48 protein-coding genes (2 of these 48 cut by a window edge) are annotated in these 57671 nt (G+C 65.6%); 18 read left to right on the top strand and 30 right to left on the bottom strand.

The features are described 5' to 3' along the window. From pip to panB, 3 genes are all read right to left on the bottom strand, one after another. Window positions 1-649, bottom strand: partial view of a prolyl aminopeptidase gene (gene pip / locus GFY24_RS32255; RefSeq protein ID WP_153808894.1) — the 5' portion only. Its footprint begins 308 nt before the window's first position; the window shows 649 of its 957 coding nt (coding positions 1-649); its start codon is at window positions 647-649; its stop codon lies beyond the left edge, outside the window. Then, complete coding sequence (locus GFY24_RS32260) at window positions 649-978, bottom strand: hypothetical protein (protein WP_153808895.1); 330 nt, start codon at window positions 976-978, stop codon at window positions 649-651. The genes pip and GFY24_RS32260 overlap by 1 nt, the downstream gene beginning before the upstream one ends. A 395-nt stretch (window positions 979-1373) precedes the next feature. Beyond that, window positions 1374-2225: a 3-methyl-2-oxobutanoate hydroxymethyltransferase gene (panB, locus tag GFY24_RS32265; protein WP_153808946.1), complete on the bottom strand. Its 852-nt coding sequence runs from the start codon at window positions 2223-2225 to the stop codon at window positions 1374-1376. Window positions 2226-2486: 261 nt separating this feature from the next. Between panB and GFY24_RS32270 the strand changes: the two genes are divergently transcribed. From GFY24_RS32270 to GFY24_RS32285, 4 genes are all read left to right on the top strand, one after another. Next, on the top strand, window positions 2487-3998 hold the full coding sequence (locus tag GFY24_RS32270) for an alpha/beta hydrolase (protein ID WP_153808947.1): 1512 nt from the start codon (window positions 2487-2489) through the stop codon (window positions 3996-3998). A 142-nt stretch (window positions 3999-4140) separates the two neighbouring features. Continuing rightward, a complete protein-coding gene (locus GFY24_RS32275; protein ID WP_153808896.1) occupies window positions 4141-5481 on the top strand; it encodes a glutamine synthetase family protein in 1341 nt (446 codons plus the stop codon). Window positions 5482-5726: 245 nt separating this feature from the next. Continuing rightward, window positions 5727-8723, top strand: a complete 2997-nt coding sequence (locus GFY24_RS32280) for a bifunctional [glutamine synthetase] adenylyltransferase/[glutamine synthetase]-adenylyl-L-tyrosine phosphorylase (protein WP_153808897.1) — start codon at window positions 5727-5729, stop codon at window positions 8721-8723. 107 nt (window positions 8724-8830) lie between these two features. Next, window positions 8831-9199, top strand: a complete 369-nt coding sequence (locus tag GFY24_RS32285) for a cupin domain-containing protein (protein ID WP_153808898.1) — start codon at window positions 8831-8833, stop codon at window positions 9197-9199. A 6-nt stretch (window positions 9200-9205) separates the two neighbouring features. Here the strand turns inward: GFY24_RS32285 and GFY24_RS32290 are convergent, their stop codons facing one another. From GFY24_RS32290 to GFY24_RS32300, 3 genes are all read right to left on the bottom strand, one after another. Beyond that, the gene (locus tag GFY24_RS32290) at window positions 9206-9856 is read right to left on the bottom strand and encodes an ESX secretion-associated protein EspG (protein WP_153808899.1); all 651 of its coding nucleotides are present in this window, start codon (window positions 9854-9856) and stop codon (window positions 9206-9208) included. Beyond that, a complete protein-coding gene (locus GFY24_RS32295; RefSeq protein WP_153808900.1) occupies window positions 9853-11223 on the bottom strand; it encodes a hypothetical protein in 1371 nt (456 codons plus the stop codon). The genes GFY24_RS32290 and GFY24_RS32295 overlap by 4 nt, the downstream gene beginning before the upstream one ends. Before the next feature lie 116 nt (window positions 11224-11339). Then, a complete protein-coding gene (locus GFY24_RS32300) occupies window positions 11340-12161 on the bottom strand; it encodes a class I SAM-dependent methyltransferase (RefSeq protein ID WP_309231603.1) in 822 nt (273 codons plus the stop codon). A 177-nt stretch (window positions 12162-12338) separates the two neighbouring features. On the opposite strand from GFY24_RS32300, the gene GFY24_RS32305 reads away from it, so the two are divergent. Beyond that, window positions 12339-13499, top strand: a complete 1161-nt coding sequence (locus GFY24_RS32305) for an endonuclease/exonuclease/phosphatase family protein (protein ID WP_309231604.1) — start codon at window positions 12339-12341, stop codon at window positions 13497-13499. Window positions 13500-13520: 21 nt separating this feature from the next. On the opposite strand, the gene GFY24_RS32310 is transcribed toward GFY24_RS32305, so the two are convergent. From GFY24_RS32310 to GFY24_RS32320, 3 genes are all read right to left on the bottom strand, one after another. Next, window positions 13521-14360: an alpha/beta hydrolase gene (locus GFY24_RS32310; RefSeq protein ID WP_153808901.1), complete on the bottom strand. Its 840-nt coding sequence runs from the start codon at window positions 14358-14360 to the stop codon at window positions 13521-13523. A 223-nt stretch (window positions 14361-14583) separates the two neighbouring features. Continuing rightward, entirely contained in the window at window positions 14584-15945 is a 1362-nt protein-coding gene (locus GFY24_RS32315; protein WP_153808902.1) for a M20/M25/M40 family metallo-hydrolase, read from the bottom strand. Next, entirely contained in the window at window positions 15942-17594 is a 1653-nt protein-coding gene (locus tag GFY24_RS32320) for a CocE/NonD family hydrolase (RefSeq protein WP_228566847.1), read from the bottom strand. The genes GFY24_RS32315 and GFY24_RS32320 overlap by 4 nt, the downstream gene beginning before the upstream one ends. Before the next feature lie 156 nt (window positions 17595-17750). Here GFY24_RS32320 and GFY24_RS32325 point away from each other — a divergent pair, with 156 nt between their 5' ends. Next, on the top strand, window positions 17751-19721 hold the full coding sequence (locus GFY24_RS32325) for a WD40 repeat domain-containing serine/threonine protein kinase (RefSeq protein ID WP_153808904.1): 1971 nt from the start codon (window positions 17751-17753) through the stop codon (window positions 19719-19721). 5 nt (window positions 19722-19726) lie between these two features. On the opposite strand, the gene GFY24_RS32330 is transcribed toward GFY24_RS32325, so the two are convergent. Continuing rightward, window positions 19727-20641: an oxygenase MpaB family protein gene (locus GFY24_RS32330; protein WP_153808905.1), complete on the bottom strand. Its 915-nt coding sequence runs from the start codon at window positions 20639-20641 to the stop codon at window positions 19727-19729. 319 nt (window positions 20642-20960) lie between these two features. On the opposite strand from GFY24_RS32330, the gene GFY24_RS32335 reads away from it, so the two are divergent. The 4 genes from GFY24_RS32335 (at window position 20961) to kstD (ending at window position 24117) form a co-directional block, all read left to right on the top strand. Next, window positions 20961-21107: a hypothetical protein gene (locus tag GFY24_RS32335; RefSeq protein WP_153808906.1), complete on the top strand. Its 147-nt coding sequence runs from the start codon at window positions 20961-20963 to the stop codon at window positions 21105-21107. A gap of 52 nt (window positions 21108-21159) precedes the next feature. Then, window positions 21160-21603: a hypothetical protein gene (locus GFY24_RS32340; RefSeq protein ID WP_153808907.1), complete on the top strand. Its 444-nt coding sequence runs from the start codon at window positions 21160-21162 to the stop codon at window positions 21601-21603. A 159-nt stretch (window positions 21604-21762) separates the two neighbouring features. Continuing rightward, window positions 21763-22362 (top strand): TetR/AcrR family transcriptional regulator, encoded by a 600-nt coding sequence (locus tag GFY24_RS32345; RefSeq protein ID WP_153808908.1) that lies wholly within the window; start codon window positions 21763-21765, stop codon window positions 22360-22362. 54 nt (window positions 22363-22416) lie between these two features. Continuing rightward, on the top strand, window positions 22417-24117 hold the full coding sequence (gene kstD, locus GFY24_RS32350) for a 3-oxosteroid 1-dehydrogenase (protein WP_153808909.1): 1701 nt from the start codon (window positions 22417-22419) through the stop codon (window positions 24115-24117). Here the strand turns inward: kstD and GFY24_RS32355 are convergent. The 9 genes from GFY24_RS32355 to glnA all read right to left on the bottom strand — a co-directional run bounded on the left by GFY24_RS32355 (window position 24107) and on the right by glnA (window position 38090). Further along, the gene (locus GFY24_RS32355; protein ID WP_153808910.1) at window positions 24107-25408 is read right to left on the bottom strand and encodes an NAD(P)/FAD-dependent oxidoreductase; all 1302 of its coding nucleotides are present in this window, start codon (window positions 25406-25408) and stop codon (window positions 24107-24109) included. The two genes, kstD and GFY24_RS32355, sit on opposite strands and share 11 nt — an antisense overlap. Before the next feature lie 20 nt (window positions 25409-25428). Next, entirely contained in the window at window positions 25429-26409 is a 981-nt protein-coding gene (locus GFY24_RS32360; RefSeq protein ID WP_228566848.1) for a ScbA/BarX family gamma-butyrolactone biosynthesis protein, read from the bottom strand. Next, window positions 26406-32102 (bottom strand): SDR family oxidoreductase, encoded by a 5697-nt coding sequence (locus GFY24_RS32365; RefSeq protein ID WP_153808912.1) that lies wholly within the window; start codon window positions 32100-32102, stop codon window positions 26406-26408. The genes GFY24_RS32360 and GFY24_RS32365 overlap by 4 nt, the downstream gene beginning before the upstream one ends. 30 nt (window positions 32103-32132) lie before the next feature. Continuing rightward, window positions 32133-33455, bottom strand: a complete 1323-nt coding sequence (locus tag GFY24_RS32370; protein WP_153808913.1) for an acyltransferase domain-containing protein — start codon at window positions 33453-33455, stop codon at window positions 32133-32135. A gap of 463 nt (window positions 33456-33918) precedes the next feature. Beyond that, window positions 33919-34773 carry a tyrosine-protein phosphatase gene (locus GFY24_RS32375; protein WP_309231605.1) on the bottom strand — a complete coding sequence of 285 codons (855 nt, stop codon included), beginning with the start codon at window positions 34771-34773 and terminating at the stop codon, window positions 33919-33921. Between the two features lie 230 nt (window positions 34774-35003). Beyond that, window positions 35004-35393, bottom strand: coding sequence for a DUF4440 domain-containing protein (locus tag GFY24_RS32380; RefSeq protein ID WP_153808915.1), 390 nt, complete (start codon window positions 35391-35393; stop codon window positions 35004-35006). A gap of 63 nt (window positions 35394-35456) precedes the next feature. Beyond that, window positions 35457-35954: a nitroreductase family deazaflavin-dependent oxidoreductase gene (locus tag GFY24_RS32385; RefSeq protein WP_153808916.1), complete on the bottom strand. Its 498-nt coding sequence runs from the start codon at window positions 35952-35954 to the stop codon at window positions 35457-35459. Between the two features lie 120 nt (window positions 35955-36074). Beyond that, on the bottom strand, window positions 36075-36542 hold the full coding sequence (locus tag GFY24_RS32390) for an SRPBCC family protein (RefSeq protein ID WP_153808917.1): 468 nt from the start codon (window positions 36540-36542) through the stop codon (window positions 36075-36077). Between the two features lie 111 nt (window positions 36543-36653). Further along, a complete protein-coding gene (gene glnA, locus GFY24_RS32395; RefSeq protein WP_309231606.1) occupies window positions 36654-38090 on the bottom strand; it encodes a type I glutamate--ammonia ligase in 1437 nt (478 codons plus the stop codon). 549 nt (window positions 38091-38639) lie between these two features. On the opposite strand from glnA, the gene GFY24_RS32400 reads away from it, so the two are divergent. The 5 genes from GFY24_RS32400 to GFY24_RS32420 all read left to right on the top strand — a co-directional run bounded on the left by GFY24_RS32400 (window position 38640) and on the right by GFY24_RS32420 (window position 42270). Further along, window positions 38640-39173, top strand: a complete 534-nt coding sequence (locus tag GFY24_RS32400) for an RDD family protein (protein ID WP_153808918.1) — start codon at window positions 38640-38642, stop codon at window positions 39171-39173. A 340-nt stretch (window positions 39174-39513) separates the two neighbouring features. Next, a complete protein-coding gene (locus GFY24_RS32405; RefSeq protein ID WP_153808919.1) occupies window positions 39514-40410 on the top strand; it encodes an alpha/beta hydrolase family protein in 897 nt (298 codons plus the stop codon). Between the two features lie 120 nt (window positions 40411-40530). Next, window positions 40531-41130 carry a sulfite oxidase-like oxidoreductase gene (locus tag GFY24_RS32410; RefSeq protein WP_153808920.1) on the top strand — a complete coding sequence of 200 codons (600 nt, stop codon included), beginning with the start codon at window positions 40531-40533 and terminating at the stop codon, window positions 41128-41130. A 1-nt stretch (window position 41131) separates the two neighbouring features. Continuing rightward, window positions 41132-41965, top strand: a complete 834-nt coding sequence (locus tag GFY24_RS32415) for a ferredoxin reductase (protein WP_153808921.1) — start codon at window positions 41132-41134, stop codon at window positions 41963-41965. Window positions 41966-41967: 2 nt separating this feature from the next. Beyond that, window positions 41968-42270 carry a DUF6510 family protein gene (locus tag GFY24_RS32420; protein WP_153808922.1) on the top strand — a complete coding sequence of 101 codons (303 nt, stop codon included), beginning with the start codon at window positions 41968-41970 and terminating at the stop codon, window positions 42268-42270. Window positions 42271-42414: 144 nt separating this feature from the next. On the opposite strand, the gene GFY24_RS32425 is transcribed toward GFY24_RS32420, so the two are convergent. The 10 genes from GFY24_RS32425 to GFY24_RS32470 all read right to left on the bottom strand — a co-directional run bounded on the left by GFY24_RS32425 (window position 42415) and on the right by GFY24_RS32470 (window position 54443). Beyond that, window positions 42415-43281 (bottom strand): alpha/beta fold hydrolase, encoded by an 867-nt coding sequence (locus tag GFY24_RS32425; protein ID WP_153808923.1) that lies wholly within the window; start codon window positions 43279-43281, stop codon window positions 42415-42417. A gap of 159 nt (window positions 43282-43440) precedes the next feature. Continuing rightward, entirely contained in the window at window positions 43441-44187 is a 747-nt protein-coding gene (locus tag GFY24_RS32430; RefSeq protein ID WP_153808924.1) for a DUF4191 domain-containing protein, read from the bottom strand. Window positions 44188-44278: 91 nt separating this feature from the next. Then, window positions 44279-46474 carry an elongation factor G-like protein EF-G2 gene (locus GFY24_RS32435; protein ID WP_153808925.1) on the bottom strand — a complete coding sequence of 732 codons (2196 nt, stop codon included), beginning with the start codon at window positions 46472-46474 and terminating at the stop codon, window positions 44279-44281. Window positions 46475-46651: 177 nt separating this feature from the next. Further along, the gene (gene lipA, locus GFY24_RS32440; protein ID WP_309231607.1) at window positions 46652-47731 is read right to left on the bottom strand and encodes a lipoyl synthase; all 1080 of its coding nucleotides are present in this window, start codon (window positions 47729-47731) and stop codon (window positions 46652-46654) included. Beyond that, window positions 47732-48505 (bottom strand): lipoyl(octanoyl) transferase LipB, encoded by a 774-nt coding sequence (gene lipB, locus GFY24_RS32445; protein WP_309231608.1) that lies wholly within the window; start codon window positions 48503-48505, stop codon window positions 47732-47734. Next, window positions 48502-49014 (bottom strand): GNAT family N-acetyltransferase, encoded by a 513-nt coding sequence (locus GFY24_RS32450; protein WP_153808951.1) that lies wholly within the window; start codon window positions 49012-49014, stop codon window positions 48502-48504. Before GFY24_RS32450 ends, lipB begins: the two co-directional genes overlap by 4 nt. Window positions 49015-49228: 214 nt before the next feature. Next, window positions 49229-50128, bottom strand: a complete 900-nt coding sequence (locus GFY24_RS32455) for a TIGR01777 family oxidoreductase (protein WP_153808927.1) — start codon at window positions 50126-50128, stop codon at window positions 49229-49231. Window positions 50129-50137: 9 nt separating this feature from the next. After that, window positions 50138-51868, bottom strand: a complete 1731-nt coding sequence (sucB, locus tag GFY24_RS32460) for a 2-oxoglutarate dehydrogenase, E2 component, dihydrolipoamide succinyltransferase (RefSeq protein ID WP_153808928.1) — start codon at window positions 51866-51868, stop codon at window positions 50138-50140. A gap of 349 nt (window positions 51869-52217) precedes the next feature. Further along, window positions 52218-52793, bottom strand: coding sequence for a hypothetical protein (locus tag GFY24_RS32465; protein WP_153808929.1), 576 nt, complete (start codon window positions 52791-52793; stop codon window positions 52218-52220). Between the two features lie 144 nt (window positions 52794-52937). Next, window positions 52938-54443: a leucyl aminopeptidase gene (locus tag GFY24_RS32470; protein ID WP_153808930.1), complete on the bottom strand. Its 1506-nt coding sequence runs from the start codon at window positions 54441-54443 to the stop codon at window positions 52938-52940. A gap of 239 nt (window positions 54444-54682) precedes the next feature. Between GFY24_RS32470 and GFY24_RS32475 the strand changes: the two genes are divergently transcribed. Together GFY24_RS32475 and tuf are read left to right on the top strand one after the other, a co-directional pair. Continuing rightward, a complete protein-coding gene (locus GFY24_RS32475) occupies window positions 54683-55237 on the top strand; it encodes an RNA 2'-phosphotransferase (RefSeq protein ID WP_153808931.1) in 555 nt (184 codons plus the stop codon). A 151-nt stretch (window positions 55238-55388) separates the two neighbouring features. Then, window positions 55389-56585, top strand: a complete 1197-nt coding sequence (gene tuf / locus GFY24_RS32480; RefSeq protein WP_309231609.1) for an elongation factor Tu — start codon at window positions 55389-55391, stop codon at window positions 56583-56585. Window positions 56586-56604: 19 nt separating this feature from the next. Here tuf and GFY24_RS32485 read toward each other — a convergent pair whose 3' ends face one another. Next, the gene (locus tag GFY24_RS32485; RefSeq protein ID WP_153808932.1) at window positions 56605-57228 is read right to left on the bottom strand and encodes a hypothetical protein; all 624 of its coding nucleotides are present in this window, start codon (window positions 57226-57228) and stop codon (window positions 56605-56607) included. A 246-nt stretch (window positions 57229-57474) separates the two neighbouring features. Between GFY24_RS32485 and GFY24_RS32490 the strand changes: the two genes are divergently transcribed. Further along, on the top strand, window positions 57475-57671 hold the beginning of the coding sequence (locus GFY24_RS32490; RefSeq protein ID WP_153808933.1) for an alpha/beta hydrolase. Its footprint extends 676 nt past the window's final position; only the first 197 of its 873 coding nucleotides appear in the window; its start codon is at window positions 57475-57477; its stop codon lies beyond the right edge, outside the window.

Genomic DNA, 57671 nt, shown 5'->3' on the forward strand with positions numbered 1-57671 from the left:
CCGGTTGCGGCAGCAGGGAACTCGTAGCGCCCTCCCAGGTGGACCACGCGACGGCCGCGTCGGTGGCGATCTTGCTGTCGGGGGAGTGCAGCAACCGGTGATAGACCTCGATCAGATCCTGCCCGCGTTCGCTCTCGGGCACCGGCGCCAGGAACTTCTCCCACTCATCGGGGTACACGAACCCCGCAGCGCCATTGTAGTACCAATCGATTTCCTTGCGCCGCAACAGGAATATCCCGCGCAACACCAGTTCGGTCACCCGCTCCGGATGGGTCTGCGCATACGCCAGCGCCAGCGTCGACCCCCAGGACCCGCCGAACACCTGCCACCGCGCAACGCCCAAATGCGTTCGCAGCGCCTCGATATCGGCCACCAGATGCCAGGTGGTATTGGTCGCCAGGCTCGCACCGTCCGCGATATGCGGCGTCGACCGCCCACATCCACGCTGATCCAGCAGCACGATCCGATACGCGGCCGGATCGAAGAACTGCCGATGGAAGGGCGCGGTCCCGCCGCCCGGCCCGCCGTGCAGGAACACCACCGGCTTACCGTCCGGATTGCCGCTGACCTCCCAATACATCAGCTGACCGTCGCCGACATCGAGCATCCCCTGCTCGTGCGGCTCGATCGGTGGGTACAGCGTCCGCATCAGCCTGCCAGCCCCGAAGCCAGATTCGGAATCTCCAAAGCCGAAATGGCCTGGTCGCGTACGTCCGGGCAGTTCTTGGTGGTGACCCGATCGATCACATCCTTATCGCCCAGCACCTGCAGGTTGATCCCGCCATTGCGCAGCGCCCACTCATGCACGCTCGCGTTCAACGAGATCCTCCCGAGCGTCGGCCCCTGCACGCGCCAATCCGACATCTGCGGACGCAGCATGTCGCACAACTGCTTACCCGCCTCATCGGAGATATTGAGCGGCGAGCCCGTGGTCGGACTGCTGCTGCCGGAGGGCGACGGCTTCCCGGTGGTCGTCAACGGCGAGGCGGACCCCTGCGGCTGCGACGACCCCGACGTGGTGCCACCCCCGCAAGCGGCGGTGAGTACAAGGACAGCGGCCGTACCTGTAAACAGCGACACCCGCCGAACTCGGCGACTACTGATCCAACGGCGATGCGACATGAATTCCCTTTGGTCGTTCCAGCTCGTTGTCACCCACTCTGCCACGGTTCCGCCTCCCCGGGATTTGGGCGCACGGCCTGGGAGCCGCTCACCGCTGGCAACGCGTAGTGACGTTTCGGACCGACCCGATTTCGGGGGTACCCCGGGAGTTACCCCGACCTTGCGAGATCAGTTGTCACGTTCGGTGAGAAGAGACCGGGCGGCGATCACATCTTGATCGCCGCCCGGGCCTGCGCCGAACTTACCGCTTCTCAGTAGCTGTGCTCCGGGCCGGGGAATACGCCGCGACGCACCTCATCCGCGTAAGTGGCTGCGGCGGTACGCAATTGGCCGCCCACATCGGCGAACTGCTTGACGAACTTGGCGGTCTTGCCGCTGGTGTAGCCGACCATGTCCTGCCAGACGAGCACCTGTGCGTCGCATTCGGACCCCGCGCCGATACCGACCGTCGGGATGGTCAGCTTGCGGGTGACCTGACCGGCGAGCTCGGCCGGAACCATCTCCATGACGACCGAGAACGCCCCGGCCTCCTGGACCGCGATGGCATCGGCGATGAGCTGCTCGGCGCCGTCACCGCGCCCCTGCACCCGGAAACCGCCGAGGGTGTTGACGCTCTGCGGCGTGAAGCCGATATGCGCCATGACCGGAATACCGGCCGCGGTGATCTTGGCGATGGTGTCGGCCATCCGCTCGCCGCCCTCCAGTTTCACCGCGTGCGCGCCGCCCTCCTTCATGAACCGGACGGCCGTGGCGAGCGCCTGCTCCGGGGAGGACTCGTAGCTGCCGAACGGCAGATCCGCCACGACCAGCGCGTGCGGTGCGCCGCGCACCACGCCGCGCACCAGCGGAATCAATTCGTCGACCGAGATGGCGACCGTGGTGTCGTACCCGTACACCACATTGGCGGCGGAATCGCCGACCAGAAGTACCGGGATACCGGCCTCTTCGAACAGCCGGGCGGTGGAGAAGTCGTACGCGGTGAGCATGGACCAGCGCTCACCCTCACTCTTCATCTGCTGCAGATGCTGTACGCGGGTCTTGCGCTTGGTGGTCTTGGCGGGTGCTGCACCGTAGGCAGGGGTCTCCGCATCGGATACGGACATCATCGTCCCTTTCGTCGATCCTCGAGGCCCATGAACGGGTCCCCGGGTTTAGCTGACGTCTCACAGTCTGCCATTACGGCCCGTCCCCGCCTCGATGGAATTCCTCACACCCGCGGATGGCCGCCGCTCCGAACTCTTTGCGACGCTCCCGCGTTGTTGCGGGTGCGTGCCGCGGGCGCGATCCAGTAGGGAGACGTCGCGGTGACGGAAGGGAATTCGAGGGTGCGTAAAGCGGGATGGCACGATCGGGGCATGGCGTTGATGCGAACCAACCGAGTCGTGCTGCTGGCGGCGGCGTTGGTGATGACCGCTGCCGGGTGTTCGACGGTGGTCGACGGGAATCCCACGGCCCCCGCGCCGGCGGGTATGGGGCAGTACTACAACCAGCAGTTGAAGTGGGGGAGCTGCGCGGATTTCGGTGACGAGGACATGCCTTCGGGGGCCGAGTGCACCCGGGTCACCGTGCCGGTCGATTACGCCAATCCCGATGGGGCGACCGCGAAGATCGCGGTCTCGCGTATCAAGGCCACGGGTTCCAAGATCGGTTCGCTCATGTTCAATCCGGGCGGACCGGGTGTGCCCGGAATGAACATGGTGAATATCGCCGACAACACCGAGCTGGCCGAGCGCTTCGACCGCGTCGGCTTCGATCCGCGCGGTATCGGCGCGTCACAGCCGTCGATCAAATGCATGACCGCCACCGAGAACGATGCCGAGCGTGCCGAAGCGCCCAAGGACAATTCGCCCGCGGGCATCGCCTCCGCCGAGACCGAGAACAAGCAGTACGCCGACAAATGCGTCGAGCGCACCGGTAAGGACTTCCTCGCGCACGTCGGCACGCACGAGGTCGTGCAGGACATGGACGTGATCCGGGCCGCGCTCGGCGATGCCGAGCTCAGCTATGTCGGGTACTCGTACGGCACCCGCCTGGGCTACGCCTACGCCGAGAAGTTCCCCGACAAGGTGCGCGCACTCGTGCTCGACGGCGCGCTGGATCCGTCGCAGGACCCGGTCAAGGAGTCGGTGCTGCAGGCCACCAGCTTCCAGAGCGTGTTCACCAAATACGCCCAGGACTGCGCGTCCAAGCCGGACTGCCCGCTCGGCAATGATCCGGCGCAGGCCGTCGCCCGCTTCCGCGCACTGGTGAATCCATTGTGGGACAAGCCCGTTCCCACCGACGACCCGCGCGGCCTGCACTACGGCGACGCCATCACCGGCGTGCAGCAGACGCTGTACTCCAACCGGTTCTGGCCCGCGCTCACCAAGGGCTTGCGCGAGCTCGCCGCCGGGCAGGGCGACACCCTGCTGGCCCTGGCCGATATGTACGACGGCCGCCGCGATGACGGCACCTACGACAACAGCGCCGACGCCTTCAATGCGATTCGCTGCGTGGACGATCCGCCGATCACCGATCGCGCCGTCGCCGCCAAACAGGATGCCGAATACCGCAAGGGCGCTCCCTTCCTGGACGACGCGCACGGCGGTGATGCCGCGCCGCTGGAGCTGTGCGCCATCTGGCCGGTGCCCAACACCAGCACCCCGCACCGGCTTTCGATTCCGGACCTGCCCAAGACCGTGGTGATTTCCACCACCAACGATCCGGCCACCCCCTACCAGGCCGGTGTCGATCTCGCTGACCAGCTCAAAGCCAGCCTGATCACGTTCAATGGAGACCGGCACACGGTGTCGCTGTCGGGCGTGGAGTGCGTCGACGATCCGGTGATCGCCTATCTCGTCGATCTGAAGGAGCCCGCCGCGGGGCTCACCTGCTGAGTCCGAATACGCGGGTTCGGGGGCGAGGCGCACGCTCCCGAACCCGCTTTTCGAAGGTTCGGGAGGCAATCTCGCGCGACACGACGCGAGTTGGGTCTCGCATGTAACACGGATTTAACTCCGACTGCCTACGCTCGCGGTCATGGACCGTCAGAAGGAATTCGTCCTCCGCACGCTCGAAGAGCGCGACATTCGTTTCGTGCGTCTCTGGTTCACCGATGTGCTGGGCTATCTCAAGTCCGTAGCCATCGCGCCCGCCGAGCTAGAGGGCGCTTTCGAAGAGGGCATCGGCTTCGACGGTTCGGCCATCGAGGGGTTTGCCCGGGTGTCCGAGGCCGACATGGTGGCCAGGCCGGACCCGTCCACCTTCCAGGTGCTGCCGTGGTCCACCTCCAAGGGGCATCAGCACTCCGCGCGCATGTTCTGCGATATCGCCATGCCGGACGGTTCACCGTCCTGGGCGGATCCGCGGCACGTGCTGCGCCGGCAGTTGAACAAGGCCGCGGACCTGGGCTTCAGCTGCTATGTGCACCCGGAGATCGAATTCTTCCTGCTCAAGCCCGGACCGCATGACGGTTCCACCCCGATCCCGGTGGATCAGGGCGGGTTCTTCGACCAGGCCGTGCACGACGAGGCCCCCAACTTCCGCCGGCATGCCATCGACTCGCTGGAGTCCATGGGTATTTCGGTCGAGTTCAGCCATCACGAGGGCGCGCCGGGGCAGCAGGAGATCGACCTGCGCTACGCCGACGCGCTGTCCATGGCCGACAACGTGATGACCTTCCGCTACCTGATCAAGGAAGTGGCCATCGACGAAGGCGTGCGGGCGTCGTTCATGCCCAAGCCGTTCGCCGATCACCCGGGTTCGGCCATGCACACGCATATGTCGCTGTTCGAGGGCGAGCAGAACGCCTTCCACGATCCCGATGACCCGATCAACCTGTCCGAGACCGCGCGGGCGTTCATCGCCGGCATTCTCGAGCACGCGCACGAGATCAGCGCGGTGACCAACCAGTGGGTGAACTCGTACAAGCGACTCATCCACGGTGGTGAAGCGCCGACCGCCGCGTCCTGGGGTCGCTCGAACCGCTCTGCGCTGGTTCGTGTTCCGATGTACACGCCGAACAAGTCGTCGTCGCGTCGTGTCGAGGTTCGCAGCCCCGACAGTGCCTGCAACCCGTACCTGGCCTTCGCGGTGATACTGGCCGCCGGTCTGCGCGGTATCGAAAAGGGCTACACCCTGCCGCCCGAGGCCGAGGACGACGTGTGGTCGCTGACCGCCGCCGAGCGTCGCGCCATGGGTTTCCGCGAACTCCCGGCCAGCCTGGACGAGGCGCTCAAGAACATGGAGAAGTCCGAACTGGTCGCCGAGACTTTGGGCGAGCACGTCTTCGACTTCTTCCTGCGCAACAAGCGCCGCGAATGGGCCGGTTACCGCAACCAGGTCACCCCTTACGAGCTGAAGGAATACCTGGGGCTGTAATTTCTGCCCTCCGCTTCGCTCCGTGCGGGGTTCGCGGCCCTGGAGTCCCGGTTCTTCCCTCCCTCCGCTCCTCCGCTTCGCTCCCCCGCTCCACTCAGTCCAGAACCGGGACGGCCGCGAACCTTCAGGTTGATGACTGGGGTGGGGCTCGGTGGGGCGGAGGTTGGGCGGCGAGCGCGTAACTATGTCCGGTATCGGAGGGTTCGCGCGTACGGCTACGGAATGTGACATGTAATTTGAATGACATGGTCCGGCCACCGACGACCCGCTCCGCTGTCCCCGGCGTCGGACGGCTCGGTTTACTCGAGCCGTCGGCCGCCAATGCGCTTCGAGAGTTGGCGTGGGACAACGTCGAGAGCGTTCCCCTGCTGTGGGCGCTGTCGCGCTCACCCGACGCCGACCTGGCATTGCTGACACTCATGCGGCTGCGGGAGCAGCTCGGAAGTGATTGGGGTGCGCTGGATTCGGCGCTGCGGAGCAGTGCCTCGCTGCGCGGGCGGCTACTCGCGCTGATCGGGTCGTCGAGCGCGTTCGGTGACCATCTGGTGGCCGATCCGGGTTGCTGGCGATTGCTGCTGCGGCCCGAATTGCCCTCGCGGGACCAGGTGCTCACCTCCATGCTCGACGCCGTCCACGCGACGCCGGAGACCGGGCCCAATGCCGGGCCCATGCTGTTCCGCGCCGGAATCGGCGGGCCGGAGGCAGTCGCGCTGCTGCGCAAGCGGTATCGCGATGAGCTCATGCTGCTGGCGGCCATCGACCTGGCCGCCACCGTCGAGAACGAACCGGTACTGCCGTACCAGCAGGTCGGCTGGCATCTCACCGATCTCGCCGACGCGGCCTTGACCGCGGCGCTGTCGGTGGCCGTCGCCCGGGTGTGCACCGATCGCGAGGTGCCGTCGCGACTGGCGGTCATCGCCATGGGCAAATGCGGTGCGCGGGAACTGAATTACGTCTCCGACGTGGATGTCATCTTCGTCGCCGAACCCGCCGACACCACCTCCACCCGGCTCGCCGCGGAAATGATGAGTGTCGGCGGGGCCGCGTTCTTCGATGTGGACGCGGCACTGCGACCCGAGGGCAAGGCCGGTGCGCTGGTGCGCACCTTGGAATCACATATCGCCTACTACAAGCGCTGGGCGCGCACCTGGGAATTCCAGGCGCTGCTCAAAATGCGGCCCGCCACAGGCGATCTCGAGCTCGGACAGCAGTATCGGCAAGCACTCATGCCGATGGTGTGGGCGGCGTCGGAGCGACCCGACTTCGTCACCGATGTACAGGCCATGCGCCGCCGCGTCGAAGATCTCGTACCCGCCGATATGCGCGAGCGCGAACTCAAACTCGGGCACGGCAGTCTGCGCGATGTCGAATTCGCCGTGCAGCTACTGCAATTGGTGCACGGCAAGGCCGATGAGGCACTGCACACGCAGGGCACCGTCGAATCGCTGGGCGCCCTCGCCGCACGCGGCTATGTCGGCCGTGACGATGCCGCGAATCTGACCGCCTCCTATGAGTTTCTGCGCCTGCTCGAGCATCGACTGCAATTGCAGCGGCTCAAGCGTACGCACACCCTGCCCGCGTCCGAGGACGAAGAGGGCATGCGCTGGCTGGCGCGCGCCGCACATATGCGGCCCGACGGTCGCCAGGACGCGGTCGGGGTGCTCACCAGCGAGATTCGCCGCAATGCGGTGCGGGTGCGGCGACTACACGCCAAGCTCTTCTACCGTCCGCTGCTGGAATCTGTTGCGCGCCTTGACGCGGACTCGCTACGCCTGAGCCCCGCAGCGGCCGTGCGACAGTTGGCGGCGCTGGGTTATGTTGCACCGGAGAACGCGCTCGGGCATCTGAAGGCGCTCACCGGTGAGGTCGGGCGCAAGGGGCGCATTCAAGCGCTGCTGCTGCCGACGCTGCTCGAATGGCTCGGGGAGACACCGAATCCCGATGCCGGACTGCTCGCGTATCGGCGGGTGTCCGAGGGCCTGGACAATGAGATCTGGTTCCTGCGCGAACTCCGCGACGAAGGTGCCATCGCCCAGCGGTTGATGATCGTGCTCGGCTCCTCGGCGTACCTGCCGGATCTGCTGATCAACGCGCCCGAGACCATTCGCATGTATGCCGACGGACCGACCGGGCCGCTCCTGCTGGCCCCCGCCATCGGTGATGTGGCGCGCGGAATCCTTTCCGGCGCAGGACGTTACGACGATCCCAAGCGTGCGGTCGCCACCGCGCGCTCGCTGCGGCGTCATGAACTCGCGCGGATCGCCTCCGCCGATGTGCTCGGGATGCTCGACGTGCCGCAGGTGTGTGAGGCGCTGTCCTCGGTGTGGATCGCGACGCTGGAAGCCGCGCTACAGGCCGTGATTCGGGCCGGCGGCCCGCAGCCCGCAGATTTCGCGGTCATCGGTATGGGCCGCCTCGGCGGTATGGAACTCGGCTACGGCTCCGACGCGGATGTCCTGTTCGTCTGCGATCCGCGCCCCGGCGTGGACGAAACCGTCGCGGTGAAATGGGCTATCGGCGTAGCCGAACAGGTCCAGCGCCTGCTGGGCGCGCCGAGCACCGACCCGCCCCTGCAGGTCGATGCGGGCCTGCGTCCCGAAGGCCGCAATGGTGCGCTGGTCCGCACCCTCGCCGCGTATGCCGCCTACTACAAACAGTGGGCCCAACCCTGGGAAGTCCAGGCGCTACTACGTGCCCGCCAGGTAGCCGGTGACCCCGAACTGGGCGTCCGCTTCCTGCACACCGTCGACCCCGTCCGCTACCCGGACGGCGGTATGTCCCCCGAAGGTGTCCGCGAAATCCGCCGCATCAAGGCCCGCGTGGACGCGGAACGTCTTCCGCGAGGCGCGAATCCGGCCACCCACACCAAACTCGGCCGCGGCGGCCTGGCCGACATCGAATGGACAGTTCAACTCCTGCAACTCCAGCACGCCCACGAGGTCCCCGCCCTGCACAACACCTCAACCCTGCAATCCCTGGACGCCATCGACGCCGCCGACCTGGTGGACCCCGCCGACATAGCCCTGCTCCGCGACGCCTGGCTCACCGCCACCAAAGCCCGCAACGCCCTGGTCCTGGTCCGAGGCAAACCCGCCGACCAACTCCCCGGCCCCGGCCTGCTCCTCTCCGCGGTAGCCCGAGTAGCCGGCTGGCCCAACGACGACGGCAGCGAATTCCTCGACAACTACATGCGCGTAACCCGCCGAGCCAAAACAGTCGTAGAACGAGTCTTCGGCGGCTGACCCCCGATAGCCGTAGCCGATCGGGCTACGGAATGTAGGGGCAGGCGGGGCAATCCATACGAATCGTCGCCCGTGTGGACCGGGTGGCCGCACTAGGCTCGATGATCATGAGCGCCCCTGATCAGCTGATTCCGAGCTTCGCCCTGCACGTTCCCGACGCCGAGTTGACCTCGGATCCGCTCGACCCCGCCCAGATTGTCTCCGGTTCACCTGAGGTTTCCGGGAAGGTGCTGTGGGAGTCCGGTGATGGGACTCGGACGCATGGGATCTGGCAGATTACGCCCGGGGTGGTTACCGATACCGAGGCTGATGAGTTGTTTGTGGTGTTGTGGGGGCGGGCCACTGTGGAGATCGAAGGGGGTTCGACGCTGGAGTTGGGGGCGGGGGATGTGTGTGTGCTTCGGGAAGGGGATCGGACTACCTGGACGGTGCATGAGACGTTGCGGAAGGTTTATTCGATTACTTCTCACGAATAGTCGAATTCACCTGGGGGACAGGGTGATCAGGGTACCGATGGCGGCTGCTAGATCTGCTGTTGAGCATGGGCGGACCGCGAGTGTGTTCGCGGTTGTGCGGTAGAGGTAGCGGCCGTCGTCAGGGATGTCGAACCAGCTCAGGAATTCCGGTGTGGGGGGAGTGCGGGTTTGTAGGTTGCGGCGGATTTCGATGTGGCCGTGACCGGTGCAGGGTTGGGTGGAAATGTCGGTGGCGGTGCGGCTTTCGGAGCGGGACGGGGTATGACCGGCGGGGAGATCGCCGAGTATCCCGGTGATGATTTTGGGGATCAGGGTTGGAGTGCCGGATTCGATGGTTATGTTCGCGCCGGTGTCCGGGGTGGGGCCGGGGTGCTGGAACAGGGTGATGGCAACCGAGTCCACGATGGTCGCATGTAGGCGCAGGGGTTTGCCGCGAATGCCGGTGAGGGCGAGGGTGATTGCGGGGTCGGCGGTTACTCGGAGGGCCGCGGAGAGATCTGGGTCGGCACAGTGGCGGCGGGCCAGGTCGGTGGTCAGCTCGGCATGATCCTCCTGCCAGCGGGTGCGGGAGCGCAGGCGGAGGGGGAAGGGGTAGCGGTCTCGGCGGGTTTCGCGCCAGAGGTGGATGAACTCGTCGGGGGTGAGATGCCAGCTCATGGGAGAGCCTCCAGGTCCGGGGTGAGCTCGGTTCTGGCGGCGGGGATTTCGGCTCCGAGGACGGCGGGGATGGCTGGGGGTGGGGTGCCGAGGAGCTCCTCCTGGCGGTTGCGGATCAACCAGTCGGGGGTGCGGTGGGTGCTGTCGGAGTCCGAGGCGGAGCGGCCCGATGCGGGGTGAGCGGGCATGAAGCCCATGGCGGGCGCGCCGGTGCGGGGTGGCGTGCCGGAAGGTGCTGGGGTGGAAGGCTTTCCCGAGTTGGGCGGGGCCGGGAAGCTGCGGCCGGGGTCAGAGATGGGAAGGCTGGGGGACCTGGGAGTGAGTGTTCCTCCTGGCGTGGGGAATCCGCCTGGTATCCGGGATGCGGGGGCTCCGCCTGGCGTGCGGGGTGTTGAGCGGAGCGGTTGGGTGGAAGTCGTCGAGGTCAGGGGATTTCCGCTGCCGGGTGCACTCGCCGCGGTGGTGGTGGGGTTCGCTGATCGATCGGAATCTCCGGTGGTCGAGTCCCGTGTAGCGGATGCCGGCGAGGTGTCTTCCTCCGACCGGGTACCGATGTCTGCTGTGCCGGGGAGCCCGTTATTGCGCTGTGCGGCTGCGTGATTCGGGTTGCCGGAGGTCAGCGCATCGGAGCTGGAGGTGCGGTGGATCAGGTCGGCTGGGTCCGCTCGGTGAGACGAGTCGGCGTGCAAGGAGCTTATGGCCGGGCCGGCCTCCGGCGCATCACCACCGGTTGCCGCACCGTCCGATGTGGCGAATGTGCCGAAGGCCGGAACACCTGATCCGGCGGGCGGATACGTCGGAATGTAGTTGGCCTCCATGGCGGCCACCGCCACGCGGTAGAGCTCTTCCCGTGCGGCCTCGCGACCGTGTACATCGCCGGGCGGATTTCCCACGACGGCGGCGACAAAGGCTGCGGATGGGTTCGACTCATCGGCCGGAGGCGGGGGTACCGTTCGGCGAACAGCCTCGGCCCCATAGGACGCGGCGAGCATGCGATGCCCGGTGCTGTGCGCGATTTCGGTGATATCCGTAGCCCATCGCACGAAGTCCCGCGCCGCGCCGACCGCCGCATCACCGATATGCCCGCGCATCCCGTCGGCCAGCGCCGACTGCACCGTGGTGTGCAGTCCCACGACCGCGCCGGAGAGATTGTCCGCGATGCTCACCCAGACGGCGGCCTGCGCCTGCATGACACCGGGATCCATAGCCTGAACGTGCGCGTAGATCTCCCGGTGTGAGATCCCCGGAAAGTGCTCGAGCCGCTGAATGTAATCGGGGTCGACCCCACCCTGCGATATCCGCCCCTGCTCACGCTCGGCACCCTGCTGAGCCTGCAGCGCCTGCCGGCGTGACCGATTCGAGTTCACCGAATCCTCCCTTCCCTCACCGATTTGGACGCGGTGAGCGGGCGGACGGTTCCCGTATCCCGCCGAATCCGCTGGGGATTCGTCTCCACGGGGTCGCTGGATTCCCTATGTGTGTATCACTCCTTACGGGCTTGCAGTGTGTAGCTGAGCGGGAGGCGTTCCGGGTGGTAGCCGAGTCGCCATTCGCCGTGCTCGTCGTGAATCATGTGGCCGGGGAGGGCATTCCACGGCGCGGTTCGGTGTTCGACGAGGCCGGTGAGTGTCAGGCCGGAGGCGAGTACCGCGCCCACGATCTCGCCCAGCCCGTGATTCCATTCGTAGGTGACCGTTTCGGTTATTGCCCTGTCGGTTTCGACATAGGTGCCGGGGTTGTCGAACACCGTGGGTTCGGGGGTTTCGAAGTATGGATAGCCGATGACGAGACTGTCCAGGTGGGTTTCGTCGATGGACCACAGCATGGGATGTCCCTCGCGAATGAACAGTCGTCCGCCCGGCCGCAGTAGCGCCGCGACGGTCTCGGCCCAGCGGTGGATATCGGGTAGCCAGCACAGTGCGCCGATTCCGGTGTACACCAGATCGAACTGTCCCGCGCCGAGCACGGTCACGGCGTCGTACACCTCGGATTCCACGAATTCGATAGCGGCGCTGGCATCTTCGGCCAGTTTTCGCGCCTGCAGAAGTGAGGCGGAGGAGAAGTCGAGTCCGGTCATTTCCGCCCCGAGCCGGGTCAGGGACAGCGTGTCGGTGCCGATATGGCATTGCAGATGCACTCCGCGCAGGCCGCGAATATCGCCCAGCAGCGGTAGATCGAATCGCACCACCTCGCTCAGAAAGCTCGGATCGGCCCGGAATTTATCGAGTGCGTAGTCGGGGGAGGCGGCATGAAGCGGCGCGCGTTCATCCCAATTGTCGCGGTTCAGAACACGGTAATCGGTCACGTCCACTGACTGTGCCACGCCCGCACCCCCGCGCCTCGGTGATTTTCGCGCGGGTCGCGCGCAGGTCAGCGGTATCGCCGGTTGCAGTAGGGTGGTCGGCGACCCGGCGGCGGTGGGGTGTCGGCGGATTGCACCGCGCCGCCCCGCGCATACGCCGTGCGGTCGCAACTGGTGAGGGTGGCGCGCAAGGTCGCGCCGGATGGGGGAGCAGTGGTCGAACAACAGCGTGCGGATGATGTGACGGTGGCGCTACCGGGCGGGACGCAGCCCCGCCCCGGACAATTCGATGCAGCGGCAGTGCCGCCGGGCAGTGCGGACGAGACCGTCCGGAGCCCGCTCGGACTGCGACCGAGCGGGAACGACGGTTCGCTCGAAGTGGAACCGAGCGGCGCGAAGCGCCGCCGAGGTTGGTTCGGCCGGCTGGTGGTGGTGCTGGGCTGGATCGCCCTGCTCGCCGGGCTGACAGGCGTTGGGCTGCACTACAGTTCGGTTTCCTCGGAGCCCCTGGTGCTGGCCGCGTCGTTCACGCCGTATCTGTTGGTCGGCTCGCTGATCGCGCTGGTGCTCCTGCTGATCACCCGCGCCTGGCGCAGTGCGATGGCCGCCGCACTGGTCACCGCCGCCGCCCTGTGGTCACAGCTGCCGATGTTCGTGCCGGACGGCACTGCCCCGCCGGGCGTGGATGTGGCTGTCATGCAATCGAATGTGCTGTTCGGCCAGGCGGATATGACCGCCGTGGTCCAGGCCGTGCGGGACAACCGCATCGAGGTGCTGACCCTGGAGGAGCTCACTCCCGCCGCGGTCACCCGCCTGGAGGCCGCAGGTATCGCCGACGCTCTGCCCTACCGCTACCTCGAGCCCGCGAACGGCGGTCAGGGCTCCGGAATCTTCAGCCGCTATCCCCTGGAGGCGGGCAGTAAGCTCACCGGATTCCTACTGAACAATGTGCGCGTCACCATGATTCACCCCGACCTGGGTCCGGTGGCGGTCTTCCAATTCCATCCGATCCCGCCGAATCTCGACTTCGCCGCGTGGACCAGCGAAATGCGGACCATCGCTGATCTGCTCGATCAGCAGCCCGGCAAGGTGATCGTCGGCGGCGATTTCAATTCGACCTTCGATCACTCCGCGTACCGAAAACTGCTGAACGACAGGTACGCCGACACCGCCGAACTCCTCGGTGTCGGCGCGCTGCCGACCTGGCCGAACGACCGCTCCTGGGGTCCGGTGCTGGGTTTGGATCGGGTACTGGTCGCCGGTGGTCACGCCACCGAGATCCATTCACTCACCATTCCCGCATCCGATCACCGTGCGGTCGTTGCGCGCCTGCGTCTTTGAGCGATACCGCGCGGGTAGCCGCTACGCGGCGTCGATATGCGCCTGCAGCCAGGTCACCAGATCGCTGATGACCTTGTCCTGCTCCGGCTCGTTGTAGATCTCGTGGAACAGCCCGTCATAGCGAATGACGGTCTTGTCCTTCGACGCCGCGTCCCGCTCCAGCAGGTCCGCGCCCTCCGGCGAGGCCAGCCCATCCGCCGCGCCGTGCTGCACCAGCAGTGGCACGGTCAGCTGATTCAGGTGTGCGAGCACGAACGTGCCCGCGCGCAGCATCTCGGTCGCGGTGCGGGCGGGCACTCCGCCGTGCCACACCATCGGATCGGTGTCATAGGCGCGCACCACCTCGGCATCGCGGCTGACCAGATTCGAATCCAGTTTCACCACGGGCAGATTCGGTGCGAGCCGGGAAACCAGCGGCGCGAACAGCCGCTGCACCGCATTGCCCGCGTCGACCACAATCGCCGGACCGGACAGCACCACCCCGGTCACGTCCAGGGGTGCGCGCGTGGCGAGATAGGCGACCGTGAGCCCGCCCATACTGTGCCCGATGACGAATCGTGGCAGTCCCGGATGCTCCTGCACGGCGATATTCAGCAGCGACTGCACATTATCGGCCGCACTGTCCAGCGAAACGACATTCGCGTTGCCGCCGTCCGAGCGTCCGTGCCCGATGTGATCGAGCGCGTACGCCGCGATCCCCGCGTCGTTCAAGCGCGCGGCCACATGCGCGTACCGCCCCGAATGTTCGGCGTACCCGTGCACGATCACCGCCACGGCGCGTGGCTCCCCGTCGGGCAGCCACGCCTGCCAGAACACCCGCCCCGCACTGCCTTGGAACTCGCCGGTTTCGTTCCGGGTCATGGTTGCTCCCTCTCGGTCGAATATGCGCGGGGTTATTGTTGCGCACGCCGCGGGATTGCGAGGCCGAGTGTGCACCCACGGCGGAGATATGTCCGGATCGCCGCTGTAGCTGCACACTCGCCGGAGGTACGTCCGGAGCGCTGCTGTAGCTGCGCACCCGCCGGAGTCAGCGTGCCGGGTGGAGGATGTCCGGATCGCTGCCGTCGCCGCATGCTCGCCGGAGTCAGCGGGCCAGGCGGTCGATGAGTAGCCGGTTGAAGGTGATCAGGCGGGCGTAGTTGGTGCGGGAGAGGCGTTCGTCGGTGCCGTGGATGCGTTCCAGGTCTTGGGCGGACAGGACGATGGGGGCGAAATTGCAGCGGGTGGTGGCGAGGTCGTCGTAGTAGCGGGCGTCGGTGGCGCCGGGGACCATGCCGACGGTGACGGCGATACCGGGGACCACCTCGCGGGTGAGGTCGGCGATCAGGTCGAAGGCCGGTCCGGCGGCGGGGTTGGGCGAGGGTTCGGAGGTGGTGCCGGCGAGTTCGATCCGCACCTGCTTGTCGCGGACCACGCGGCGGCAGTGCGCCAGTACATCGGCGACCGAATCGCCGGGCAGGATACGGAAATTCACGAAGGCTTCGGCGCGCTGCGGCAGCACATTCGGCTTCACGCCGCCGTGGATCATGGTCGGCGCGGTGGTGGTGCGCACGAGCGCTTCGGTGGTCGGCCGCGCCGCCAGTACCCGCGCCACCGCCGGGCCCGCGACCCCCACCAGACCGAGCAGGGTACGGCGCGGTTCGGACATGACACTCCGCAGCCGCGAGAGCATGTCGAGTGTCACCGGGGTCAGGCGCAGCGGGAACGGATGGTCCTGAATCCGCGCGACCGCGCGTGCCAGTCGACCCACCGCGGTCTGCCGACCGGGCATGGACGAATGCCCGCCGATCGCGATGACCGACAGTCGGACGGTGGCGAAACCCTTCTCGCCCACCATGATCGTGGCCACCGGGACGTCCACACCCGGTGCGAGGCCGGTCGCGATCACCCCGCCCTCGTCGAGCAGCAGCTCCGCGCGTACTCCGGCCGCACGCAGTCGCGCCGACATGCGCCCGGCTCCTTCGGCCCCGAATACCTCTTCATCGTGTCCGAATGCCAAATACATGGTGCCGCTGGGCTTTACCCCCGCTGCCAGCGCCGACTCCACCGCCTCCAGAATCGCCATCACCCGGCTCTTGTCGTCGATAGCGCCGCGCCCCCAGATGAATTCGTCATCCACCACGCCCGCGAACGGCGGATGCGTCCACCCCTGCTCATCATCGACCGGCACAACATCCATATGCGCCAACAGAATTGCCGCGACCCGCTCGGAATCCTCCCGCCCGGCCCACCGGTAGAGGCGGGCATGCCCGAAGGTTTCGAGTTCGAGGTGCGCGTGTACGAGGGGAAAGCACGCTTCGAGATGGGTTGTGAGCCGGTCGAATTCGGCCTGATCCGTCTCGACCGGATTCTCACACGAGACGGTCACGCAACGCAGCGCCGCGGCCAATCGCTCGGCGGTGGCGTCGTCGACGGCCGGGGTGGTTCCGGGTGCGGTGCGCGTCATCGATCACCTGTCCTGGGCGGGAAGTCGATGTTCACTGTCGCATTGTTCAGTGCGTCGGCGGGCACGGCCAGCCACTTCTCATTTCTCCACTTCGGAATGCCCTCCGAGATGCCGCCCTGTAGATCAGGCGTTCGCACGGCATCGAGTAGCGGAAGTTCTACGCGCGCAGCGGTAATGGTGACCTTCGCCTGGGATGCGGGGTGCGCCCACACATCGTCCAGCACATCGGTGATGCGGAAGGCGACGCGATGCCCGGCCGCGATCGGCCAATCCTGGGCGAGCAGCCGGAGTTGGGTCGTCGAGGTCGCCGGCGCGATACCGCGGGTGATCACGGTGCCGCGCCCGGTCGGATCCACGTCGTACATCTCCAGGGTCACACCGGCCTGCGGCGGCGCGTCCACCTCGAGGGTCGCGGTCACCGTGCCCGAGAGATGCTGGTCCTGCGCCAAAGGTTGACTCACGGACCAGATTTCGCGATCCGCACCCGGAATCAATCCACGATCGGTGTACGAACCGGTGCGCAGATCCACCGGCACCTGTCGCATATCCGCGGGCGGCCATTGTGTTTCGGACCGCCACTTACCGTCGAACTGCCCCACCGTGATTCGCGGTCCGGGTACCTGAACATCCTTGCCCGCCACCAGCCGATCGAAGAACGCCACCAGCTCAGAGGTGAATTGCGGTGTGCCGCACTTGTCTTCGCAGGTGCGATGCCCCCACTGCCCGAACCATGCCTTGTGCTCACCGGGTCCGAGTGAGTTCCACAGCTGGAAGACGCGGTCCGGCTTGGTGTTGTAGTCGATGAAGCCCTGCCCGAGAAACAACGGAATGGTGTTCCCGCGCAGCTTCGCCACCAGATCCCGGTCCTGCCAGAAGGCCGACGCGGCATCATGATTCCCGGTCTGCTCGGCATAATTCGCGTAGCAGGCGGGATCGATGCTCACCGCATTCTCCTGGTACTCCGGCGAATCGTCCCAGCGCGCCGGTGTGGACGCGATGAGCAAATGCTCCAAACCCGCGAAATCCCCCGGCCGCACCCCGGTTTCGGTAATCGGCTTACCGGAGAACTTCCAGGCGATGCCCTGCATGTACAGGTACGCGTTCGGATCCGGTACCGGTTCGAACGCCGCCACCGCCGCCAGCCCGGCGGGCCGCTCCGCCAACCCCATCAACCCGGTCCAGCCCTCATAGGAGATGCCCATGAGCCCGACCTTGCCGGTGGACCAGGACTGCCCGGCCGCCCACTCCACTGCGGTCTTCACATCGGAGCGTTCACCCGGCCCGCCGAAATCCGGGCAGCCGTTGGAGCCGCCGAAACCGCGCAGATCCGCGATCACATAGGTGTATCCGGCGGCGAGAAAGGTCGAGACCGGCAGATTCTCGGTGGACGGCCCGCCCTTGATCAGCGGTGCGGTGAGATACGCCAGATGCGAGCGGTACGGGCTGACGGTCATGATCACCGGCGTCTTCACATCGTCGGCGATGCCGGCCGGCCGCAGCACATCGGCATGCAACCGGGTCCCGTCGGCGGCGGTGATGTACTCCTGCTTCCACACAAACCCCTGATCAGCGGCCGCACGCCCCGGAACCGCCACAACACCCAGCACCAGTAGCAGCCCGATGAGGGCACGCCACAACACCATCCGCATGATCACCATAGTGACCCTGGTACCTGATGTCTCCGCAGACCAGCCCCCGGAAACAGGGTGTACGGGCGGTGCATATCCGATACCTCGGCCATAATCGTGCTCGAGGCGCGTCCGAAAACCGGGCAGTCGCACGGGGGTTGGAAAGCGGGGTCACCGGTGGTGCTCGAGCCGGGGTCGGAATTCGCGGGGTATACCGTGCTGGAGCTCGCGGGGTCGGGTGGGATGGGCACGGTGTACCGGATGCGGCATCCGCGTTTGCGGACCGATGTGGCGGTCAAGGTGCTGTCCGGGCACGCGGGGGCAGATGCGAAGGTGCGGGCCCGGTTCGAACGCGAGGCCCGCCTCACCGCGGCGCTGCAGCATCCGAACATCGTGCGGGTGCACGATTGCGGGACCGAAGGTGAAACACCCTGGATCGCAATGGATTTCGTCGCGGGATCGGATGCGGAGCGACTGGTCCGGTCCGGGCCCCTCCCGGTCTATCAGGCGGTGGAGATCGTGCGGCAGGCCGCCGCGGCGCTCGACTACGCGCACGACAAGGGCGTACTGCACCGGGATGTGAAGCCCGCCAATCTGCTCGTCGGCGAACACGCCGGACAACCACACGTGCAGATCACCGACTTCGGCATCGCACGCGGTCTCGGCGAACCGGTGACCACCAGCGGATCGGTACGGGCCACCTTCGCCTACGCCGCACCGGAACAATTCGGCGGCGGCAAGGTGGACCATCGCGCCGACGTATACGCGTTGGGCTGCACACTCTTTCACCTGTTGTGCGCGGCGCTGCCGTTCCCGCTGCATACGGTGTACGCGATCGTGAACGCGCACCTGTTCTCCGCGCCACCCCTGGTCACCGAGGCGCGCCCGGGCCTGCCCGAAGGGCTGGACAAAGTCATCGCCATCGCACTGGCCAAAGCGCCCGGCGACCGCTACGAGACCTGCGGTGCGCTGGCGGCGGCCGCCTTCGCCGCATTACGCGAACCGGTACGCTCCGCGACCACGATTGTCGTTCCGCCGCAATCGGATCCGCCGCGCAGGCCGGCGGTCGCCGGATTGGAAGGGCTTGCCCGCCCGAACTCCGCACCGGCACAGCCGCCGCCGGACCGCACCGCCGTCGATCTGATCGGGCACGCCGGCCGGGTACGCGCCATCGCCTTCGATCCGTGGAGTTCCCGCATCGCCACCGGCGGTGACGATCAAACGGTACGAATCTGGGACGCCCGTACCGGTAAACAGATCGGCGATCCACTCGCCGAGAACCTCGCGGCACACGCGGTGACATTCAGCCCGGACGGCACTCTGCTCGCCTGCGCGAGCGGTCGGAACGCGCGACTGTGGCACCTGGAAACCGGACAGCGACTCTGCGACGACGTGTACACCGCGGTGGCGTCCATGCCCGCGTTCAGTCCCGACGCGGCCGTGCTGGCCACCTCGAACAGTCAATCGGTAATGCTCTGGGATACGCACCGGCGCAATGCGTTCGGGAAATTGGAGATGCATGCCGGCTTCGGTCTCGGCTGCAGCTCGGTGGCCTTCAGCCCGGACGCCACGATTGTCGCGAGCGCCCGGCGCGAAGAGGTGACGCTGCGGGAGTACCGCGGCGGAGAGTCGCTGCACGGCTCCCTCTTCGGAGCCCAGCGCGGCACCCTCGACCATCCCCGCGAGCAGGTGCGCCGCGTCCTGTTCACACCCGACGGCCGGACGCTGCTCACCGTCAGTGACCGCGCGGCCCGGCTGTGGGACTACGCGGATAACCGGTATCGGGTCGAACTACTGCTTCCGATGGAACCGGTCGGCGTCGACGTCGAGGCGGCCTTCAGTGCCGATGGCAGTCGATTCGCTGTGGCACACCGGGATTGGGTGGTGGTGTGGAGTCGGCACACCGGGCAGTCGATCCGATTCCCGCTCGCCACCGAAGCCGGACCGGTGCGCGCGGTGGCGTTCAGCGCCGACGGCGGGCTACTCGCTGTCACCAATGCCATGGCACTGCGGCTGTGGGATATCGAAGCGCGCCTGCAGCTCGGCGCGGATGTGGTGCCGCCGGTGGTCTTCGCCCCCGACGGCAGCACTTTCGCTGCGGCACAGCAGGATCGGGTCTGTCTACGGGATATCGCCGAGCTGCGCTGATCGCCTCACATCGGCCGCAGATCGATGATCCGGCGCAGGCGGGCGCGATCGCGTTCCAGGCGGCGGGCCTCGAATGCGATGGGGAAGTATCGAATCCGCTCGGGCAGTACCGGCACGGTGCGGCCGATGACCCAGCCCAGCGCGCGCAAAGTGCGCTCATCGTTCGCGGTCCAGGTCAGTCCCAGCTTGTCCCGAATGAGCCCGGGCGTGGTGCCGACGGTGAAGAAATACTGCAGCCGTCCGATGGGGTTGGTGGCGGTGCGCCAGACCGGACGCAGTGCGGCGGGAATCTGCTTGGGCGGGGCTATATTCCGAATGACCGTCAGATAATCCTCGGCGACATTCGTTGCCACCAAATGGTTTTCGATCTGATCCTGGAACCACGGCTCCCATTCGGCGAAGGTCGCGGGAATCTCCTTGGGCGCCACCGAGAAATTGCGCATCAACTGCACGACCTCCCGGTAGTACGCCTCCTTGTCGGCCTCACTCAGCTTCGCGCTGGAGAAGTACTTATTGCCCTCGGTGAAGGCGAAGACCGCGGTGTGCAACACCCACGCCCACGGCCCCGAAGACAGCGCCTGGTGCTTCACCCCGTGCGCGTCAACGGAATTGAGCGTCGCGTGCATGACGCGCAGTCGATCCGCCTCGGCGAGCGCCTCATCCCCGCCGTAGATCCACATCATGACCGAGGCGATACTGCGGAACGCGCGTCCCAGCGGATCGGTGCGGAACGTCGAATGTTCGTCCACCACGGCCGCTATGGTCGGCTCCATCGTCTGCAGCAGGAAGGCCGATCCGGCAGTCAGCGAGAAGGTGATGAGCCCGGTCTCCTGCCAGACCAGGCTGTCCGCCGCGAATGGTCGGCGCTCCGGCCGGGCTCCTCGGGCGACATGATCGATCTGCGTGACTGCGGCGGTCATGGTGATCTCCTTTGATCACGGTCCTGCCAAGCGCCATGCCCCGACAGGATGAGAGAGTTGCACTTGAATCATCTCATCTTGTCGAGTTGGTGGCAACCGTCCCGTCGTGGAGTGTCAGGCGTTCTGCGGGACGCCGGATTCGCCTCCGACCTGCTGGATCGCCCGAGATTCGAATGGTTTGTCACATTTACGCCGCCCGAACTCGACCTGCCGGCACCGGCCTGACCCCGTGCGCTGATTTTCACGAAAGATTAACGACTACCTGGGCTTTCGGTTGAGAGAATGTTCTTTACAGGTGCGAATCGTGAACAGGAGCGTAATGGGCGTACTGCGGTTGCTACGGGAATTCATTGCGCGACATAGTTTTACGCCGGATGAACGCACCGGACGCGCGATCGATTATTCGCCGCTCGCCGTGCTGGGTACCCAAGTGCGCCATAATTATTCGGTGACCCAGACGATCTGACGGCGTATGATCGGCCAGGATGGGCACCCGGGGGCAGTACGAACAAAAGGTAATGACCGACTGGGACGTGTTCGCGAAAGCACTTGCACGAACACTCATAGAATTACCTTCGCGTGCCACCCTCGTCATTGCCGCCACCGGAAACCGATACGCACAGTTCCAGCAGTTCGACATCCGGCTCTCCGTCGAGCTCACCGGCAATTACTATCTCGCCGAACCGATTCCGGAGTCCGCCGCCCAACGCCTGCGCGACCTCGGCTGGTCCGCCCCCGTCATGCAGCGCGACATAGAGAACTGGCGACGCACCCTCCTCTGGCCCATCCCGCCGAGCCGGCTGGTCGACCTGGCCCGCTCGGTCGTCATCGGCCTACGCGATGCCCTCGGCATACCCTCGCCCTCCGACCTCCACGCCTCCGGCTGGACCGAAGTCTCCGGCGACCTGGACCTCACCGCCCTCGGCCCGATCGCCCGCACCGGCTTCGGCTGGCAATCCTGAGCCATATCGAGTTCGGCCCCGCTCCGCTTCGGAGCGGGGCCGTTTCGCGTGGGAGCCGATTGCTTCTTGACAGTTACTGTCATGAAACAAGATACTGTCAGGGCGCGGTAGCTTCGCGGTGCACAGTCCCGCAGCCGCGCACGAGTGGAAGGAGTGCCGATGTCACTACGTGAGCGGCAACGCCGTCAGATCCGAGCCGATATCCAGCACGCGGCCTTCGAACTGTTCGCGCACAAGGGATTCGACGAGGTGACCACCGAGCAGATCGCCGCCGCGGCCGGGGTCTCGCCGAGCACGTACTTCCGGCATGTGCGCAGCAAGGAAGACCTGCTGCTGGACCCGGTGCGCGAGGGTGGTGCGGGTATCACCACACTGCTCGAGGAACGGCCCGCCGACGAACCAGCGGATATCGCACTGGCACAGTCGATTCTGACGCGATCCACCACGCTGGCCGCCGCCGAACTGGAGCAGTGGCGGTCCGCGTTCCGTACCGCACCCCATTTGCTGGACCGCGTCGCACTGATCACTCCCGAGCATCGCACCCGCCTGGTCGAGCTTGTCGCACAGCGCATGTCGCGTGATCCGCGGGTGGACGCCAATCCCGGTCTACTGGTTCACCTCCTGCTCGCCGCCGCCGAATTCGGGTATCTGCAATGGCTGCGCAATGCCGACCATCCCGAAGCCTCGCTGCTGGTGTGCGTCGAAGGCGCGGTGAACGCCGTCGTCGGCGAGCGCTGGCGCACCGATACCCGGCACTGATCCGAAAGTCTCACGCCGACAGGCGTATTCACCACGCACACTTGGGGTTCCGTCATGCAAAAACACAATGAGGTATTCGACCTGGTGGTCGTCGGCTCGGGCGCGGCCGGAATGGCCGCCGCGCTCACCGCCGCTCACCACGGTCTGTCCGTCGTGATCATAGAAAAGGCGAAGCATTGGGGCGGATCCACCGCCCGGTCCGGTGGGGGAGTGTGGATTCCCGGCAATTCCGCACTGCGGCAACAAGCTCCGGCCGACGATATCGAGTACGCCCGCACCTACTTGAAGAGCATTACCGGCGAATACGGTGATGCGGAGCGCATCGACACCTATATCGATCGCGGCCCCGAAGCGCTCGATTTCCTCATGGCACACTCGCCGCTCGAATTACGTTGGGTACCAGGCTATTCCGACTACTATCCGGAGTCGCCCGGCGGTCGCGCCCATGGCCGCTCGGTGGAGCCGAAGCCGTTCGACGCCAAGCGGCTCGGAGCGGAATTGGCCACGCTCGAACCCGATTACACGGTCGCACCGAAGAACTTCGTCGCGACTCAAGCCGACTTCCGGCAATTCCATCTGGGCCTGCGGAACCCGCGCGCCCCGTTCCGGGTACTCCGGATAGGCGCTCGCTGGGCGAAGGGGCAACTGCTCCGCCGGCACCTGCTGGCTCGCGGGCAGGCGCTCAGCGCCATGTTGCGCATCGGGCTTCGAGAGGCGAATGTTCCACTGCGACTGAATACTTCACTGGTCGAGTTGTGCGAGACCGAAGGTCGCGTCACCGGTGTGGTCGTGGCGTCCGATGGGGTCGAGTACCGAATCTCGGCGCTGCGCGGAGTGGTCATCGCCGCGGGCGGATTCGAGCACAACGAGTCCATGCGCAAGCAGTACCAGCGCGATCCCATCGGCACCGAATGGACGGTCGGCGCGAAAGCCAATACCGGCGACGGTATCCGAGCTGGCCAATCCCTCGGCGCAGCAGTCGAATTCATGGATGACGCCTGGTGGGGCCCCTCCATCCCGCTACCCCGCCAGCCGTGGTTCTGCCTGGCCGAACGCAACCTCCCCGGCAGTATCATCGTCAATTCCCGCGCCGAACGCTTCATGAACGAATCCGTCTCCTACGTCGAAGCCACCCACCGCATGTACGGCGGCCTCAACGGCCAAGGCGCGGGCCCCGCCGAAAACCTGCCCGCCTGGCTGATTTTCGACCAGCGTTACCGCAACAGATACCTCTTCGCCGGCCTCCTACCCCGCCAGCCCCTACCAGCCCGCTGGTTCAAATCCGGCATCCTCACCCGAGCCGACTCTCTCCCCGAACTGGCCGAAAAGCTCGGCCTCCCAGCCGATTCCCTCCAATCAACCGTCACCCGCTTCAACACTTTCGCCGAAACCGGCCGAGACGAAGACTTCGCCCGCGGCGAAAGCGCCTACGACCGCTACTACGGCGACCCCCGCCATCACCCCAACCCCAACCTCGGTGCCCTGCAACACCCCCCGTACTACGCGGCAAAACTCGTCCCCGGCGACCTGGGCACCAAAGGCGGCCTCGTAACCGACTCCACCGCCCGAGTACTCCGCGAAGACGGCTCCATAATCGAGGGCCTCTACGCCGCGGGCAATGCCAGCGCCCCCGTCATGGCCCACACCTACGCCGGCCCCGGCGCCACCATCGGCCCCGCAATCGTCTTCGGATACCTGGCCGCCGTCGACGCCGCCGCGGATACGGTCCCGGCAGCGGAGCGGGTCACTCGGTGATGGCCGGTACGAGGGCGTCAGCTGCTTCGAAACCCGACCGGCAGCAATTCTCCATCGACGCGCCGAGGATATAGTCTCCCGCCAAGCTGATGTTCCCGCCGATCTGCTCGATCAGGGAGTGAACTTGTTCGAGTAGTTCGGCGTAATTCGGGCCGTACGCACAGTAAGCCTGATCCCAATGGCGGGTCACGATATCGGTCCGGGCCGGCTTGTCGATGCCCAGGTATTCGACCAACAGCGCCTCGGCGTCACCCACCATGGTCTCGATGACCTCGGCTGTCGGACTGATGACCCGGCCGTGACGTCCCGAGAAGGTGTAACGGACGATATTGCGCTGATTGATTCCGTAGCTGCCGGCATTACTACACGGCCCGTCAGCCATTGCGACGGCGCGAATATCGGACCGGAATATGTCCTCGGCGTACTCCACGACCGCGACGGTTGTCGGAAAATAGTTCACCGATCGCAGGAGGCGACCGAGTTGCGCCGACTCCTCGTGGAGGATATCCGCGGCGATATGGGCGGGCGTGGCCAGCACGACGCCGTCGTAGCCGAGGACTTCCACTCCGCCCGTGGGCGTCGATACCGTCAGTGAGATACCGTCGCCGGCCTTCGCTATCCGGCGTACCGATGTGCTCAGCCTGACGTTCACAAGTTCCTCGACCGCCTCCAGCACCGGCTGGAAGCCCGCCGGCAACTGGTCGAAGGTGTCCAGCAGCATTGCCAGGTTGGTGCCGAAGTTGCCGAGATAAACCTCGTCCGGTTCGGCGCCATTCATGCGGACGGTCACCGGCCGGATGAGGTCGTGCGCGAGTCCCGATCCGAAATGCTCCGACAGCGGTTTGCTGTCATATCGCGCACCCAGCCTGCGGCCGAACGCGGACCCCAGTAGTCGGGCCGATTCGTCATTGCGGACCTGAACGGCGAGCCGAGCCAGCATCAGAAAGTCCCGCAGCCCGCTCAGTTTCGCTATCTTGGTCAACGCCCGGAGCCGCCGGCCACTGTCGATCGGCTCCAGCGCGCCGTCCTTCACCCGGGAGGTATTGATTCCGAAGTGCTCGAAATCGGTCGCTCCGAGATCGGCGAGCATCCCGCGCATAACGTGGTACCTGCGACCGATATTCTTGCCGCCCAGCATTACGTCGTGTCCGCCGAGCCGCGACACCCCGAGCCGTCCGCCGAGCATGCCATCGCTTTCGATGAGATCAACCTGGGCGCCCGCGCGATGTAACCTCACCGCCGCACTGATCCCGGAAATTCCGGAACCGACTACAGCCACTCTTTTCGCCATGTGAAATCCACTCTCGAACTCTAGGTCAGTAGAAATACGATTCGCATATCGGAGACTCGCAGGTCTTGCTGTACGATCGCCACCTCGACATCGATTTCGCGGCCGCCGGCGGGGCGCTCCGGGCCGATCGACGAATGCAGCACTCGGCAGTGAACTGCCGAGTCCAGCTCCGCGAAGTCCGTGAACATCGCTTCCAGCGAGCAGAATTCCACAGCCGAATAATCCAGTGGACCACCCAGGAATCCGGGTGCCATCTCCGACAGGTGCAACAGAGCTGCCTGACGGCACGCTTCCAGGAGTACCGCACCCGATAGATGATCGAGCTCGTGATCGAACAACGATGGATGATCCCTCGCGACACAAATGGGATATCCCCGCGGGTCTTCGCGTCCGATCACCACGTTCTTACGATTCGATCGATCGATATCACCGGGGGCGACCGGATCGAAATCGGTCCCGGCATCGTGCTCGAGGAGAGATTTCTTCGCCATGCCCTCGGCGCGCAGTTTATCGTAGGATTCTCGGGACAAATAGATGACCGACGCTGCGCCGGTGGATGCCACCTCGCCTCTTATAGTCACCGCATATGTCATGGATGCACCGGCTGGAAGCCCTCGTGTCTTGGCGCTGTGATCCACTTCTATTTCGACAACCACATCCGTAGGACGTTCACCGACGGCAAACAATTCGCGGCGCAATGATTTCATGACGAGCTTCCGGGAGATGAACATCCAGTCGTCCGGCACGCCCATATATTCGTGCGCGATCAGGATGGAGGCCTGCCGGCATACCTCCGCGACCAGCATGGGATCGTGCTCTCGGGTCGGTCGATCGCTGTACAGTTCGTGCCCACGGGGCAGTTGTGCCGCCACCGCGTATCGATTGATGCCGATGGCGCATGAATCGGTCAGAAAGACTTCGTTGACCGCGGCCCGGTGCACCAGGCGCCGCGGCACCGTCCGCTGATACTGCAGTTCCCGCACTTCTTTCCCGATCCTCATAGCTGCTTCAGCTGCGATGGTGTGATGAATTCCGCTGTAGCGGTGTCGACATATCCCAGAATAGTTCCGCGCACCCCGGACATCTCGAGTAGTACGCACCCCTCGGGGCTGATCACCCCGAATTCCGTGAAACCATTTTCGTCTTCGATTCCCACGTCTCCGGTGCAATACAGTTGCAGACCGCTCGGGAATGCTTCGGCCAGCTCGACGTCATTGCGATCGTCGTAGAAATCTATTCTCGCGATGGAAAGCGGCGCGGCCAGCGGTATATAGCGATCCGGGGTGAGCACGGCGGTCCGGGCCAGGCCGTCCAACAGCACGGCGGGAACCCGGAATCGGCCGAATGCGCCGTGTCTGCTGTGCTGTGGCAACGAAAACTCGGCGAAGGACCCCGCCGAATGCACACGGGTCGAAGTAGTGGACACCAAGCTGCCGGTCAAGTGCACGGCCTCGTTGGACACATGATAAGGATCGGCGACTTCCCGAGACCCCACGATCGGTATTCTCTGTCGGTATGGCGCGATCGGACGCTCCCGCCGTAGGTGCGCGGTCGCCTCGAAATGCGGCTGATCCCGCCGCAGCGTACGCCCATCCGGAGCACGAATATCGGATACCACTCGAATCGTCACCGTTCGCTCCGCCCCTGTGCCGGAGCATCTTTCGGCGATGATTCGAAACTCCGTACCCGCGCGGCCGGGATAGACCCTGAGAAATTTCTTGAATATGAGGTCGGACATCGCCGTGACCTTCCACCCCGGCAGCAAGGCAAGCGCCGCGTCCGCCACGATCGCCGTGACGAAAGTCCCCGGAAGCGTGGGCACGCCGTTGACGAGATGGTCGGCAAGGTAGCTGTCGGTCGTGAGATCCAAAGTCCGCTCGGCCACAATACGATTGGGCTCGTCAACGAGACGGCGACCGAAGAAGAACGGCTGAACCGTTCGATCCGGTCGGTCGAGGAGTCCCGGCGCCCGCTCACCGATAGTCGCTCGCTCGGCATCCCCGATGAGCACTACCGACGGATAACGTCGTGGCAGCCGTAATTCGTCCAGGAAATGCGCAACCCCCTCCGCGGTGGTCATCGGGGTGAACACGCCGAGGCGCTGCAGGAACGACGCTGCCAGCGGAGAGGCGGCAAGGCCGGTATCACGCCAGAGCGCCCACCCGATGGTGACCTCGTCTCGACCGCGCGAGTTACCGGCATAGGCGGAGGCGAATGACAGGAATTCATTGCCGGCGGCATAGTCGGCTTCGCCGGGCTGACCGATGAATCCGACCGTCGAGCCGAAGTTGCACCATACCGCGGGGCGCGCCACCCCCGCCTCGGCGAACGCGCGATTCAGGTTGTCGTAGCCCCGCACTTTGATATCGCGGATGCGCCGGAAATCGGCGAGATCGGTCTCCGCCAGCGCTCCGCCGCGGTGCAGTCCCGCCCCGTTGAACAGCAGGTCGATGCGACCGTCCTCGTCGTGGATCGTTCGAATCGCGCGCAGAATCGACGGATGGTCTCCGACGTCGCAGGTGAGATATCGGACGCGGTCGGAACCGCTGTGGGCGGCGATCCGCGCGAGGTTCGCCCGGACGGTGTCCGCGTGCGCGACCCTGTCGAACTCCTTGCTCAATGCGGCAACCGAGACACCCGGGCGGCCGCGCAGCCCCTCGCGAATGAATTCCGAACGCCCCCGCCGTGATTCGCCGTCGTTCTCGATCAACGTGCCGTCGTCACGAGTATCCAGCGGATTGGACCCGAGTACCCATACCTTCGCCCCGGAGTTCGCGGCCAGGGCAATAGCGCACTCGGCGGTGATACCACGGCCACCGCCGATGGCGACGATAACCGAAGACCGCCCCAGCCCGATCTGCTCGGCCGCGGAGACGGGCTCCGGTATCGGAACGAATATCCGACGACTGTCGCCGTCGTATACGACCACCGGGAACAGTTGGCGCGCGCTCGACTCCGCCGCGAGCTGGGCCAGCCCCACGCCGAGCTCATCGGTGCTCGAAAGTACCGAAAAGCACTGCACCGCAGGAAGTTCGAGCGCAATACTCTTGGTGAGACCGGTAAACATTCCGGCCGCGGGCAGTGGCGCACCCGCGCTCATCGCGGAAAGCAGCAGCACCCCGAAACTACCTTGCCGTCGCGTCAGCGCAGGGTGCAGCTCCCGCAACGCGAGGAATGTCGCATCGTGCAGGCCGAGCGTCGATTCGGCTACCCCCGCCGCCGGATCGGGCAGCGCCGAAACGACCCTGAGATGCCGGATTCGACCGTGCCAGTCGGCGGGAAGCCGGCTGAACGAAGCATTCGACAGGACACTCAGCGGGTGGATGCGCGACGCCGCTTCCACGTCCGGATCCGTGCACACCACCATGGCGCCGCGCCCCGCCAATTGCCTTGCGAGGGAAGCACTATCGGTGACGGCCAGCGTCTTGTCGTCGATATCCAGGATCGTCGGGCGGACCTGTTCCAGCGGCCGCTGCACGAGCCGAACGACATGCCGATGCAACGCCCGCACGGTGGATTCGGGATCGGGAACAGCGGTGGGAGCACTGACCGTGATTCGAGCACTCTGGCCGGTCAGCGGATCCGAAACGCTCACCCGCACAATGGGTTCCGGGCGCGTCACGGCTTCGATCAGCGCCTTGACTCCATCGCCACCCAGGTAGCTGCGATCGGACCGCGTTGCGTCACAACTGATTTCAACAGCCGGTTCACCGGAGGCAGCCCCGATGAGGCCGAGTACGGGCAGCCCCGCGGTCCGGGCGGTCGACTCCCGGACCAGCGCGACCATGAACGCGCCCTCCGCGATCTCGCCATTCGGCGCGAGCGCGGGAGACAGAATGTGGCGCAGCTCGGGAGTGCTGTTGCCGTTGATTCCCGCGGCCAGCGCCAAATCCACCGCACCGCGGCGCAGGCTGTCCACGGCATACCCCACCGCGGTGAGTCCGGCCGGAAAGCCGCTGTCGAGAGTCATATTCGGGCCGTGGAAGTCGAAATAGTTGGATACCCGCGCGGCAATGATGTTCGGCATCATTCCGGGGAAAGAGTTCTCGTTCACCGGCGGGACGAGCGATCGCACGGTGGCCTCGAACGCCTCGAAGGCGGCTCTGACCTCGGGAGAGTGGGCCAGTGCTGAGCTCTGCGAAACCGCCCGGCCCAGATGACCGAGATAGCATCGCAGTGCGTAGAGGGTCGAGTTGCGGGTAGGTCCGAGGTGCCCGACGAATACCCCCGTCGTAGCACGCGTCGAAGACCAGAACTCACTCAGTTGCGGGGCAAGGCTATTGACGCATCGCAGCATCATCATCTGGCATCGATCGGTCGACCGCAGGGTCGCCCGCGGAATGCGGACCTCGCTCACCGGTGGGAACGGATATTCGTCGCCATACCCAGCGGCCGGTGCCACGCCCGCACCGCGTAGCCACGCGGCGACTTCGTCCCGACCGGGGTCACCCGGAAGGGCTGTACTCCATGCGACGACCGCAACGGCCTCCTCGGCCACGGGGACATCGATCGCGCTACCCGGCTCCGCCCGGTCACGAACAATGAGATGCGCATTGGTTCCACCGAATCCGAAGGCCGACACCGCGGCCACCCGCGGCCGGGCGCCCGCGGGCCACTCCCGAACCGTGGTCGGTATCTCGAGATTCGACTCGCCGATGCCGAATTCCGGTGGCGCCTTGTCGAATTCATACTGCGGGGGTATCCGGCCGTGCTGAAAAGCCAACAGCACCTCGACCAGCGAGACCACCCCCGCCGCCCATCCGGTGTGCCCGATGAGTGACTTGCTCGAGGTCACGAAAGTTGGCCTGCCGGAACGCATTGTCGTTCGCAGCGCGTCGAACTCGGCCTGATCACCGGCCGGTGTGCCCGTAGCATGCGCGACAACCCAGTCGACATCGGCCGGCCCTGTCCCGGCGAGTTGATGGGCCCGCAGCACCGCGATCTGCTGCCCGGCCGACTGCGGCGCGTAGATCGCCTTCCCCTTGCCATCGGAGGAAGCGCCGATACCCGCCAGGATGCCCAGCACACGGTCGCCATCAGCGCGCGCCCGCCGCAGGGTTTTCAGAACGACAACGGCCGCACCATCGGAGAACAATGCGCCGTCACTGTCTTCGTCCATGCTCCGGACCCGGCCGCTCTTCGACAGACCATGCAGTTTCGCGAAAAGCACCGAACCGCGCGGAGCGAGACCGAACGCACCGCCGCACGCCGCGATATCGGTGGCGCCCGAGAGCAGATCACGGATACCGAGATCGATGGCGTACACCGACGACGAGCACGCGGTATCGATCATTATCGGCACGGTGTCCGGCGGCAGCAGACCGCGCATAGCCTTGCGGCCGACCATATGTGGCAAATACTCACTCGGCTGCTGCCCGGCCCGGGGCAGGGCCCGCTCGATCAGCGCGTCCAGCTCGCCCCGCAGCGCCGGCGGCACCTCGCCCAGGCGGGTACGCAGCCCGGCCGCGACCAGCGACTCCTCCAAATGCTGGCTCCCATCGGCGGTATAGCCGACGGCGAATGTCCAGCGGTCGTCATCACGGGTCGATACACCGTCGATCGCCTGACGGAGCGAATTACGAAGCCAGGTGGTGGTGTAATCCTCGGTCGCGTCGACCGGGAATTGGTCCGGATCCGTGATGTACCCGCTCGTACGCGCGTACGTGCGATCTTCCGCGGCGGGATCGGCGGAGTAGTATGAATCGCCATCCCAGCGCTCGCCGGGCTCGGTGAACATCACGGTGCCGTCGAGCCGCAGCGGCCAGTACTCCTGCGGACTGCTCGCCCCCGGAACAACCATTCCCATACCGACGACCGCGATCATCCGGTCGTCATCCGCAAGGTCCGATTCTTCGAACTCCGGCGAGAGCGAGGCCGTCGCCGGCTCTTCGCTCGCCGGTACCGCGGGACCTGCGACATCGTCAATCGGCAGGGTGAAAGGCACCCGTAGTGTCAAGCCGCCGTCGGCGACGATCGTCTGGCCGGTTATCCACCCTGACAGATCCGATGCCAAAAACAGCACAACGTTGGCCAGATCGGCCTCGGTTGCCATCCGCCCCAATGGCGTCGCGGCAATGACAGCGCGAGACATCTCGTCCGCGTGCGGGAACCGTCGAGCGACCTCCCCGCCGATAAGGCTGCACGACGCGGTATTCACACGAACATTGATCGGCGCGTACTGAACCGCCAGATAACGGGTCATCGTCTCGACGGTGGCCTTGGAGATACCCACGGACATGTAATTGTCGACCACGAATTCGGCGCCGATCGACGACAGATTGACAATGGCGCCGCCACCCCGGGTCGCCATCATTCGTGCCGCGTGCTCGGCGCACCACAGACTGCCCTTGAAATTGGTGTCGAACGCGCGATCCCAATGTTCCTGCTCGAGTTCCGCATGGGGAAGCAAAGCGCCGCCGGCGGCATTATTGATCAGGATATCGATTCCGCCGACAAGATCACCGATCTCGGCGAACATGCGGTCCACATGATCTTTCTTCGCGACGGACGCGCGCACGAGATGTACCGTCCCGCCGAGCGCGCGTAGCTCCTGCGCTGTTTCGCGAGCCTGATCGTGCGAATGGAAGTAATTGATGACGACCGTCGCGCCTTGTTCGACGAACTTGTGAGCGGTGACCCGGCCGACGCCTTTCGCGCCACCGGTGATGAGCACGGTCTTCCCTTGCAGACTCAACGCTTGATCCTCCGGTGATGGTCGGGGAAATCAGACCGACACATGATCGCGTGCGACGATGTCCGCGATTCGGCCGAGCGTTCCGTGCTCGCTGATTCGGAAATCGTCGGACAGCGCGGGCAATCCGTACTTGGCCGCAACCCGCTGCATCAACTCCGTTTGCTTGACGGAGTCGATACCGAGGTCCCCCTCGAGGTCCACGTCCTCGGCGAATACGTCGGTCGGGTACTCCACCGCCTCGGCGTACAACTCCGCCAACTCCTCCAGTAGCCGTGCCCGATCCGTGGGCGTGACCTGATCGAGTACAGGGGCAGGCGCAGGCACAAGGGCAGGCACCGGGACCAGGGCCGGGGTGGCCCGCACACTGAAAATGGTTGTCCGACGAGATGTTTCGGGGGAATCGACGCGACCCGTGACGGCCAGCATGGACTCGATCGGCGAAACACCGCTCGGCACGGTGGCGAGCGCGGTCACATTCGGCAGCGTCTTGCCGACCAGTCCGGTGAGCGCGTTGCGCGCGCCGCATTCGACGAATCGGTCGATACCCGTGCCGAACAGGTGCTGGAGCGCCTTCGCGAAGTCGACCCGGCGGGTGAGGTGACCGGCGAGCAGCGACGGCAGGTCGTCCCCATCGGTGTATTGCCGACCCAGAATCGGCGAGTACACCCGCCGATGCAGCGGCATCGACCGCAACGGCCGGATCCCGGATTCGAAAAGCACCGCCGCCTCGGCGAGCAACGGATTGTGGAACGGATACGGCGCGCTCAGGGGTGCGGTCGGGATGCCGATCCGCCCGGCAAGGTCGGCCACCATCGCGAGAGACGAAGCCGGGCCCGAGACCACCACCTGCCGCGGGCTGTTCACCACGGCCACAGCCAACCCGGGGTCGTCGATGGCATCGATCAGCGCCGAGGCACGCTGTACCCCGACGCTCAATGCGAGCATCCCGCCCGCGGGCGCGGCGGCCCGCAATGCCGCGTTGCGGCGGGCCACGATAATCGCGCCGTCGCCCACGCTGAATGCTTTCGCCGCCACCAGTGCCGCGATCTCTCCGAGGCTGTGCCCGACCAGTGCGGAGGGTTGAATACCCTCGCCGGCAAGAATTCTGTTGATCGCGACCGCGGTGCCGTACAGCGCCAGTTGCAATGTGTCGGGATCTTCGGCGAGCAGCATTTCGAGTGCGGGTGTGGAATTGAACAAGATGGGTGAGACGCTGTCGGCTGAACCACTCAGGGCCCCGTCGATCTCGTCGAAGACTTCCCGTACCTCGCGACGGTGGGCGGCGAGGTCCGTGAATACCGTCTCGAGATATGCCCCCTGCCCCGGAAACATGAATGCAGTATTGTCGGCCATCGTTCTCGATACCCTCCCGTGGCTGTCCTGGCCACTCCAATATTTATTGTCAGGTAATTCGGGAATCGCACGCGGACAGAAATGCGCGGGCGGGATATTCGCTGATCCATCCGGCGGCGACCGTTAATGCGAACCCTATGACGCATCCGCGACGCTCGCACAATCCCCCGGACGAATGTTCAGGTGCCGTTAATATTCCGACCGTCATTCAGGACGGGCGATAATGGCGGGAACGTGAACAATGACGAGGCCGATCTGTACCCGCGCGGTGGAACCCGACCCGGTCCGGTAGGGGCTGCCGAAATCGCCGCGGACTCGTAGTGGAGCCCGAACTACGTCCACGCCGCTGGTGACTGTCGGCACCCGTTGACGTCCCACGATCGGACATGGGCCAGGCACGTCTCCGGTTGCCTGGCGGCTCCGCACGCCGCGAGCTGAGCCGCCAGGATCTCCGAATATGTTGTCAGCTCACGAGGTTCTTGCGCAGTTTCAGGATGGTTCCGGCGTCCAGGCCGAGGCCTCGGGTGAGGAATTTGCCGAAGTCACCGAATTGGGAGTTCACCTGGTCGACGGCGATGTCGAGGTAGTCGGCGCGCACTTCCTGCAGCGGGATCAGCAGGTCCGGATTCTGCATCAGACCCGCCTGCTTCAGCTGTGCGCGGGTGGCCGCATCGGCGGCCGCCCGATACTGGTTGGACAGCAGATAGTCCTGCCGCGCAACCGATTCCGGGACGCCGACGGCGCGTAGGGTCACATAGGAGAGCCAGCCGGTGCGGTCCTTACCCGCGGTGCAGTGGAACAGTGTGGCCGTGCCGGTATTCGCCAGATCCCGCACCGTCTGGCCGAATTGTGCGAGCGAATCCGCGCCGAAGAAGCTCCGGTACACATCGCCCATGATCTGCTCGGCCTTACCGTCTCCGAGCAACTCCTGCTGCTGCTGCGGATCCCGCGACTGGATCGCCTGCGACATCTTCAAGAACATCCCGGTGTCGTCAATAGCCCTGGCCACCAACGGAACTCCCGCGGGCAACCTGTCGGCCCCCGTTCCCTGGATCTCGGGAGCCGTCCGGAAGTCCACCACCGCCTGCAGATTCAAACCGGTCAGCTTCTGCACATCGGCATCGGTCAGTTTTCCGAGCGCATCCGCTCGAATAACCTTCCCCGCCTTGACCTTCGCCCCGTCATAGGTCCCGTACCCACCCAGATCCCGGACATTCACAGCCCCTTGTAATTCGATTTTGGTAGGCCCGCCCGCAGTGGGCGCTGCATCGGCAATCGCCCCCATCCCGGCGGTCAACGCCACCGCGGCAATAGGCACCAACGCTATCGAAAGAACGGACCGTCTGCTTCGTGAAATATTGAAGAAATCCATCCGAGCGACGCTAAGCCCCGCTTATCAGCCGCTACTCACTTCGGAGAACCGCGCTCACCCAACGAGATTCGCCACTCGCTCACCGAGACAGCAGCTGGCTCAATCATATTGACAACCGATATTCGCGCGCGATGACGAGATCTATTCTGCCCCAACATATTTCGATGAGGAATATATCAGCTCGAAGCGGTCTCATGCACACTGCGCCACCGCACCCCATTGCGCCCACCTGAATCGGCCACCAGGACCGCGGTCGTCAGCCGCGACCGCCCACCCCGATGCACCTCCCGAAACCGCACCACCGCGCAATCCGCCCTCGAATACTGCACCTCGATATCCGCGATCTCGATCGACATCCCCGGCTCGGCATTCCCAGCGCCCCGCAACCCCTCGACCAGCCCCTCCCGCTCCACAATCACCCCCTCCATCGTGACCATGGAAAACCCTTGCGCCAGCTGCCCGATGAACGCCTCCAGCGCCGCCGCGGCTCCCGCTCCCAACCACTCGGCCAAATCCTCGTGCAGAACAACGACCTCACCGGCAACCGCATCATGATCGATACCCATACCGGCAAGCTACCCCGCCGCGCCGCCACCCCTGGATACCCGGGGTGTCGCCGGCAGCTCGGACTACTTCTCCGATGCCGGCGAGGGTCGAGCCGCCGCGGGTTCGATGCGAAATACCGGGTAGTCCGCGGCAATTCGCTCGAAGTCGGCGATCGGAGCATCCAGTGCGATCGGTATGTGCGGCCGCGCACCGGGCGCGATTCGCAAGTAGCGCTGCAGAATCGGAGGCCGCTCGGCGGGCGCCACCGCCGTCAGCCGAACATCCTCTCGCCGGCCATGCCGAAGCACCGCCTGCCCATCGGCAGCTGCCAGGTTGCGTACCCAATTCGTGTTCGGTCCCAGCATCGACACCACGTACCGACCGCCGTCGATCTCGGTCAATACCATCGGGAACCAGATCAACTGCCCGCTGCGCCGTCCGCGAATACCGAGTGCGGTAACCCGGTGCGGTGCGACACCCGCCGCGAACAACCAGGCCGACACCCGATTCTGTGGTCGCGCAAACCAGTTGGGCCGACCGCTGCGATACATCCAGCGCAAGTAGTCCCGGTAGCCCCGCATGATCGACTCCTCTCGTTCCGGGCGTAAATCCCCGAAACCAGACTGCCCCCAATTGCGCTTGCAACCCAGGGTCGAAGGGCCACAATCGCGCCCCGTTTCGCGGGTGAGCAGGCCCCAGGATCAGGCCGGGTAGTTGTTGCGAAGGCGGTCCAAGGTGGCTTCGATGCCCGCCACGTTCGCTTTGGTGAAACCTGTTGCGCCGTAATACTTCAGCCGATTCAAGATCTTGGTATCGCGATGGTCGAACGTCTCGACGACACGCGTGGTGTCCGCCGACAAAGCCTGAAACTCCCACCGCCACCGATGTCCGAACGGATGCCGCCATTCGATAACCTGATCGGCCGTCAACGCGGTCACGGTGCACGTAATCCGATACGGCACCCCATACATCCGCATCTTGGTCGAGAACTTCGACCCCAACTCGAGCCGCTCCGGCGTGCGAATATTCGCCTCCACAGTCCCCGACCCATCGATCTCATGATGCCGCCGAGGATCGGCCACGACAGCGAACAATTCCCCCGCCGACGCCGCGACCTCCACCGCCCGACTCACCTGAAACGGCCCAGCATCAACAATCTCCACTGTCATAACTTCCGATCCTCCGTCCTGCAGCTGGCCCGATCCTAACCCCGGAAACCAGCGGAGCCCCACCCGCCGTAGCGGATGGGGCTCCACGAGAACACTTACAGCTCAGACGATTTAGACGTCGTAGTAGAGCTCGAACTCGTACGGGTGCGGGCGCAGGTTGACCGGGGCGATTTCCTGGGTGCGCTTGATGTCGATCCAGGTCTCGATCAGGTCGGTGGTGAACACGCCACCCTCGGTGAGGTAGTCGTGGTCGGCCTCGAGGCGGTCGATGACCGACGCCAGGGAGGTGGGGGCCTGCGGGATGTTCTTGGCCTCCTCGGGCGGCAGCTCGTAGAGGTCCTTGTCGACCGGAGCCATCGGCTCGATCTTCTTCTTGATGCCGTCCAGGCCGGCCATCATCATGGCGGCGAAGGCCAGGTACGGGTTACCCGAGGAGTCAGGTGCGCGGAACTCGATGCGCTTGGCCTTCGGGTTGCTGCCGGTGATCGGGATACGCACGGCCGCCGAGCGGTTGCGCTGCGAGTACACCAGGTTGATGGGGGCCTCGTAGCCCGGCACCAGACGGTGGTACGAGTTGACGGTCGGGTTGGTGAACGCCAGCAGCGACGGGGCGTGGTGCAGGATGCCGCCGATGTAGTGCCGCGCCAGATCCGACAGACCCGCGTAACCGGCCTCGTCGTGGAACAGCGGAACGCCTTCCTTCCACAGCGACATGTGGGCGTGCATGCCCGAGCCGTTGTCGCCGAAGAGGGGCTTCGGCATGAAGGTGACAGACTTGCCTTCCTGCCACGCGGTGTTCTTCACGATGTACTTGAACAGCTGCAGATCGTCCGCGGCACCCAGCAGGGAGTTGAAGCGGTAGTTGATCTCGGCCTGACCGGCGGTGCCGACCTCGTGGTGGCCGCGCTCGAGCTCGAAGCCCGCGTTCTGCAGGTTGGTCGAGATCTTGTCGCGCAGGTCGACGTAGTGGTCGTACGGGGCAACCGGGAAGTAACCACCCTTGTTGCGGACCTTGTAACCACGGTTCGGGGTGCCATCGGCGTTGTACTCCGCGCCGGTGTTCCAGGAACCCGAGATCGAGTCGATCTCGTAGAAGGAGCCGTTCATCGCCGAGTCGTAGCGGATCGAGTCGAAGATGTAGAACTCCGCCTCGGCACCGAAGTAGCAGGTGTCCGCGATGCCGGTGGAGGCCAGGTACTGCTCGGCCTTGCGGGCAACGTTGCGCGGGTCGCGCGAGTACGCCTCACGAGTGAACGGGTCGTGCACGAAGTGGTTGAGGTTCAGCGTCTTCGCGGCCCGGAACGGATCGAGCTGCGCGGTGCTGAAATCGGGCAGCAACAGCATGTCCGACTCGTCGATCGACTGGAAGCCGCGGACGGACGAACCGTCGAACGCGAGGCCTTCCTCAGCCAGGTCGGCCGTGAAAGCCTTCGCCGGGATCGAGAAGTGCTGCTGCACACCGGGGAGGTCGGTGAAGCGTACGTCGACGTATTCGACCTCCTCCTCCTTGAGGAACTTGATGACCTCGTCGGCCGTGCTGAACGCCACTTAGTACTCCTTACGGATCGGTTCCCAGCCAGTTCAACTGCATGGGTTCGTCGCGACCAGACGGTAGGGACGCGGTGTTTCCCCGCAATCAAGGCTGTGTTTCGCCAGTGTTACACGTACAGCTGGCCGGGGGTTCGTCGGTGCCCCCGGTTGTCCGAGGCCCACGCGCCGATCGCCGAGTGGCGTTCGACCAGCACCGATATCCTGCCATTGACCTCGGCCGCATCGCCGATAAGACTCCGAAAAGATAGGGGTCTAACCGTGTCGCGGGCGCTCGCCGTGAGAATCCTCACCGCGTGCGGCACCTTTCCGGTTAACCCGCACCCCGTCCGGTAGTCGGCGTGCGAGAGGAAGCTTCGCACCGATCGGGCGACACCGCACCTTTTGCGAACGCGATTCGGACGCTGCCGCCGGGCGATTCGCGGCGCATCCGGGAGGGGCGTCACGAGTGTGCACATAGGGCGGGATGCTCCGGCGTGTCGCCGCCATGGGTGCACGGTCGCCGCGGGGGCGTGTGGTGTGGGGAAGGACGGCGAATAAGGTGGAGGCATGGCACGTATCACCGGCTCGTGGTTGTCCGGACCGAACGCGGATTCCGGGGACAACATGCCCGGCGACTATCAGGGCAAGGAACTCGGGCTGCCGAAAAGCGGTGTGGGCGCGCTGGCTCCGATGACGCGCCGGATTCCGGCGTTGATCCTGGACTGGTTCATCTCCTTGGGATTGACGGCCGTCCTGGTGCGTCCGAATGCCGATGCGCTGATCGCGAAGTTCGTCAGTGCGAATCCGGGCAAGCAGCCGCCCTCGCACTTCGAGGTGATCATCAATTCGCTGGCGACGCCGAATCTGGGGGTGTGGTTCGTGCTGGGCATTGCCACGGTGACCCTGTTCGGGTTCACGCCGGGGCAGTACTTCCTGCGACTACGGGTGAGCCGTATTGATATCGACGGGCCGGTCGGTTTCGTCCGGGCGCTGGCACGGCAGGCCATCCTGGTGTTCGTGGTGCCCGCGCTGTTCACCGACAGCGACGGCCGCGGTATGCATGATCGCGCCACTGGCACGGCGCTCACCTACTCTCGCTGAGAGTGGAAGTCCGGGGCGAGCTGGGTGCGCGGGGCGGGCAGTGGATAAGGCCGTCCAGTCAAGGTTGCCCAGGGTTTCCCGGCGCCGATTCCCGGCCGCATGAACTCGGCCCGCGCGCTAAGTGAAGCGCGCCTCTGTTCGATTCACCTGGATGCGAATCTTCACGATTGCCTCATGCATCCAGGTCCATCATGGCTTTGTCGTACAAGAGTCTTCGCGTATGTAGCTCGCTGTTCACCCCCTGTTGCCTTCGATCGGTATGGTCGCAGGCGATCTGCCGGGGCGCATGCTGCGAGCCTGCGAAACGGGGGATAGCTGTTGATGTGCTGATGGAGGATCGATGGGTCAGGGCTACCGGGCTGCCGCGCGGAGTCTCAGTCGACGGTCGCTGCTCGCGACCACGGGTCTGCTGGGCTTGGCGGCCGCCGGAGCAGCTGTGAGCGCGGGCGTGAATGCCGCGCCCGACGGTAACAGCTTGCGAGCGGCCGGCGGCGGTCCGCGATCCGTACTCGGCATCGAACCCATCGTCCGCACCGAACGCGTGTTCTCCCCGGCTCGCAAACGCGAAGTGGATGTGGTCACCATCCTGCCGCCGGGCGTGCCGACCCAGGGCCTGCCCATGTCACTACTCCTGCACGGCCTGCACGGCACCGCCCACACCGCGGCCATCGGCGGAATCGGTGGTCTGCTCGCCGCCGCGGCCGCGGCCCGCCTGGTGCCCGCCTTCGGTTTCATGGCCATCGACGGCGGTGACAACTATTGGCATAAGCACTTTTCCGGTGACGACCCGATGACCATGCTGCTCGACGAGGCCCCGGCCTGGCTGGCCGCGCGAGGTCTGAATGCCGAACCGTTCGCCTGCACCGGCACCTCCATGGGCGGCTTCGGCGCGCTCGTCTACGGTCGCCGCCGTGCCGAACGCGGCCGGCCCGTGAATGCGATCGCCGCGCTCTCGCCCGGGCTCATCACCTCCTGGAGTGAGATGCGCAAGCGCAATGCCTTCGCCGATGCCGATGAATGGGCTGCCCTGGACCCGCTGCAGAACATCGCGAAACTGGGCCCGTCTCCGACCGGCGTCTGGGTGGGCGATCGTGACCGCTTCATCGACGGCTGCCGCGAATTCATGGGCCGGGCGCGCCTCGAGGTCTCCCGGGTGACCCCCGGCGCGCACAACGACGAGTACTGGAGCACCGTAACTCCGGATGTGGTCCGCTTCCTCGGCTCGCACGTCCGCTGACCCGCGGTCGTGATCGCCCGCCCGAAACGCCGGGTTTCGGGTGGTGTGCGGCGTAATCTGTCCCAAAGTGCCGCAAGCCCGCCCACGCAGTGACGCCTGTCGTACCGCCGGAGGGATCACATGAGTGTCTTTTCGCCAGGCTTCCAAGGCCGCCCCCGGCCGACGAGCGATCGTGTGCCGCCCGGCCAGTACCTGACAGAGGACTTCCCGGTGCTCTCCGCGGGCCCCACCCCGCGCGTGGACCTGGACCGCTGGCAGTTCACCATCACCAATGAGACCGGTCGCCAATACAGTTGGAGTTGGCCGCAATTCATGTCGATGACGCAGACCGAACCGCATGTCGACATCCATTGCGTGACAAGGTGGTCCAAGCTCGACACCACCTGGCAGGGCGTGTCTCTGGACGAACTCCTCGAAAACGTCGAAACCCAAGCCGAATTCGCCACCGTCTCCAGCTATGGCGGTTACACCACCAACCTTCCCCTGGAAGATCTCCTGGACGGTAAGGCGTGGATCGTGCACACCTTCGACGGCCAAGACCTGCACCCCGAGCACGGCGGCCCCGCCCGGCTCCTGGTCCCGCACCTGTACCTCTGGAAATCCGCCAAGTGGGTCAAGGCAATTCGCCTCCTCGACTACGACGAACCCGGATTCTGGGAGACCGCCGGCTACCACAACCTCGGCGATCCCTGGCGCGAGCAGCGCTACCAGGGCGACTGAAATGCGCTGGCAGCCGGCCGAACTCACCGCCGCCCGCTCCGAGACCCCCTCCGCGCGCACCCTCACCCTGCGCGTCCCCGGCTGGCCCGGCCACCTCCCCGGCCAACACGTCGACGTCCGCCTCACCGCCCCCGACGGCTACCACGCCGAACGCAGCTACTCTCTCGCCGCCCCCGCTGACGGTGACCACATCGAACTCACCATCCAGCGCGTCCCCGACGGCGAAGTCTCCGGCTACCTCGTCGACTACTTCCCCGTCGGCGCGCGAATCGAAATCCGCGGTCCCGTAGGCGGCTGGTTCGTCTGGCACCCCGAGACCGGGGGAGCCGCAGTCCTCATCGCAGGCGGCTCCGGCATAGTCCCTCTCGCAGCCATCCTCCGAGCCCGCCGAAAAGCCCCGTCCGCCAACCCCTTCCGCCTCATCTACGCCCTTCGAGACCCAGAAGACCTCTACTACCGCAACGAACTCCTCCCGCCCGACCATGAGCTGTCCGCGGTAGGAGGCGCGCCGACAGCTTCGGCGATTGAGCGGCTCGCGCCTGCCGCGGAGATTCCGCTCAGCCGCGAACCTGTCGCATCTGCCGAATTCGTCATGCCCGGCGACGATGTCGAGGTCTTCCTCGCGTTCAGCCGCAGCGCACCGCCCGCTGCCCGCCCGCCGGGGCGACTCACCGCCGAGGAGATCGCGAAGCACTCCCTCACACCCGCGCCCGACGTCACCTGCTACGTCTGCGGCCCGACGCCTTTCGTCGAATTCGCCGCCTCCGCACTGGTTTCCGCCGGTCACGACCCCGCCCTGATCAGAACCGAACGCTTCGGACCGACAGGAAAATAGCCATGACCACCCACTACACCTACGCCACCGGCACCGATGACGAAGCCTTCCTCGACGGCAACGCCCTCGCAGGCACCCTCGCGGAAATCTTCACCGCCGACCTCACCGCCTGCGGATGCCGTTGCGGCGCATGCGGAGTCGTAGAACCCCTGGCCCGAGCCCTCGTCTACCTACACTGCCCCGGCGCCATAGCCCGCTGCCCACACTGCACCGCCGTAGTCCTGCGCATCACCACCACCCCCTCCGGCCGCTGGCTCGACCTCGGCGAAGGCGCAGCCCTCTGCCTCCCCATTCCGGAGGGGTAGCCCCGCCGCTTCGAGGCTGCCCAAATCCGAAACGTCCACGACCAGGCAATCTCCCGACCAATGCCCCGCTGAATGCCTGGTGATCTTGAACCACCCGCGAGTGGGCTCTCGCGTTCTCCCGTCGCCAGGTCCCGTTGATCTCGGTCAGGGGAGGGTGCGGGCGAGGAAGTCGCGGATTAGGGCGGTGATTTCGGGGCCGTGGGTTTCGAGGGCGAAGTGGGCGGCGTCGAGGAGGTGGAGTTCGGCGTCGGGGAGGTCGCGGAGGTAGGCGCGGGCGCCGTCGGGGCCGAAGATTTCGTCGTGTTCGCCCCAGGCGATGAGGGTGGGCGGGCGGTGCTCGGCGAAGTATTTCTGGAAGGCGGGGTAGCCGTCGAGGTTCACTTTGTAGTCGGCGAAGAGTTGGAGTTGGATCTCCTTGTTGCCGGGGCGATCCAGGTAGGACTGGTCCAGGGTCCAGGTGTCGGGGCTGACCAGTGGCAGCCGGTCGGCCGGAACCCCGTGCGTGTATTGCCATTTGGTGGCTTCGATATCCAGGAGTTTGCGCACGGCCGGTTCATGGGTGGCGCGGTCGTTGGCATGCGCGAACAGCACTTCCCAGAACGGGGTGAAGCCTTCCATATACGCGTTGCCGCTCTGGGTGATCAGCGCGGTGATCCGTTCGGGATTGCGGGAGGCGATGCGCAGTCCGATCGGCGCGCCGTAGTCCTGGATGTACAGCGCGAAGCGGTCGAGGCCGAGGGAGTCCAGGAGCTCCAGGGTGATCTCGGTGAGTTTCTCGAAGCTGTAATCGAATTCGTCGACCCGCGGCATGGCGGACTGTCCGAAGCCGATGTGGTCCGGCGCGATCAGGTGGTAGCTGTCGCTCAGCTCGCGCATCAGATTGCGGAACATGGCTGAGCTGGTGGGGAATCCGTGCAGCAGTACGAGGGTCGGGTCGGCGGGGTCACCGGCCTCGCGATAGAAGACCTGCCGGCCCTGGATCTCTCGGGTGTGGTGTCGCACGGTGGTCATCGCCTGGTCCTATCGTCCACGCCGGTCCGTATAACCGACTATCGTTAGATAGAAGGTTATAAGCGCCTGGATCATTCCCACTCCCGCAAAAGTTTTCGGCGAAAAATGAGCGAGGCCCCGCATCCGGGAAGGATGCGGGGCCTCGAAAGAACAGTGGGATCAGCGGCGGCGGATGCTGCGCTGTACGCCTTTCATCTTCGCTCCGGCGGGCAGCGGGCCCTTGGGGAGCGCCGGTCCGCCACGCGTCGCGAGTGCGGCGAGACGGCCTTCGATGAGATCCATGCGCTTGGCATCGATATTGCGCGGCAGCTTGGTGAGGTAGCGCTGCAGCTCCTTGAGCGGCACCTGATCACCCTCGTTGCCGATGACCACGTCGTAGATTGGGGTATCGCCGACGAGCCGGGAGACCTTCTTCTTCTCCTGCGCCAGCAGCGATTTCACGCGCTGCGGCGAGCCCTCGGCCACCAGCACCACGCCCGGCAGACCGACCACGCGATGCACGGCATCCAGCTGAGTGGTGGCCGCGACACCGGGGGTGACCCGCCACTTACCCTGCAGATTGTCGAGCACCCACGCCGCCGCACCGGCCTGTCCCTCGGCCTTGGCGTACACGTTCTTCTGCACCCGCCGCCCGAAGAGGATGAACGCGGCGAGCGCGCCCAGCAGCAGACCGATCGGCAGCAGGAACCACTGCAGTCCGAAGATCAGGCCGACCACCAGGAACAGCACCGTCACGCCGACGAACGCGCCGATCATCAGCGGCAGCAGCAGCTTGTCTTCCTTGCGCTGCATCTGGAATGCCTGCCAGAGTTGCTGGCGGCGCTCCTTCGACGCCTGCTTGCGCGCCGCCTTCGCCGCGGCCTTCGCTTCCTTCGACGGGGTGTTGCCGCCCTTACCTGCTGCCATGCGTCCAGGATAGTGGCCCGGTACCGGCCGGTTCGCGACGGGACCATTCGGACGTATCCATGTGATGTGAGTCTCAGTGCGCGGCGAGCGGTCACCCAGCGAGCTTGGCCTTGCCGCGGATGCTGTCCGCCAGTTGGCTGGGCATGGGTTCGTGGCGGGTGTAGCTGCGGGTGAAGGTGGCCGCGCCATGCGCGAGGGAGCGCAGGTCCACGGCGTAGCGGGAGAGTTCGAGTTCCGGGACTTCGGCTCGGATCTCGGTGCGGCCCAGCGTGACCGGTTCGGTGCCGAGCACGCGACCGCGACGGCTGGACAGGTCGACCAGCACCGGACCCACGTATTCGTCGGCGACTACGACGCGGACTTCGGCGACGGGCTCCAACAGGTTCAGCCGCGCCGTCGTGGCGGCTTCGCGCAGCGCCAGCCCGCCCGCCATTTGGAATGCGGCATCGGAGGAGTCGACCGAATGGGCTTTGCCGTCGAACAGCGTGACCCGGACGTCGATGAGCGGGTACCCGGCCGCGACGCCCCGGGCGGCCTGCGCCCGCACGCCCTTCTCCACCGACGGAATGAATTGGCGCGGGACCACGCCGCCGACCACCTTGTCCACGAATTCGATCCCGGAGCCGCCCGGCAGCGGCGCGACTTCGATCTCGCAGATGGCGAATTGGCCGTGCCCACCGGATTGTTTGACGTGCCGTCCCCGCCCGGAGGCGGTGCTGGCGAAGGTTTCCCGCAGCGCCACCTTGTGGTCGATGACATCGACCTGAACGCCGAAGCGGGACCGCAGGCGTTCCAAGGTCACATCGCGATGTGCCTCGCCCAGACACCACAGCACGAGCTGATGCGTATCCGGGTTCTGCTCCAACCGCACCGTCGGATCCTCGGCGACCAGCCGGGACAGCCCGATCGAGAGTTTGTCCTCATCGGCCTTGCTGTGCGCGTTCACCGCGACCGGCAGCAGCGGATCGGGCATCGACCACGGCTCGATGAGCAGCGGAGAATCCTTGGCGGACAACGTATCCCCGGTTTCGGCCCGGGACAATTTGGTGACGCACACGATGTCACCGGCAATGGCCTGACCGAGCGGGCGCTGCTGTTTGCCGAACGGAATCGATACCGCACCGATCCGCTCATCGGCATCGTGATCGGCGGCCTCGTCACCGGCGCGATGCCCCCACACATGCACGGTGTCATCGGCGCGCAGAGTGCCGGAGAACACCCGTACCAACGACATTCGCCCCACGTACGGGTCGGAGGCGGTGCGAATGACCTCGGCCGCCAGTGGCGCTTTCGGATCGCAGACCAGCCGAGCGGACTTCCCGGCGCTGACCGCCGATACGGGATGCTCTGCGGGCGTGGGGAATCCGCGCGTGATCAACTCCAGGATCTCCGCCATTCCCAGCCCCTGCTTCGCGCCCTCCGGTGGTGGCGCGGCAATCAGCACCGGATGGAAACTCCCTCGTGCGACGGCCTTTTCGAGATCCCGGACGAGTGTGCCGAGGTCGATCTCCTCGCCGCCGATATACCGCTCCATCAGCGTCTCGTCCTCGGATTCGGCGATGATCCCTTCGATGAGCCGATCGCGTGCCTGCTCCAGTAACCCCAATTGCTCATCGGAGGCGGGCATTTCGGTGTGCTCACCCGCCGAATAATCGTAAACATGCTGTGTGAGTAGGTCTATCAACCCGGTGACCGGCCGATGCCCATCGGCACTCTTGGGCCCGTATACCGGAAGATGCAGTGGCAGCATGCTTTCCGCGCGCCCGCCACCGAGTATCTCGCGGCAGGTCGCGGTCATTTCCTCGAAATCTGCTCGCGCGGTATCCAAATGGGTGAGCACGATGGCGCGCGGCATGCCGACGCTCGCGCACTCCTCCCATAGCGCGAGGGTGGTGCCGCTCACGCCTTCCACGCCGGCGGCGGTCGAGAGCACGAAAAGGGCCGCGTCCGCTGCTCGCAGACCGGCCCGGAGTTCCCCGACGAAGTCCTGGTATCCGGGGGTATCGATGAGGTTGATCTTCGTTCCGGCCCAGCCCATCGGCACCACCGACAATTGCACCGAACGGTGCTGTCGCTGCTCGATATCGTCGTAATCCGAGACGCAGGTGCCGTCCTCCACCCGCCCGGCTCGCGGCACCGCGCCCGTGGCGACCGCGAGAGCCTCCACCAGCGTGGTCTTTCCCGACCCGCTGTGGCCCACCAGCACCACATTGCGTATGTCGTCCGGCCGTTCGGCCGTGACTACCTTGCCATTGGCGCCTGCCGGCGCCGTAGTTCGCTCGACCATAAGGCTCGCTCCGGGGTCGATTCATGCGGTACTTCGAGCTTCCCACCGGTAGGGGGATTACGTCCACGATTCCGGTGAGATGGCGTTTCGCGCCAATTTCCCGGGCGCGTACGGCTGCGAATACGAAACCGGCCGGAATTCCCGAGGAATTCCGGCCGGTCGAAGTCGGTCTACGGGTCAGTGCGAGCCGAACCGCGCGAGCACGCTGGTCGCTTCTTGCGAAGCGGAGCCGCCCTGCGCGAGATGCTCCATCTCCGGGGCGATTTCGCGCCCGTGATGCGTCATGGCCTGCGCGTACAGCCGGCCCGCGCGGTACGACGAACGCACCAGCGGACCCGCCATGACACCGGCGAATCCCATCGCTTCGGCGGCATCGGAGTGCTCGACGAACTCCTCCGGCTTCACCCACCGATCGACCGGATGATGCCGCGGCGACGGCCGCAGATACTGGGTGATGGTGAGAATGTCGCATCCGGCATCGTGCAGATCCTGCATGGCCTGGGTGACCTCCTCGGGCGTCTCGCCCATACCCAGAATCAGATTCGACTTGGTGACCAGTCCGGCCTCGCGGGCAGCGGTGATCACCGCCAGCGAACGCTCATACCGGAAGGCCGGGCGAATCCGCTTGAAAATCCGCGGCACCGTCTCCAGATTGTGCGCGAGCACCTCGGGACGGGAGGAGAAGACCTCGTCCAACTGCTCCGGCACGGCATTGAAATCCGGGATGAGCAGTTCGACACCGGTGTGCGGGTTCAGCTGCTTGATCGCGCGCACGGTCTCCGCGTACAGCCAGGCTCCGCCGTCGTCGAGATCATCGCGGGCCACACCCGTGATGGTCGAGTACCGCAACCCCATGGCCTGCACCGATTCGGCCACGCGCCGGGGCTCGTCGCGATCGAGCGCGGCAGGTTTGCCGGTATCGATCTGACAGAAGTCGCAGCGCCGCGTGCACTGTTCCCCGCCGATGAGGAAGGTGGCCTCGCGGTCCTCCCAGCATTCGAAGATGTTGGGACAGCCCGCTTCCTCGCAAACCGTATGCAGCCCTTCGCGTTTCACCAGGCCCTTGAGCTCGGTGTACTCCGGGCCCATGGTCGCCTTGGTGCGAATCCACTTGGGTTTGCGCTCGATCGGCGTCTCGGCGTTACGCGCCTCGATGCGGAGCAGTTTGCGTCCGGCGGGTGCGGAGGCCGCGGTCGAACTCGGCCGGGGTGCGGCGGGTTCGGGGGTGTTCGATGTCGGGGTATCGACGGAGGTCACTCAGTTCACCCTACGCTCGTGATCATTCGGCCTTGGCGGCCACCGGTGCGGTGACGGCGGCAGCTGATGGTCGGTAACGGGCAGATCGCCATCGAGGGCACGCGCGATGGCGTCGGCGACCAGCGGGCTCACCTCCTCGACGGTGACCTCGCGGCGGAGTTCGCGGGTCAGCGTGGTGACACCGGCATCGCGGATACCGCACGGGATGATCGCGTTGAATCCGTCGAGGGTCGAATTGCAGTTCAGCGAGACCCCGTGCAGGGTCACGCCGCGCTGTACGCGCACGCCGATGGCCGCGATCTTGCGCTCGGGCAGGAAGTCCGAGGCGGGCAGCCAGACACCCGAACGTCCTTCCACCCGACCGGTTTCCAGGCCGAGTTGTGCGCACACGGTGATGAGGGCTTCCTCCAGCCGTCGCACGTACTTGACCACGTCGACCGGTTCGGCGAGGCGCACGATCGGATAGCCGACCAATTGCCCCGGACCGTGCCAGGTGATCTTTCCGCCGCGATCGACCTCCACCACCGGGCTGCCGTCCATGGGCAGATCGGTGGCTTCGGTGCGCCGTCCCGCGGTGAAGACGAAGGGATGCTCGAGTAGCAGCAGCCGATCCTGGCCGATGCCCTCGGCGCGCTCGGCGGCTATGCCGCGCTGCATATCCCAGGCTTGCTGATAGTCGATGAGGCCCAGATTCTCGACCAGCAGGGGTGTGCTGTCGAACCGGGCCGATGCCCCAAGGTGTGCCGGGGCAGTGGCAGTCTTACTATCGCTCACCTCTGCGACGCTACGCCATCGTCGAAGGTGATCTGCATCAGCGTCAGATCCATCCAGCGGCCGAACTTGTGCCCCACCTCGGGCAGTTGGCCGACGGTCTTGAAGCCGAAATTCTCGTGCATGGCGATGGAGACGGTATTGGAGGTCTCGATGGCCGCGATCATGGCGTGCACATCGCCCTTGCGCGCCCGTTCCAGCAACTCGGTCATGAGGGTTTTGGCGACCCCGCGCCGCTGGAATCGATCGGCCACGTACACCGAATTCTCCACGGAGAAGCGGTAACCCGACTTCGGCCGGAACTGCCCGTAACTGGCGTACCCCGCCACCGCGCCGTCGATCTCGGCCACGAGCACCGGGTGCCCGCCCGCGATACGCGTCTCGAACCAGGCTTGTCGCTCGGCGAGATCCGCGGGTTCGGTATCCCAGATGGCGGTCGTCTCGGCAATGGCATTGTTGTGGATCGCCAGGATCTCCGGCAGATCGCTCTCGCGCGCATCCCGCACCAGCAATTCGGTCACCCGCACCACGCTATCCGCGGTCTTGATGTGATCTGTATCGCGCCCATAACACCAGTGCAAATTCTGGATCCGACGTCGATGTGATGGCGCCGGTATCGCCCGAGCAGACCCCTGCGCCATTACATGCGTGTTGATCTATATGCGCGTTGATCGCGAAGCGGCCTCGGGCGGCACTGGGAAGATTTCTATCGGGCGACGCGGGCGACTATCCGTGGTGGCCGACCGTCGCGGCCAGGGCCGCGCCGATGGTGGGGTGTTGGAAGGGGTAGCCGGCTTCTTCGAGGGCCGTGGGGATTGCCCTGGGGCCGTGCAGGATTCCCTCATCGGCGAATTCGCCCACCGCGGCACGCAGTACGAATGCGGGGACCATCAAGGGTGTGGGGCGATGCAGGGCGCGTCCGATGGCGCGGGTGAATTCCGCATTGGTGACGGGTGCGGGGCCGACCATATTGACTGGGCCGGAGAGGGATTCGTGCGTGAGGGCGAAGATGATCGCGCCGATCTCGTCATCCAGGGAGATCCACGGGACGTATTGGCGACCACTGCCGAGTCTGCCGCCCAGGCCCAAAGAGTAAAGGGGATAAAGCATTCCGAGCATGCCGCCCTGCTTGGCGAGCACCACCGCGCTGCGCAGCAGAATCGTGCGCACGCCCGCGGCAACGGCGGGTTGTGTCGCGGCTTCCCAGTCCCGGCACAGTCCGGCCAGGAATCCTGTTCCGGCAGGGGAACTTTCGGTCATCACCCGGTCGCCACTGGCGCCGCCGTAATAGTGCACGCCGCTGGCGTTCACAAGCGTCGGCACACCTTCGGCGGCGGCAGCGGAGGCCAGTACATCGGTGGGGACGATCCGGCTGTCCCGCAACTCCTGTTTATAACTGCCGTTCCAGCGCCTGCGCCCGATGCCCGCGCCGCAGAGATTCACCACGGCGTCGGCATCGCGTAGTGCGCGGTCGTCGAGGTCGGCACGCGTTGGATCCCAGCGGAATTCATCGCGTGCCTGGGCGGGACGACGCACCAGGCGAGTCACCTGGTGCCCGTCGCGGCGCAATGCCGCGACGAGCGCCGTCCCGATCAGTCCGGACGAGCCGGCGACCACGACCTTCATACCGGTTGCCTACAGGCCGAGGTCGCCCTCGAAGGCCGCCTCTTCCAGCCGGTGCCGGATGGTGGTGAGGAAGCGGCCCGCGTCGGCGCCGTCGATGAGCCGGTGATCGTAGGTCAGCGGCAGGTAGGCCATCGAGCGGATGCCGATGAACTCGCTGCCACTGTCGCTGATCACCATGGGGCGCTTGACGATTGCGCCGGTGCCCAGCATCGCCGCCTGCGGCGGGAGCAGGATCGGGGTGTCGAACAGCGCGCCCTGCGAGCCGATGTTCGTAATGGTGAAGGTGCCGCCGGACAGCTCGTCGGGCTTGAGCCCGCCATTGCGCGCCCGGTTGGCGATATCGGCGATGGCACGCGCCAGGCCCGCCAGCGACAGGTCGTTGGCGTTGTGGATGACCGGGGAGAGCAGACCCTGTTCGGTGTCCACGGCGATACCCAGGTTGACCACCGGGTGGTAGGTGATCTCGTTGGTGTCGCTGTTGTAGGACGCGTTGACGTTCGGGTGCACCCCGAGCGCCTCGATCGCTGCCTTCGCGAAGAACGGCAGGAACGTGATGTTCACGCCCTCGCGCGCCTTGAACGCCTCCTTGGCCTTGGCGCGCAGCGCCACGACCTTGGTCAGATCGACCTCGTGGACCTGCGTGAGCTGTGCGGTGGTCTGCAGCGACTCGAGGGTCTTGATGGCGGTGATCTTGCGGATGCGGCTGGCCTTCTGCACGGTGCCCGGCAGGTGCGCCAGGTTCGGGCGCGCGGCCGCGGTGGCGGCAGGCGCGGCCGGAGCAGCGGCTGCGGGAGCCGGGGCGGCGGCCGGAGCCGGAGCCTTCTTGGCCTCCGCGGCGGCGAGTACATCCTGCTTGCGGATGCGGCCGCCGACCCCGGAACCGGTGAGAGTGGCCAGGTCGACGCCGTTTTCGGCAGCGAGCTTACGGACCAGCGGGGTCACGTAAGGGCCGCCGCCATTGGTGGAGACCTCGTCGGCCGGGGTGGCCGCGGCCGGAACCGGCGCGGGCTTGGGGGCCGGAGCCGGGGCGGGCGCGGGAGCCGGAGCGGCTGCTGCGGGAGCAGGCGCGGGGGCCGGAGCCGGAGCCGGGGCGGGCGCAGGAGCCGGGGCAGGCGCAGGAGCGACAGCCGGTGCGCCACTTCCGATTACGCCGAGCTGACCGCCCACATCGACGACATCGTCTTCCTGCGCGGTGATCTCCAGCAACGTGCCGGCGACGGGCGAGGGAATCTCGGTGTCGACCTTGTCGGTGGAGACCTCCAGCAGCGGCTCGTCGACCGCGACCTGGTCGCCGACCTGCTTGAGCCAGCGGGTGACGGTGCCCTCGGTCACGGACTCACCGAGTTCGGGCATCTTCACCGCGGTGCCGGAGGCGGCAGCGGCGGGTGCGGGGGCTGCGGCAGCGGGCGCCGGTGCGGCGGCCACGGGCTGCGGAGCCGGGGCGGGTGCGGGGGCAGGCGCGGCGGCCGGAGCCGGGGCAGCGGCGGGAGCGGGAGCCTCACCGGCATCACCGATCACGCCGAGTTCGCCACCGACCTCGACCACATCGTCTTCCTGCGCCACGATCTTGACCAGTACACCGGCAGTGGGAGACGGGATCTCGGTGTCGACCTTGTCGGTGGATACCTCGAGCAAAGGCTCGTCGACCGCGACCGTGTCCCCTTCCTGCTTCAGCCACCTGGTCACAGTGCCCTCGGTGACGCTCTCACCAAGAGCTGGCATCTGGACGGAGAAGGCCATGTCGATTGACTCCTCTGACTGCTCGTCGGGTTAAACAGCTTGTCTCCGATGGGTTTTCACCGCGGGTCGCGATGTCGGCCCACGGCCACCGAATAATCTGTGGCACCCGGAGATCCTTGTTGGTTCTTGTTCCAGCTACCCATCCTTGCACTCCGCCGCGTGCAACGTGTCACAGGGCGGCCGTTCACCGAACCTCGCCGCGTCGCAAACGCGATGGTGAGGACGCTCGACTGCTTTCCAACAGCGGTAATAGCCAGCCGCTCCTGAATATCTGCCGAGGAGTCCCTGAGCAGCCCCTTCGGATTCGATCCACCCCCTGTCCACCGAATCGAGCAACGCCGAGCTGGACTCAGCGATCGATGATCGAGATGAACTTCGGGTCGAGAGCGGTCGAATTCACGACTTCGCCGACGATGTCCTGAATCGGTGTCGCCAGGTCTGTCGACAACAATGCTGTTGCGGACTCGCCAGGCCATCCAGGCCAGACCAGCGCAATCTCGGTCCCGGAACGCAACTGCAGGAGCAACCAGTAGCGGCTTTCTCCCACCGGTTTCCTGAGCATTCGACGGACTGGGCCTTGAATTGCGGGCCAGGCCAGGTCGATTCGAGCAATGGGATCGGCATCCGAGAACCGTGTCCAGCCGGATACCGGCAATTCGCGAAACGGGGGCTCCGGCCACGGTCGCCGGTGATCGAGCTCCGCGACAATGCTGCTCAGAAATCGGCGCAGCTCGGACTCCGAATACCTTGTCCGAATGAGGGTGTCCAGCTCTTCATTCGAGCGCAGCGCCTCGACCAGCGCCTGGTATTCCTCGGCGGGGTGGAGATTCCACAGGGGTTCGGTGAGCAAAGCGCTCGATATACGGCCGACCTCCTCGGGGCCGAGGGTGTCGGAGAACTGAACACTGTCAAGAATTGCGTTCACGACGCCCCGCCACAACTCGATCATGTAGATCTTTCCGTCGCTGAATAGCTGAAAGCGCTGTCTCTCTTCATCATTCAGGTAGGTGACCTGCCGAACCAGGAGACTTCCGGCGGGGCTGCTGTCAGCAGCCCCGCCGTACATCAGCTACTCGGCGGCAATATCCTCGAGTGTCGCGATCAGCGTCCGCACCGGTACGCCCGTCCCGCCCTTGCCGACGTAGCCGAACGGTCCACCGGTGTTGTAGGCCGGACCCGCGACGTCGAGATGGGCCCACTGCACACCCTCCGGCACGAATTCCTTGAGAAACAGTGCGGCGGAAAGCATTCCGCCCCAGCGGTGCGGCGCCACATTCGCCAGATCGGCGATCTTTGAGTTGATATCGCTGCGCAGTTCGGCGGGAAGTGGCATGGCCCAGCCGTTTTCGCCGACGGACTGCGAGATCCGTGCCACCCGATCGCGGAACTCGTCGGTTCCCATCACGCCCGGCGTACGAGTGCCCAAAGCAACCATCTGCGCTCCGGTCAGCGTCGCCACATCGATGATGTAATCCGGATCATCCTCTCCCGCACGCACAATCGCGTCGGCGAGAATGAGCCGCCCCTCGGCATCGGTATTGATCACCTCGACGGTGGTCCCGCCGTACTGCACCAGCACATCACCCGGCCGCTGTGCGGTGGAGGACGGCATATTCTCCGCCATCGGCACGGTGGCGGTGACGGTGAGCGGCAGACTCAGGCGGGCCGCGAGCAGTGTGGTGGCGATAACCGCCGCCGCCCCACCCATATCGGAGGTCATATTCTCCATGCTCTGCGCGGGCTTGATGGAGATGCCGCCGGTATCGAAGGTAATTCCCTTGCCGATCAACGCAACCCGCTGATCTCCACCGGCATAGGTGATGCGGATCAGCCGCGGCGGCCGCGACGACCCCTTGCCGACGCCGACAATCCCGCCGTACCCACCGGCGGTGAGCTCCTTCTCATCGAGGATTTCCACCTGCAATCCGGCGGCCTTGGCCAATTCCGCTGCGCGATTGGCGAATTCAGCCGGGAACAGCTCGTTCGGCGGCGTATTGACGAAATCCCGTGCGGTAGCGACGGCTTCGGCGATCGCCTGCGCGCGGAACAGCGCCTCTTCGCCGAATCCCACGTCGGGAACCAGGAATTCGATGCGCTGCACCGGCTGGTCATCGGTCTTGGGCGCACTCTTGGCCGACCGGAACGTCGTGAACTGGTATGCGCCGAGATAGAACCCCTCGGCCGCCGCCCCCAAATCCAGTCCGGACAAAACAGTCACCGCGGTGCCGATCCCGGTGAGCGCCCGCCCCGCCGCACCGGCGGACTTGCGCACCTGCTCGGCATCGACCTTCTCCGCCGCGCCCAACCCGACCGCGAGCACGAAATCCACGTCCAGCCCGGCAGGTGCGGGCACCCGGGTGATCTCCTCGGACTTGCCCTTCGCGCCCACCGCCCGCAGCGAGCTCAGCAGCGCCGCGCGAGTGTCGGAGTCGAGTACATCCTCGAACGCGTCCGCGGGGGCAATGACCGGCCCGTCCTCCGACGACGTGAGTCCGATGACGAGCGCATCGGCCGCACCGATGGTCTCGGTGCGCACCAGTTCCGGCCCGAGCGAACGATCTGCAACAGCTGTCATGCGCCCCAGGCTACTGCGCACCCCTGGCGCTCAGCCTTCCGGCGCGCCCCATTGGAACACGCTGGAAACGTGATCCGCCCCGGTCGGGCGACTTATGCCCGCAGAGGCATGTGCTTGTGATCGGCGTGATCGTGGGCAGGAACACCCTGCGCTGCGGGTTCGCGGGGGCTGTGGTTTCGGGGCTGATCCACCGGAATCGGCTTGCGCCCCGCCGATCGATGCGCGACCGTAGGTCGTACATGAACGAGAAAGAAATCGTCAAACTATCCAAGCGACTGTCGAGTTGGCTCAGGCACCGTCCGGAGGCCATCGGTTTGGACCCGGATGCGGCGGGCTGGGTGCGCGTCGAGGACCTACTGCGCCAGGCCGCCGCGCACCGCCGCGCCTTCACTCGGGCCCAACTCGACACGGTGGTGGAGCGAAACAATAAGCGGCGCTTCGAATTCGATGAATCCGGTACCTCGATCCGCGCCCGGCAGGGCCATTCGATCGAGGTCGACCTCGGTTACGCCCCGGCCGAACCACCGGATGTGCTCTACCACGGCACCGCCGAGCGCACCCTGAACCTGATCATGGCCGAGGGCCTGCTCCCCATGCGGCGGCATGCCGTGCACCTGTCGGCCGATATCGACACCGCGGTGAATGTCGGTGGCAGACATGGCCGTCCGGCGGTATTGCGGGTCGATACCACCGCCATGCGCCGCGACGGGCACGAGTTCTTCGTCACCGGCAACGGTGTCTGGCTGGTCGATGCGGTGCCACCCCGCTACCTCGAATTACTTGCTGCGCGTTGAGGATCCGTCAATCCCGCTCTACGCGTGCGTGACCCGGTTCCCGACCTTTCCGCTGTCGCGACAAATACCCTGATTACGACACCGCTGTCGGGCATACTGCGCGGTGTCCACGACCCTGGAATGCCCGCCCCGGATCGCATAGGAGGTCCCCGTGGCGAAGGCGAAGTTCCAGCGCACCAAGCCGCATGTCAATGTCGGCACGATCGGTCATATCGATCACGGTAAGACGACGCTCACCGCCGCCATCACCAAAGTGCTGCACAGCAGATATCCGGAGTTGAATCCGTTCACCCCGTTCGATGCCATCGACAAGGCCCCGGAGGAGCGGCAGCGCGGAATCACGATTTCCATTGCGCACGTGGAGTATCAGACCGAGAACCGGCATTACGCGCATGTGGACTGTCCGGGCCACGCGGACTATGTGAAGAATATGATCACCGGTGCCGCGCAGATGGACGGTGCGATCCTGGTGGTCGCGGCCACCGACGGCCCGATGCCGCAGACCAAGGAGCATGTCATTCTCGCCCGTCAGGTCGGCGTGCCGAAAATGGTGGTGGCGCTGAACAAATGCGACATGGTCGAGGATGAGGAGATTCTCGAACTGGTCGAAATGGAGGTGGGCGACCTCCTGAGCGAATACGACTTCGACGGCGACAGCACCCCGGTGGTGCGCATCTCGGCGTATCAGGCGCTGGAGCATCCGGATGGCGAATGGGGGAGTGGCATAACCGAATTGCTGGCGGCGGTGGACACCTGGATCGACACTCCGGCACGTGAGGTGGACAAGCCATTCCTGATGCCCATCGAGGACGTCTTCACCATTACCGGCCGCGGCACCGTGGTCACCGGCCGCATCGAGCGCGGTGTGCTGAAGGTGAACGCCGAGGTGGAGATCGTCGGAATCCGGCCCAGGACAACGAAGACCACGGTCACCGGCATCGAAATGTTCCGCAAACTCCTCGATGAGGGCCGCGCGGGCGAGAATGTCGGGCTACTGCTGCGCGGTATCAAACGCGAGGATGTCGAGCGCGGCCAATGCGTCATCAAACCCGGATCGGTGACACCGCATACCGAATTCGAGGGCCAGGCATACATCCTGTCGAAGGAGGAGGGCGGCCGTCACACCCCGTTCTTCGACAACTATCGCCCCCAATTCTATTTCCGCACAACAGATGTGACCGGTGTGGTGACCTTGCCCAAGGATGTCGAAATGGTGCTCCCCGGCGACAATGTCTCCATGTCGGTGGTCTTGATTCAACCCATCGCCATGGAATTGGGCCTGAAATTCGCCATTCGCGAAGGCGGCCGGACGGTGGGCGCGGGCCAGATAACCAAAATCATCAAGTAGCGGCCCGCGCCCACGCGAGTCAGTTGTATACGGCTCCGAACGACGGAACGGAGATGGTGCTCAACTGATACCGGAACCCGTCGGGATTGGCATCGCTGACCGGCACCGGCCATCGATGCCACACGCTGCCGTACACCGCGGCCACCACCATGCCCGGTCCGGGATCGATGACGGCGGTGCGAATCGTGGTGTCCACCGGCACATCCTGATGTTCGATGAGCAGATTGGTCCCGCTGCGCCCATTGGACAGGTTGAACCACATCACCTCGAGCTTCGCGCCCGTCTGATCGGGTGAGATGGCGCCCGGCCCGCCGAAGAGCCCGAACCGGAATCCATCCATACCGAGCGCGACTCCGGACCCGTACACCCCGGGCCCGCCTCCGCGTCCGATATCGGACTGCGCCGGAATCTGGAATGGCTGAGCGGGCAGGGCCACGTCCCCGGCGCGTTGTCCGGAGGTGATCAGCCTGTTCACGGCCTGTTCGGCCACGGGATTCCCAGCGGCGGTGGCCTGTAGACCCTGGATGGCCGCATTCCATTCGAATGCCGGTGCACCACTCGCGGACGCACTGGCGATTCCGACAAATGCCGCAGCTGCCACGGCGGTGGCGGCAATACGACGAGTAGAACGGCTTCCACGCATAATCAGATCTCCTCGGATTGTGCTGTACCGCATACCTATCGGCCCCATACAAACACCGCCTCGGCGATCTGCCATCGATGACTCGCCGAGGGCGGTAGGTGGTACCCCGCTTGTGCTCCGCGTGTCGAGCGTGTCGCGCGCGACCTATGACTGGTCATCTATTTGTGCCGAACATGTCCGCGGCCCGAGCGATGAGTTCGCACTACCCGCCCCGTCTACCTGGCAACGACGAAGAAGGAGCCTTTAATGTCCGAGACGAAGACCTCTACCGTGGCAGCCCCGGGTGCCGTGATCACCTACGACGTGCGGCAGCCGGAGACCGAGACCGCCGGTGATCAGCCCATGCTCATGCTGATCGGTTCGCCCATGGACGCAAGCGGATTCGTCAGCCTCGCGGCTCGCTTCCCCGACCGTACGGTCGTCACCTACGACCCGCGTGGCAC

Origin of the sequence: Nocardia sp. SYP-A9097 (assembly GCF_009649815.1) — a bacterium.
Lineage (GTDB): Bacteria > Actinomycetota > Actinomycetes > Mycobacteriales > Mycobacteriaceae > Nocardia.

Coding starts and splice junctions, on each gene's coding strand:
- panB (WP_153808946.1), bottom strand. CDS start 2,225: ATGTCCGTATCCGATGCGGAGACCCCTGCCTACGGTGCAGCACCCGCC.
- GFY24_RS32270 (WP_153808947.1), top strand. CDS start 2,487: ATGCGAACCAACCGAGTCGTGCTGCTGGCGGCGGCGTTGGTGATGACC.
- GFY24_RS32275 (WP_153808896.1), top strand. CDS start 4,141: ATGGACCGTCAGAAGGAATTCGTCCTCCGCACGCTCGAAGAGCGCGAC.
- GFY24_RS32280 (WP_153808897.1), top strand. CDS start 5,727: ATGGTCCGGCCACCGACGACCCGCTCCGCTGTCCCCGGCGTCGGACGG.
- GFY24_RS32285 (WP_153808898.1), top strand. CDS start 8,831: ATGAGCGCCCCTGATCAGCTGATTCCGAGCTTCGCCCTGCACGTTCCC.
- GFY24_RS32290 (WP_153808899.1), bottom strand. CDS start 9,856: ATGAGCTGGCATCTCACCCCCGACGAGTTCATCCACCTCTGGCGCGAA.
- GFY24_RS32310 (WP_153808901.1), bottom strand. CDS start 14,360: ATGACCCGGAACGAAACCGGCGAGTTCCAAGGCAGTGCGGGGCGGGTG.
- GFY24_RS32315 (WP_153808902.1), bottom strand. CDS start 15,945: ATGACGCGCACCGCACCCGGAACCACCCCGGCCGTCGACGACGCCACC.
- GFY24_RS32320 (WP_228566847.1), bottom strand. CDS start 17,594: ATGCGGATGGTGTTGTGGCGTGCCCTCATCGGGCTGCTACTGGTGCTG.
- GFY24_RS32330 (WP_153808905.1), bottom strand. CDS start 20,641: ATGACCGCCGCAGTCACGCAGATCGATCATGTCGCCCGAGGAGCCCGG.
- GFY24_RS32335 (WP_153808906.1), top strand. CDS start 20,961: ATGGGCGTACTGCGGTTGCTACGGGAATTCATTGCGCGACATAGTTTT.
- GFY24_RS32340 (WP_153808907.1), top strand. CDS start 21,160: ATGACCGACTGGGACGTGTTCGCGAAAGCACTTGCACGAACACTCATA.
- GFY24_RS32345 (WP_153808908.1), top strand. CDS start 21,763: ATGTCACTACGTGAGCGGCAACGCCGTCAGATCCGAGCCGATATCCAG.
- kstD (WP_153808909.1), top strand. CDS start 22,417: ATGCAAAAACACAATGAGGTATTCGACCTGGTGGTCGTCGGCTCGGGC.
- GFY24_RS32355 (WP_153808910.1), bottom strand. CDS start 25,408: ATGGCGAAAAGAGTGGCTGTAGTCGGTTCCGGAATTTCCGGGATCAGT.
- GFY24_RS32360 (WP_228566848.1), bottom strand. CDS start 26,409: ATGAGGATCGGGAAAGAAGTGCGGGAACTGCAGTATCAGCGGACGGTG.
- GFY24_RS32370 (WP_153808913.1), bottom strand. CDS start 33,455: ATGGCCGACAATACTGCATTCATGTTTCCGGGGCAGGGGGCATATCTC.
- GFY24_RS32380 (WP_153808915.1), bottom strand. CDS start 35,393: ATGGGTATCGATCATGATGCGGTTGCCGGTGAGGTCGTTGTTCTGCAC.
- GFY24_RS32385 (WP_153808916.1), bottom strand. CDS start 35,954: ATGCGGGGCTACCGGGACTACTTGCGCTGGATGTATCGCAGCGGTCGG.
- GFY24_RS32390 (WP_153808917.1), bottom strand. CDS start 36,542: ATGACAGTGGAGATTGTTGATGCTGGGCCGTTTCAGGTGAGTCGGGCG.
- GFY24_RS32400 (WP_153808918.1), top strand. CDS start 38,640: ATGGCACGTATCACCGGCTCGTGGTTGTCCGGACCGAACGCGGATTCC.
- GFY24_RS32405 (WP_153808919.1), top strand. CDS start 39,514: ATGGGTCAGGGCTACCGGGCTGCCGCGCGGAGTCTCAGTCGACGGTCG.
- GFY24_RS32410 (WP_153808920.1), top strand. CDS start 40,531: ATGAGTGTCTTTTCGCCAGGCTTCCAAGGCCGCCCCCGGCCGACGAGC.
- GFY24_RS32415 (WP_153808921.1), top strand. CDS start 41,132: ATGCGCTGGCAGCCGGCCGAACTCACCGCCGCCCGCTCCGAGACCCCC.
- GFY24_RS32420 (WP_153808922.1), top strand. CDS start 41,968: ATGACCACCCACTACACCTACGCCACCGGCACCGATGACGAAGCCTTC.
- GFY24_RS32425 (WP_153808923.1), bottom strand. CDS start 43,281: ATGACCACCGTGCGACACCACACCCGAGAGATCCAGGGCCGGCAGGTC.
- GFY24_RS32430 (WP_153808924.1), bottom strand. CDS start 44,187: ATGGCAGCAGGTAAGGGCGGCAACACCCCGTCGAAGGAAGCGAAGGCC.
- GFY24_RS32435 (WP_153808925.1), bottom strand. CDS start 46,474: ATGGTCGAGCGAACTACGGCGCCGGCAGGCGCCAATGGCAAGGTAGTC.
- GFY24_RS32455 (WP_153808927.1), bottom strand. CDS start 50,128: ATGAAGGTCGTGGTCGCCGGCTCGTCCGGACTGATCGGGACGGCGCTC.
- sucB (WP_153808928.1), bottom strand. CDS start 51,868: ATGGCCTTCTCCGTCCAGATGCCAGCTCTTGGTGAGAGCGTCACCGAG.
- GFY24_RS32470 (WP_153808930.1), bottom strand. CDS start 54,443: ATGACAGCTGTTGCAGATCGTTCGCTCGGGCCGGAACTGGTGCGCACC.
- GFY24_RS32475 (WP_153808931.1), top strand. CDS start 54,683: ATGAACGAGAAAGAAATCGTCAAACTATCCAAGCGACTGTCGAGTTGG.
- GFY24_RS32485 (WP_153808932.1), bottom strand. CDS start 57,228: ATGCGTGGAAGCCGTTCTACTCGTCGTATTGCCGCCACCGCCGTGGCA.